Source organism: Bacillus sp. RC242, from assembly GCF_044908245.1.
Lineage (GTDB): Bacteria > Bacillota > Bacilli > Bacillales > Bacillaceae_G > Bacillus_A > Bacillus_A mycoides.
The window spans coordinates 57,672-115,342 of sequence record NZ_JBIYCZ010000009.1; the positions used below are offsets into that span (position 1 = coordinate 57,672).

The 57,671-nt window shown below is 32.6% G+C and carries 55 protein-coding genes and 6 pseudogenes (2 of these 61 cut by a window edge); 11 read left to right on the forward strand and 50 right to left on the reverse strand.

Annotated elements, in window-relative coordinates; genetic code table 11:
* The 10 genes and pseudogenes from ABH957_RS17635 to ABH957_RS17680 all read right to left on the reverse strand — a co-directional run.
* Positions 1–420: the 5' portion of a transglycosylase SLT domain-containing protein gene (locus ABH957_RS17635; protein WP_016126958.1), read on the reverse strand. The gene continues 96 nt to the left of window position 1, outside the view; the window shows 420 of its 516 coding nt (coding positions 1–420); it begins with the start codon at positions 418–420; its stop codon lies off the left edge, out of view.
* A gap of 754 nt (positions 421–1,174) precedes the next feature.
* Positions 1,175–2,488, reverse strand: a complete 1,314-nt coding sequence (locus ABH957_RS17640; RefSeq protein WP_404455290.1) for a D-alanyl-D-alanine carboxypeptidase family protein — start codon at positions 2,486–2,488, stop codon at positions 1,175–1,177.
* Positions 2,489–3,011: 523 nt separating this feature from the next.
* Positions 3,012–4,096 (reverse strand): annotated as a pseudogene (locus tag ABH957_RS17645) (sensor histidine kinase).
* Positions 4,093–4,779, reverse strand: a pseudogene (locus ABH957_RS17650) (response regulator transcription factor). Before ABH957_RS17650 ends, ABH957_RS17645 begins: the two co-directional pseudogenes overlap by 4 nt.
* 344 nt (positions 4,780–5,123) lie before the next feature.
* Entirely contained in the window at positions 5,124–6,290 is a 1,167-nt protein-coding gene (locus tag ABH957_RS17655; RefSeq protein ID WP_404511874.1) for a hypothetical protein, read from the reverse strand.
* A gap of 538 nt (positions 6,291–6,828) precedes the next feature.
* Complete coding sequence (locus ABH957_RS17660) at positions 6,829–8,676, reverse strand: FtsX-like permease family protein (RefSeq protein WP_404511875.1); 1,848 nt, start codon at positions 8,674–8,676, stop codon at positions 6,829–6,831.
* Positions 8,677–8,692: 16 nt separating this feature from the next.
* Positions 8,693–9,454, reverse strand: coding sequence for an ABC transporter ATP-binding protein (locus tag ABH957_RS17665; protein WP_404511876.1), 762 nt, complete (start codon positions 9,452–9,454; stop codon positions 8,693–8,695).
* Positions 9,455–10,176: 722 nt separating this feature from the next.
* Entirely contained in the window at positions 10,177–10,836 is a 660-nt protein-coding gene (locus ABH957_RS17670) for a CatB-related O-acetyltransferase (protein WP_404448860.1), read from the reverse strand.
* Positions 10,837–11,600: 764 nt separating this feature from the next.
* Complete coding sequence (locus ABH957_RS17675; protein WP_002069316.1) at positions 11,601–11,750, reverse strand: hypothetical protein; 150 nt, start codon at positions 11,748–11,750, stop codon at positions 11,601–11,603.
* Between the two features lie 359 nt (positions 11,751–12,109).
* Entirely contained in the window at positions 12,110–13,579 is a 1,470-nt protein-coding gene (locus tag ABH957_RS17680) for an aminoacyl-histidine dipeptidase (RefSeq protein WP_016102002.1), read from the reverse strand.
* A gap of 251 nt (positions 13,580–13,830) precedes the next feature.
* On the opposite strand from ABH957_RS17680, the gene ABH957_RS17685 reads away from it, so the two are divergent.
* Positions 13,831–14,220 carry a YxeA family protein gene (locus ABH957_RS17685; protein WP_404511877.1) on the forward strand — a complete coding sequence of 130 codons (390 nt, stop codon included), beginning with the start codon at positions 13,831–13,833 and terminating at the stop codon, positions 14,218–14,220.
* Between the two features lie 19 nt (positions 14,221–14,239).
* Here the strand turns inward: ABH957_RS17685 and spoIISB are convergent, their stop codons facing one another.
* The 14 genes from spoIISB to ABH957_RS17755 form a co-directional block, all read right to left on the reverse strand.
* Complete coding sequence (spoIISB, locus tag ABH957_RS17690; RefSeq protein WP_172798766.1) at positions 14,240–14,416, reverse strand: stage II sporulation protein SB; 177 nt, start codon at positions 14,414–14,416, stop codon at positions 14,240–14,242.
* A gap of 75 nt (positions 14,417–14,491) precedes the next feature.
* The gene (locus ABH957_RS17695; RefSeq protein ID WP_000588711.1) at positions 14,492–14,617 is read right to left on the reverse strand and encodes a hypothetical protein; all 126 of its coding nucleotides are present in this window, start codon (positions 14,615–14,617) and stop codon (positions 14,492–14,494) included.
* 112 nt (positions 14,618–14,729) lie between these two features.
* Positions 14,730–15,470 carry a type II toxin-antitoxin system SpoIISA family toxin gene (locus tag ABH957_RS17700; RefSeq protein ID WP_113936499.1) on the reverse strand — a complete coding sequence of 247 codons (741 nt, stop codon included), beginning with the start codon at positions 15,468–15,470 and terminating at the stop codon, positions 14,730–14,732.
* Between the two features lie 337 nt (positions 15,471–15,807).
* Positions 15,808–16,545, reverse strand: a complete 738-nt coding sequence (gene gpmA / locus ABH957_RS17705; protein WP_404511878.1) for a 2,3-diphosphoglycerate-dependent phosphoglycerate mutase — start codon at positions 16,543–16,545, stop codon at positions 15,808–15,810.
* Positions 16,546–16,698: 153 nt separating this feature from the next.
* Positions 16,699–17,175, reverse strand: a complete 477-nt coding sequence (locus tag ABH957_RS17710; protein WP_404511879.1) for a MarR family winged helix-turn-helix transcriptional regulator — start codon at positions 17,173–17,175, stop codon at positions 16,699–16,701.
* 450 nt (positions 17,176–17,625) lie between these two features.
* Complete coding sequence (locus tag ABH957_RS17715; RefSeq protein WP_002012925.1) at positions 17,626–18,039, reverse strand: VOC family protein; 414 nt, start codon at positions 18,037–18,039, stop codon at positions 17,626–17,628.
* Between the two features lie 118 nt (positions 18,040–18,157).
* Positions 18,158–18,868 carry a class I SAM-dependent methyltransferase gene (locus tag ABH957_RS17720; protein WP_404490980.1) on the reverse strand — a complete coding sequence of 237 codons (711 nt, stop codon included), beginning with the start codon at positions 18,866–18,868 and terminating at the stop codon, positions 18,158–18,160.
* 105 nt (positions 18,869–18,973) lie between these two features.
* Positions 18,974–19,735 carry an ABC transporter ATP-binding protein gene (locus tag ABH957_RS17725; RefSeq protein WP_404511880.1) on the reverse strand — a complete coding sequence of 254 codons (762 nt, stop codon included), beginning with the start codon at positions 19,733–19,735 and terminating at the stop codon, positions 18,974–18,976.
* 12 nt (positions 19,736–19,747) lie between these two features.
* Positions 19,748–22,087 (reverse strand): ABC transporter permease, encoded by a 2,340-nt coding sequence (locus ABH957_RS17730; protein WP_404511881.1) that lies wholly within the window; start codon positions 22,085–22,087, stop codon positions 19,748–19,750.
* Between the two features lie 6 nt (positions 22,088–22,093).
* The gene (locus tag ABH957_RS17735; RefSeq protein WP_269729734.1) at positions 22,094–23,356 is read right to left on the reverse strand and encodes an MFS transporter; all 1,263 of its coding nucleotides are present in this window, start codon (positions 23,354–23,356) and stop codon (positions 22,094–22,096) included.
* A 46-nt stretch (positions 23,357–23,402) separates the two neighbouring features.
* Positions 23,403–24,038 carry a TetR/AcrR family transcriptional regulator gene (locus ABH957_RS17740; RefSeq protein ID WP_404511883.1) on the reverse strand — a complete coding sequence of 212 codons (636 nt, stop codon included), beginning with the start codon at positions 24,036–24,038 and terminating at the stop codon, positions 23,403–23,405.
* A gap of 395 nt (positions 24,039–24,433) precedes the next feature.
* On the reverse strand, positions 24,434–24,913 hold the full coding sequence (locus ABH957_RS17745) for a DUF1648 domain-containing protein (RefSeq protein WP_404511885.1): 480 nt from the start codon (positions 24,911–24,913) through the stop codon (positions 24,434–24,436).
* Between the two features lie 276 nt (positions 24,914–25,189).
* Positions 25,190–26,542, reverse strand: coding sequence for a DEAD/DEAH box helicase (locus ABH957_RS17750; RefSeq protein WP_113709454.1), 1,353 nt, complete (start codon positions 26,540–26,542; stop codon positions 25,190–25,192).
* Between the two features lie 73 nt (positions 26,543–26,615).
* Complete coding sequence (locus ABH957_RS17755) at positions 26,616–26,885, reverse strand: hypothetical protein (RefSeq protein WP_404448849.1); 270 nt, start codon at positions 26,883–26,885, stop codon at positions 26,616–26,618.
* A 90-nt stretch (positions 26,886–26,975) separates the two neighbouring features.
* Here ABH957_RS17755 and ABH957_RS17760 point away from each other — a divergent pair.
* Positions 26,976–27,727: pseudogene (locus tag ABH957_RS17760) on the forward strand (hypothetical protein).
* Positions 27,728–27,771: 44 nt separating this feature from the next.
* On the opposite strand, the pseudogene ABH957_RS17765 reads toward ABH957_RS17760, so the two are convergent.
* Positions 27,772–28,203, reverse strand: a pseudogene (locus ABH957_RS17765) (MBL fold metallo-hydrolase); the annotation flags it as partial.
* Between the two features lie 203 nt (positions 28,204–28,406).
* On the opposite strand from ABH957_RS17765, the gene ABH957_RS17770 reads away from it, so the two are divergent.
* The gene (locus tag ABH957_RS17770) at positions 28,407–28,736 is read left to right on the forward strand and encodes a YkvA family protein (RefSeq protein WP_078174372.1); all 330 of its coding nucleotides are present in this window, start codon (positions 28,407–28,409) and stop codon (positions 28,734–28,736) included.
* Positions 28,737–29,009: 273 nt separating this feature from the next.
* Here ABH957_RS17770 and ABH957_RS17775 read toward each other — a convergent pair whose 3' ends face one another.
* The 10 genes and pseudogenes from ABH957_RS17775 to ABH957_RS17820 all read right to left on the reverse strand — a co-directional run bounded on the left by ABH957_RS17775 (position 29,010) and on the right by ABH957_RS17820 (position 37,769).
* Complete coding sequence (locus tag ABH957_RS17775) at positions 29,010–30,245, reverse strand: MFS transporter (RefSeq protein ID WP_404455257.1); 1,236 nt, start codon at positions 30,243–30,245, stop codon at positions 29,010–29,012.
* A 208-nt stretch (positions 30,246–30,453) separates the two neighbouring features.
* Entirely contained in the window at positions 30,454–30,924 is a 471-nt protein-coding gene (locus tag ABH957_RS17780; RefSeq protein ID WP_113936509.1) for a MarR family transcriptional regulator, read from the reverse strand.
* A 204-nt stretch (positions 30,925–31,128) separates the two neighbouring features.
* Positions 31,129–32,130: a bifunctional threonine ammonia-lyase/L-serine ammonia-lyase TdcB gene (gene tdcB, locus ABH957_RS17785; protein WP_404511887.1), complete on the reverse strand. Its 1,002-nt coding sequence runs from the start codon at positions 32,128–32,130 to the stop codon at positions 31,129–31,131.
* Between the two features lie 106 nt (positions 32,131–32,236).
* A pseudogene (locus ABH957_RS17790) lies at positions 32,237–32,932 on the reverse strand (GNAT family N-acyltransferase).
* 117 nt (positions 32,933–33,049) lie between these two features.
* Positions 33,050–33,598 (reverse strand): glycerol-3-phosphate 1-O-acyltransferase PlsY, encoded by a 549-nt coding sequence (gene plsY, locus ABH957_RS17795; RefSeq protein WP_404511889.1) that lies wholly within the window; start codon positions 33,596–33,598, stop codon positions 33,050–33,052.
* Positions 33,599–33,733: 135 nt separating this feature from the next.
* Positions 33,734–34,633 carry a BadF/BadG/BcrA/BcrD ATPase family protein gene (locus ABH957_RS17800; RefSeq protein WP_404511891.1) on the reverse strand — a complete coding sequence of 300 codons (900 nt, stop codon included), beginning with the start codon at positions 34,631–34,633 and terminating at the stop codon, positions 33,734–33,736.
* An 18-nt stretch (positions 34,634–34,651) separates the two neighbouring features.
* Positions 34,652–35,803: an anhydro-N-acetylmuramic acid kinase AnmK gene (anmK, locus tag ABH957_RS17805; RefSeq protein ID WP_404511893.1), complete on the reverse strand. Its 1,152-nt coding sequence runs from the start codon at positions 35,801–35,803 to the stop codon at positions 34,652–34,654.
* A gap of 21 nt (positions 35,804–35,824) precedes the next feature.
* Positions 35,825–36,091 carry a hypothetical protein gene (locus ABH957_RS17810; RefSeq protein WP_085311091.1) on the reverse strand — a complete coding sequence of 89 codons (267 nt, stop codon included), beginning with the start codon at positions 36,089–36,091 and terminating at the stop codon, positions 35,825–35,827.
* A 77-nt stretch (positions 36,092–36,168) separates the two neighbouring features.
* Positions 36,169–37,452, reverse strand: coding sequence for a PTS sugar transporter subunit IIC (locus ABH957_RS17815; RefSeq protein ID WP_085311089.1), 1,284 nt, complete (start codon positions 37,450–37,452; stop codon positions 36,169–36,171).
* Positions 37,453–37,463: 11 nt separating this feature from the next.
* Positions 37,464–37,769: a PTS sugar transporter subunit IIB gene (locus ABH957_RS17820; protein ID WP_000865888.1), complete on the reverse strand. Its 306-nt coding sequence runs from the start codon at positions 37,767–37,769 to the stop codon at positions 37,464–37,466.
* Positions 37,770–37,995: 226 nt separating this feature from the next.
* On the opposite strand from ABH957_RS17820, the gene ABH957_RS17825 reads away from it, so the two are divergent.
* Positions 37,996–39,555, forward strand: a complete 1,560-nt coding sequence (locus ABH957_RS17825) for a glycoside hydrolase family 10-like protein (protein WP_404511896.1) — start codon at positions 37,996–37,998, stop codon at positions 39,553–39,555.
* Between the two features lie 57 nt (positions 39,556–39,612).
* Here the strand turns inward: ABH957_RS17825 and ABH957_RS17830 are convergent, their stop codons facing one another.
* The 3 genes from ABH957_RS17830 to ABH957_RS17840 form a co-directional block, all read right to left on the reverse strand.
* Positions 39,613–40,446, reverse strand: a complete 834-nt coding sequence (locus tag ABH957_RS17830) for a DUF3974 domain-containing protein (protein ID WP_002085563.1) — start codon at positions 40,444–40,446, stop codon at positions 39,613–39,615.
* 24 nt (positions 40,447–40,470) lie between these two features.
* Positions 40,471–41,583, reverse strand: coding sequence for a toxic anion resistance protein (locus ABH957_RS17835; RefSeq protein WP_404511960.1), 1,113 nt, complete (start codon positions 41,581–41,583; stop codon positions 40,471–40,473).
* Between the two features lie 348 nt (positions 41,584–41,931).
* On the reverse strand, positions 41,932–42,525 hold the full coding sequence (locus ABH957_RS17840; RefSeq protein WP_113936557.1) for an O-methyltransferase: 594 nt from the start codon (positions 42,523–42,525) through the stop codon (positions 41,932–41,934).
* Positions 42,526–42,830: 305 nt separating this feature from the next.
* Between ABH957_RS17840 and ABH957_RS17845 the strand changes: the two genes are divergently transcribed.
* On the forward strand, positions 42,831–42,989 hold the full coding sequence (locus tag ABH957_RS17845; protein ID WP_002085567.1) for a hypothetical protein: 159 nt from the start codon (positions 42,831–42,833) through the stop codon (positions 42,987–42,989).
* Between the two features lie 34 nt (positions 42,990–43,023).
* Here the strand turns inward: ABH957_RS17845 and ABH957_RS17850 are convergent, their stop codons facing one another.
* From ABH957_RS17850 to ABH957_RS17860, 3 genes and pseudogenes are all read right to left on the reverse strand, one after another.
* The gene (locus tag ABH957_RS17850; protein ID WP_404511898.1) at positions 43,024–43,893 is read right to left on the reverse strand and encodes a sigma-70 family RNA polymerase sigma factor; all 870 of its coding nucleotides are present in this window, start codon (positions 43,891–43,893) and stop codon (positions 43,024–43,026) included.
* Positions 43,871–45,181: pseudogene (locus tag ABH957_RS17855) on the reverse strand (phytoene desaturase family protein). The gene ABH957_RS17850 and the pseudogene ABH957_RS17855 overlap by 23 nt, the downstream one beginning before the upstream one ends.
* 72 nt (positions 45,182–45,253) lie before the next feature.
* Positions 45,254–45,577: a luciferase domain-containing protein gene (locus ABH957_RS17860; RefSeq protein ID WP_113936517.1), complete on the reverse strand. Its 324-nt coding sequence runs from the start codon at positions 45,575–45,577 to the stop codon at positions 45,254–45,256.
* A 217-nt stretch (positions 45,578–45,794) separates the two neighbouring features.
* Here ABH957_RS17860 and ABH957_RS17865 point away from each other — a divergent pair, with 217 nt between their 5' ends.
* From ABH957_RS17865 to ABH957_RS17880, 4 genes are all read left to right on the forward strand, one after another.
* Positions 45,795–47,183: an HD domain-containing protein gene (locus tag ABH957_RS17865; RefSeq protein WP_404511900.1), complete on the forward strand. Its 1,389-nt coding sequence runs from the start codon at positions 45,795–45,797 to the stop codon at positions 47,181–47,183.
* A gap of 293 nt (positions 47,184–47,476) precedes the next feature.
* On the forward strand, positions 47,477–48,109 hold the full coding sequence (locus tag ABH957_RS17870) for a cupin domain-containing protein (RefSeq protein WP_002136296.1): 633 nt from the start codon (positions 47,477–47,479) through the stop codon (positions 48,107–48,109).
* Positions 48,110–48,909: 800 nt separating this feature from the next.
* Positions 48,910–49,338 (forward strand): GNAT family N-acetyltransferase, encoded by a 429-nt coding sequence (locus ABH957_RS17875; protein ID WP_404483736.1) that lies wholly within the window; start codon positions 48,910–48,912, stop codon positions 49,336–49,338.
* A 264-nt stretch (positions 49,339–49,602) separates the two neighbouring features.
* Positions 49,603–50,412, forward strand: coding sequence for a hypothetical protein (locus ABH957_RS17880; RefSeq protein WP_404467356.1), 810 nt, complete (start codon positions 49,603–49,605; stop codon positions 50,410–50,412).
* Between the two features lie 299 nt (positions 50,413–50,711).
* Here ABH957_RS17880 and ABH957_RS17885 read toward each other — a convergent pair whose 3' ends face one another.
* Positions 50,712–50,891: a hypothetical protein gene (locus ABH957_RS17885; RefSeq protein WP_404483733.1), complete on the reverse strand. Its 180-nt coding sequence runs from the start codon at positions 50,889–50,891 to the stop codon at positions 50,712–50,714.
* 144 nt (positions 50,892–51,035) lie between these two features.
* Between ABH957_RS17885 and ABH957_RS17890 the strand changes: the two genes are divergently transcribed.
* Positions 51,036–52,088 (forward strand): HIRAN domain-containing protein, encoded by a 1,053-nt coding sequence (locus ABH957_RS17890; RefSeq protein ID WP_404511902.1) that lies wholly within the window; start codon positions 51,036–51,038, stop codon positions 52,086–52,088.
* 317 nt (positions 52,089–52,405) lie between these two features.
* On the opposite strand, the gene ABH957_RS17895 is transcribed toward ABH957_RS17890, so the two are convergent.
* From ABH957_RS17895 to ABH957_RS17905, 3 genes are all read right to left on the reverse strand, one after another.
* A complete protein-coding gene (locus tag ABH957_RS17895; RefSeq protein WP_404483729.1) occupies positions 52,406–52,615 on the reverse strand; it encodes a cold-shock protein in 210 nt (69 codons plus the stop codon).
* Positions 52,616–52,741: 126 nt separating this feature from the next.
* Positions 52,742–53,116 (reverse strand): HNH endonuclease, encoded by a 375-nt coding sequence (locus tag ABH957_RS17900; RefSeq protein WP_404483726.1) that lies wholly within the window; start codon positions 53,114–53,116, stop codon positions 52,742–52,744.
* Positions 53,113–53,406 (reverse strand): hypothetical protein, encoded by a 294-nt coding sequence (locus ABH957_RS17905; protein WP_404483723.1) that lies wholly within the window; start codon positions 53,404–53,406, stop codon positions 53,113–53,115. Before ABH957_RS17905 ends, ABH957_RS17900 begins: the two co-directional genes overlap by 4 nt.
* A 138-nt stretch (positions 53,407–53,544) precedes the next feature.
* Between ABH957_RS17905 and ABH957_RS17910 the strand changes: the two genes are divergently transcribed.
* Positions 53,545–53,973: a hypothetical protein gene (locus ABH957_RS17910; RefSeq protein WP_002192673.1), complete on the forward strand. Its 429-nt coding sequence runs from the start codon at positions 53,545–53,547 to the stop codon at positions 53,971–53,973.
* Between the two features lie 144 nt (positions 53,974–54,117).
* On the opposite strand, the gene ABH957_RS17915 is transcribed toward ABH957_RS17910, so the two are convergent.
* The 5 genes from ABH957_RS17915 to ABH957_RS17935 all read right to left on the reverse strand — a co-directional run.
* Complete coding sequence (locus ABH957_RS17915) at positions 54,118–55,011, reverse strand: hypothetical protein (RefSeq protein ID WP_404483720.1); 894 nt, start codon at positions 55,009–55,011, stop codon at positions 54,118–54,120.
* A 191-nt stretch (positions 55,012–55,202) separates the two neighbouring features.
* Complete coding sequence (locus tag ABH957_RS17920) at positions 55,203–56,261, reverse strand: hypothetical protein (protein WP_404511904.1); 1,059 nt, start codon at positions 56,259–56,261, stop codon at positions 55,203–55,205.
* Between the two features lie 155 nt (positions 56,262–56,416).
* The gene (locus ABH957_RS17925) at positions 56,417–56,695 is read right to left on the reverse strand and encodes a phage major capsid protein (RefSeq protein ID WP_404484060.1); all 279 of its coding nucleotides are present in this window, start codon (positions 56,693–56,695) and stop codon (positions 56,417–56,419) included.
* Between the two features lie 141 nt (positions 56,696–56,836).
* Positions 56,837–57,085: a hypothetical protein gene (locus ABH957_RS17930; RefSeq protein ID WP_404483714.1), complete on the reverse strand. Its 249-nt coding sequence runs from the start codon at positions 57,083–57,085 to the stop codon at positions 56,837–56,839.
* Positions 57,086–57,332: 247 nt separating this feature from the next.
* Positions 57,333–57,671 carry the 3' portion of a hypothetical protein gene (locus tag ABH957_RS17935; RefSeq protein ID WP_404511906.1) on the reverse strand. Its footprint extends 150 nt past the window's final position, so the window shows 339 of its 489 coding nt (coding positions 151–489); its start codon lies beyond the right edge, outside the window; the stop codon is at positions 57,333–57,335.

Consider the following 57,671-nt stretch of genomic DNA (forward strand, 5'->3'; position numbering starts at 1 on the left):
CTTATTCCCAGGCCACCCTGAGGTATTAGCAACATGTTTTAATAGCTCTGGTCCTTTTAAATTTTGCTGTAAACCACGGTTATATGCATTTTTCATATTAGATATTGCAATTCGAGTATTAGTTTCTATATTTTTCAAATCTTCGTTCGTTAAATCTTTAGGTGCTAGTCCACCTCGATGGAGCTGAAACAGTCCAAATGATGTGCCCTGATCTCCGACTGCATTTTGATCAAACTTACTTTCATGGAATGCAATAGATAAAGGAATCCATGGTGGTATACCATGCTCTATTGATATTTGTTGAATCGTGTCTCTTACTTTAACTCGGTTAGTATGATGGTCATATGCGTATTTTGTAAGATATAGCCCTCCTGTTAAAACTAAAATAAATACTCCACTTTTTATTAATGGCCCTCTCATCGACGTCACCTCACTTGTCAGTATCAAAGATTGTCACTAGTAATCCTATCTTTTTGGGATATTAACTCGTAATCATGTATCATTTTGTTATTCTTTGTTTCATTAATTACCGATTTTCAGGTGAAATTATTAGTGGGTTCCCTCCATATAACATTCGCTTTTATCACTTTCGGTACAATTTACTTTTGTATGGGAGAGCGTTTTCTCTGTATGGTACCATACTTTTTTCTCGAATACCTTGCTTTTTTATTCGATTGAAATTAAAGAATAACTATATACATAGGGATACACGCTATAAAGAGATACTTAAATTTCTTTAAAAAATTCATTTTCTGGCCTCCATTTCTTTATATAAATAATTTAAAACAAAATATTTAATAGAAAGAAAAGATTTTATTAAATTTTTATAAAATTTAATAACAGGAATAAGTACCAGGTATTTATTTTTATTGTCACTTGATGGAATAATGAATGTGTTTTCATCATGTAACTTTATTAAACTAGCCTTGCACCAGAACCCTTTGAATCGAACAATTCATAATAAACGCCATCCTTTCTGTATATTTCTACAAAAAGAATAGCGTTTTTTGATTATATGGATACAAATTTATCTTAGCTTGATTGCAATACCGAAAGTTCCGAAGAACCAGATTTGAGAATTAATGCAATCTTCCATTCCAAGCCATCCACATAAGAATCTATAATACTTTGAAACCTTTTATTTCAGGCTAATATTTAGTTTTATCCTACAAAGTTAGCCTTTTACTATATCAACCGCACTATTCCACATACCGCTAAAGAAAGATCCTATTTCGCGCATAAAACGTGTAAACCAATTTGCTTGTTCTACTTCAGATTTTGTTACAAGATCTACTTGTAATGATTTACCTGATAAGAACCCAGGATCTGTAATATCTTTAGGCGATATAATCATTTGACTAATTGTTACACCTTTTTTAATAGGCGCTTCTTGTTCTTTATTCGATACTTTAAATTCTTTTTTATAAACGTCTTTGTTGCCCTTTGGCATTGGAAGTAAAATAGCTTGCTTCGTTTGAACAACTATATCTTTGTCCTTTGCATTTGCTACTCGCACTGTTTCATGACCTTTTACTACTGAATCTTTTCCATAGACCTTCTTCACTTCAAAATTCGCAAATCCATAATCATATAATTTCTTTGTTTCATCAAAACGTGCTGTATGAGAGTTTGCTTTTATAACTACAGAGATTAGACGCATACCGTTTTTTTCTACTGTACCAGTAAAACAATCTCCGGCTTCTGGAGTAGTTCCTGTTTTTAACCCATCTACACCTTCGTATTGCTTAATTAAGCCTTTTAACATCCAGTTAAAGTTCGTCATATCAATCGGATACTTGCCACCCTTTTGGAATGTTTTTTTAGGGATTTTTGCTGTATCTAATATTTTCGGGAAATCTTGAATAAGACGTTGTGCTAAAATCGCACAATCTCTTGCGGACATTTTATTTTTCTCGTCTGGAGTTGTCCCTTCTGGGTGATGTCCTTTTAAATCATGGTTTGTTAAACCTGTAGAGTTTACAAATTTATAATTTTTCATTCCAAACTCTTTTGATTTATCGTTCATCATTTTCACGAAATTGACTTCTTTTCCAGCAATCTCTTCAGCTAAAGCAATTGTTGCACCGTTTGCAGAGTAAATTACCATTGCCTCATATAACTCTTTGACCGTATAAGAGCCACCATTTTCTAATGGAACGTTTGATAATGAGCGATCTTGCGAAATCTTATATGCATATTCAGAAATTTTAACTTTTTGATCCCATTTAAGTTTTCCTTTATCCACCGCTTCATGAACTAAGTATTCACTCATCATTTTTGTCATACTAGCAATTGCTAATGATTCATCTGCATTTTTTTGATATAAAATTTTCCCGGAATTTGCTTCTACTAAAATTGCTGATCCTGCTTCTACGTCTATAGCAGGAACTGTTTCCGCTGATGCTCTTCCAAATGTAACGGCCATGCTACAAAATAGTGTAAGCACTGTTACTATTGTAATAAATCTCTTGCAAAACATACTTTTCACTTCTGTTACCTCCAATATCTTTGTACTCAAAAAAACGTTATTTTAACATAATCCTCCAAAAAATAGACAGCGTTATCAAATTCTATATACATATAAGACATTAGAACCACTTTCATATAGACCATCTCATCCCACCCTTTTAGGCACACTGACACTTAGTGTTCCCACACATATCCCTCTTTTTAATACCTTTGTATTTTTCGAAATGATCTGTACTTTCATATCTTTTAGGATTACACTTAATAGACAATCTAAGTAATACATTTGTTCCACATTTATAAAAAAATAAAACCAGTGTGCCCCGGTTGAATACCAAAACACACTGGTTGCTAAATTTACTATCGTCTCTTACATTATTCATATCAATGAACTTCCCCTTTATTCGATTAATTACTTTATAATAATAAATCAAATTAACTTATCAGTATCATGTCTACTATGAATGGCCTACTTAAATTATTAACTTAAGAAGTTTCTTAAGTTTAAAAAAAAGCTTATGGAACCTTTCATTCCATAAGCCATTCTATTTAATTGGATGTTCAACAATAAAGGACATCCAGCCTACTTTATATTCTGCATGTATATTACCATTATGAAGTTCAACAATTTTTTTTGAGATAGCGAGTCCCAGCCCATTTCCTTGATCATCTTTTCTTGCCTTATCACCCCTGAAAAACCTTTCAAATAATTTATTAGGATCGCTAACAGGCGGCTTCTCGACTTTATTTGATACTTTCAAAATTGCTTTGTTACCTATTAGTTCAAGACATATTGATAATTCGGATGGTTTCATGCTGTACTTTATCGCATTCATAAACAGATTTTCATAAACACGTACCATTTTTTCTACATCCATGAAAATAGGTATTGTTTCTTCCGTTATTGATTTTTGAACACTTAAACCTGCCTTTTCAAATATAGGAATATACTCTCCAACTATTTGCTCCAACAAGCCTGATAAATCAACTTCGTTAATGTTTAACTTAGCATCGATGTCTGATAAACGGGTGTACTCAAATAGTTCATCAATTAGATATTTCAATCTCTGTGATTTTAAATAAGTGGTTTCGAGATACTCCTGTAATTGTGCTTTACTGTCGTATTGCCCTCTTTTTAATAAATCTACATAACCGATAATAGATGTCAACGGTGTGCGTAAGTCATGAGATACGTTGGTTATGAGTTCATTTTTTGTACGTTCCAATTGTCTTTCCTGTTCAAATGTATTCTCCAATTCCTTGGACATATAATTAATATTTTGAGCAAGATGAGTCAATTCATCCTTTCCCTCAATCCCAATTGTCAAACCCAGTTTTCCATTGGCAATATCATTCACATTATCAGAAATGAGCTTCAAATATACTATTTTCTTTCGAACCAATATTAAAAAAATGATTATAAAAGTAAAGATCGCTAACGCAAATATAAGAAATGTAAGTATATTATTTTCAAATGTACTAAGATCATCAAGATAGTGATTTAGATTTAATGGTATTATAATATATATATAAAAGTGAGGATTGTTAAACCAAACGAAACAAAAAAACTAACTGCAACAGCACCAAGAAGTTTTATTATTACCTTATTTCTAAAACTAACCTTCTTCATATTTTGTACCCAATTCCCCAAACAGTTTTAATATAAATTGGATGTTTAGAATCCTCTTCAATTTTGTCTCTTATTTTTGTAATATGCACCATGACGGTATTATCCGATTTATAAAAAGCATCTTTCCAAACTGCTTCATATATTTTTGCAACACTCAGAACAATCCCTTTGTTACGAGCAAGTAGTTCGAGTATATCAAACTCTTTTGGAGTTAGCCTTACTTCCGTGCCTCTTATCCATACTTGACGTGTATCTGTATTTACGGTCAAATCACCAATTTCTAGGACACTTTTATCATTATCTGTATTTGTATTATATTTTTTAAACCTTCTTAATTGGGATTTTACTCTAGCGATTAACTCCAACGGATTAAACGGTTTTGATAAATAATCATCGGCACCAGAGGCTAAACCCTGAATTTTGTCTATATCCTCTGATTTTGCAGAAAGCATAATGATAGGCATATTTCGTTCTTCCCTAATCTTCATACACGCTTCAATGCCATCCATATTAGGCATCATAACATCCAAAATAATAAGATCGAATCGCTTTTCTTCTAACAGTTCTAACGCTTCAATAGCATCTTCTGCCTTTTAAGTTTTCAGACCTTCATTTTCCAAATATACAGAGATAAGATTTCTAATCTCTTTATCATCATCAACAATAAGAATTTTTGACTCCATATGATTCCTCCACATTTTTCTCATATTGAACAACTAAAAGCATAAGCAGACGGTACATTTCTATCCTCTTTTTTGTAAACCTGCAATTGAATGACCAAAAGTAACATAATCGATATAAAAGATAACGTCTTAAATATTGTTCAAAATTTTCTTTAGATCCATTTACAATTAATAATTTTTCTTCTTCATTAAATTTAGCTTTTAATAAAAAAAATTATTTTGAGATTCCTTCTTTTAATTAATTTTTTTTGATTACACCGGTAGTGTATATAACTTATAAAATGAAAAAAGAATCCTCTTCAATACGCTCTTTAAAGAAAATTCTTTTTCAAATCGTATTTTCTTTACTCGTTACCTATTTTCACCAGTTTTTCTCCTTGTTCTAAAAGTGTTTCATAGTCATTGTTCTCTTTAATTTCTTTGATTTTATTTTCAATTGTGGGCGTATTATTTATATTAAAGTACGTATTTAATACTTCATATGGTGTCTTTCCTTGTTTGATTGCACTATCTTCAATAGCTTCTTTCCATGGAATATTTACTTTGTCCATGCTTAATTCAAGGGCTGAACCAGTCTCATATCTCATATTCCGCTCTAAAAACCTTGGAGATTCTGCCTGTCCATTAGCAATGAAGTTGAACGCCTCCATAAAAGTAACATGATATGGCTTCTGTTTCTTTGCAAGTACCATAAGATTTCCACCAGTTAATTTACTATAACGATACTCTAAGTATCGTGCTGAACCTTCTATTGCTTCAGTTTTTGTTTCTCCAATTAATTGAGGCCATTTTTTATAGCGATAGTTACGTACAATTGTCCAATCATATAATGCCTGATTAATACTTTCTGGGTTCGTATCAATCATTGCTTTATCTAATAGCTTAAATTCTAATCCCATTAGCGCGTAATTTTCTTTATTAATCGGATATTCGTGAATAGACTCTCCACCATTTGCATCATATGTCCAATCTTTTTGTTTATAAGCATGAAAACCTTCATGTAATAAGAAAGATGAAAAATCAAAATATAAATCTGGATTACTAAACATTTTAGGATGATATTTTAAATAAAATACATCCATATCGTTAATATTTATTGTCCCAAAGTTCCAAGGAATCCAGGTAGAAATAGTTCTAAAATCAAAACGAGTTAAGCGATAGACTTTAGATAGATGCAGAGAATTTGAGACTTTTATTTCCTTTGCAAAAATACTATTTTCTAATCCCGTTACATTAACTGCATAAGCTTCTTGTCTAAAGAATCCCCCGTCTTTATTACTACGTATCAGAACCAATGGCATTTTTTCGAAGCGATAATCTTCATTCCAAAGTTTATCACTCGATTCTTCGAAGCTCTTATAAATAGTAGATAATTCTTTTAACATGTTTTGATCCGTGTTATCTAAAGACTTAAACTCTGTATGATATGTTTTATTTAAAATTATGCTTCCCAACATAATTCCTATAAATATTACTAATAAGATTAAAATTACCTTTAAAAATTTTTTCAACACACACTCCTTTTCTAAAACGATAATCCTTATGATGAATAAAGTTTACAAGTTTTATGTTTATTTACACTCTTTTGGTGCAAACCCAATTTTAAATAATAGCTATAATAGACACAATGAATACAAGATATTTTTTTGAAAATTGTTCTATCCTGTCAAAATTCCGATAATAGTTAACAATTAATATTGGATGATTATTCAATTTTATTGTAAGGGGATAGTGCAAGAGTTCCTACAAATAAGGTTAAAGTAGTACTCAATGTAGGAACGATGCTATTTTCCCTCTTCTTTTCCCTTCATTATTAAGATATAGAAAGAATAGTATTTTTCTCTTTTAATTGCTCATACATATCTTCTTGTAAGTTATACATGAAATGCGCCCCCTACTTGTATTTACTTTTTTTCTAACACTTTCTGCCGCTCATTGCTGCATATTTGTATCTCAAATCCACTTTCTATTTTGCTTACATGATATTTTTTCACTTCATCATAACGGGGGCCAATTATGATGATACTTAGTATACATAACATTATTACATTAACCTTCTTTCGGAAGTACAATTCTTTTATACAATTGAACTGTAATCCAGTAGTAAATCGAGTAAATCACTATGAAAATAACAATTGGTAACCAAATACGAAAATACGGATCGATTAAAAGAGGGCCAAACATATTCATACCAACTAATATGTGAACAATCCCGATAATTGCTGGGACTAAGAATACGAAGGATAACTCCTTATAAATCGATTGTGTTAATAATTCCTGGCGAACACCAATTTTATGAAGCATTTGGTAACGTATACTATCTTTAGATGCACCAGATAGAATTTTAAACATTAAGCAACTTGCCATCATTGCTAAAAACGCAATTCCAACGAAGAACCCCATAAACATTAGTCCGCTGGAAAAACCTTGATTTGCAATATATTGTTGATACTTACTATACAGCTCTTCAGATTTCACATTTTTATACTTAACTACCTGTAATTCATCAAGTTTTTTCCATTCTTTTAAATATGCTTCAAAATCATCTGTTTTCCCAATAAACACAGTACTTTCTTTACCTTTCATACTATCGTATATGTTTTGATCTACAATTTTTATTTTATGATCAGGATATATATAATTTGGCTGAATTGTTTCGAAAGCGTCGCTCCATTGTTTTGATTTTGCATCCTCTTTACCCCATTGTCTTGACAATGCAAATGCATCCATGGGAATCTCTTCTGAAACTTTCATTATCTTCTCATTTTTTCTATCTTTTACTAAAGGATGATTGTTCTCTAGCTCTTCTTTTATATAATAAACATACTTATCATCTACTTTGTAACGATATTCAAGTTTCTCTTGAAATAAAATACTACTCAAAATGTTCTTTTCTTCTGCTGTTGGATTATGAACTACCGAATCGTAAATTGTTCCTTTATCAGTCTGCTTTAAAACGTCGTTTTTAAATGCCATACCACACGCAATTCCACCTGCTCCAAGGGCTACTAAGATTGCTACCGTCGCAAGCACATTTGTTAAGCCATTAATGCGGAAGTTTAATTGAGCAAAGGTAAAAGCATTAAGCCCTTTTTCACTACGCTTTTTATTACTTTTTATTTTTTTTATCATAACTGGGAGAAGTGATCCAAACAACATGTAAGTACTAACAGTTGCTGCGATTAATCCAAGAGCCATTAATGTAGGAACGGTTCCTAGATTTTTTGCCTGTGGTATATAGAGCAATGATGCATAACCAATACCTAACAAAATCAGACCAAGTAATGCAACTACAACTGTCATTTTTCCTTTTACCGCGCCACGCTCTGTTTGTGCACCTGCATGTACAAGTTGTAATATAGAAATACGTGACAATTTAATACTATTCATACTTGCTGATAGTACAAATAATGCAAAGAAGAAGATGCAAGTAACGACCATTGATGGAATGTACAAAGCTTGGTAACCTTCTCCAGTCAACTCCAATTGTTTCATTAATAACTGTCCGATACCTTCTGCAAGTCCTACACCACTTGTAATCCCAATCACAAGTGACGCCGCACCTAATATAATTGTTTCAAGGAACATCAGTAATGTAACTTTATACTTTTTTGCTCCTAACATCATATACATACCAAACTCTTTTTGGCGAAGAGATAATAAGAAAGAGTTTGCATACATAATGTAAAAAAATGTTACAATCGCTAATAAAGAGGAACCTATTTGGAATATTAATACTATAGGACCAATGTTTGCATTAGATTCAAGGAACACTTTATTTAGTGATAGCGTTTGAAACATATAGAAAGTAGAAATAGATACAATAAGACCAATAAGTAATACAATATAATCTTGCAATTTACTTTTCAACCCTGACATGGAAAGTTTAAATAACATGCCCAAACCTCCTTTCTTACGCTTTTTGTGTGCCTAAATCTGCAAGCACGTCTAAAATTTCTTTATAAAACTCTTCACGTTTACCACCACGGTAAATTTCTTTATATAACTCACCATCTTGAATGAATAAAATACGCTGACAGTAACTTGCACTGTATGGATCATGCGTAACCATCATAATCGATACGCCTTGTTCTTTATTTAAATTTGTCATCGCATTAAGTAAACTAGTTGCATTTTTAGAATCAAGAGCTCCTGTTGGCTCGTCCCCTAAAATAATTGCAGGCTCATGCACTAACGCACGTGCTGCTGCTGAACGCTGTTTCTGTCCACCAGATACTTCAGATGGGTACTTTTGAAGTATTGTTACAATCCCTAACATATCAGCTACCTTTTCTACTTTCGGCCCAATTTTTCGTGATGGGACACCTTGAAGGGATAATGGAAGTGCAATGTTTTCGTAAATAGATAAATTCTCTAATAAATTAAAGTCTTGGAAAATGAATCCTAACTTTTGCGAACGGAAATCAGAAAGCTCACCTTGCTTCATTTTCGTAATATCCGTTCCTGCAATTTCAATAACGCCACCTGTTGCTTTATCAAGAGTTGAAATTACATTTAATAATGTCGTTTTGCCAGAACCAGATGGCCCCATAATCCCAACAAACTCCCCCTCTTGAATCGAGAATGAAACACCTTTTAATGCGCGTGATTGATTCTCACCTTTTTTACCGTACACTTTTTGAATGTTTTTTACGTCTACGACTTGTTTTATCATATATATCCTCCTACGTCTCTATGATTGATAAGCTACCGTTTGGGTTGTTTCTTTTTCTTTTTCGTTTCCACTTGCAATGCCTCATCTGTAAAAGTATTAAACTTGTACCCCACCAATATATATCCTTTTATTTTTCAAAATAATAAGTCCTTTCATATTTTGGCAATACATAAAAATAGATATCAAACGGGATATATTGTATTCAATTTGGACATCCATTTTTAGGAATACACGTAATAGACCATCTAAGTAATAAATTTGTTCCCCGTTAAGATAAGAAAGCACTAGGTATTTTGTTAAGAAAACAAAATGAATTGCATAAAAAAATCCATTTTCGCTATCTCAAAAAAAGAATCATTGCTGCAGATTTTATAAACTGTATAATGGCTGGCTCATGCACAAGTACACATGTTGCTGCCCACTAGATACTTCAGGTGGATGCTTTTAGAGTATCGCTGAAACTTCTAACATATAAACTACCTTTTCTACCTCCGGGCGAGTAATTCGCGATGGAACACCTTGAAGGGAAAATGAAGAAACAATTTTGTTCAATCATTTGAATTATAAATAAAACATATTAAGAACTACTGGTTATATTTCTTAATTTTTCTTAAGATAATTTATAAAAACTAAACCATAATGAGGAGATTATTTCATAATTGTTTCTAGTACAAATAATAAAAAAACTACATCCTATATTGAATGTAGTTTTTCTAGCTGATTTATTTATTTTTCACTTCATTTTTATAAAAAGTAAATAATGGTTCAATGGCTGGACTAGATAAAAGAGGAATTACCTTCTCAATCAATTCTCTATCCCAATCAAACCAACGCATTTCCATTAGCATATTAATTTCTGTATCAGTGAACCGTTTTTTTATTTCCTTAGCAGGATTACCGCCCACTATTGTATATGGCGGAACATCTTTACATACGACAGATCCTGCCGCAACGATTGCACCTTCACCGATTGTAACGCCAGGCATTATTGTAGCATTCATACCAATCCAGGCATCACTTTTAATGACTGTATCACCCTTCGGTTCATAAGATTGTCCGATTTGCTCAGCGAATGGATACACTGTAATCCATTCAGCGTGATGATTATGATTCCCACCCATTAGAATGACAACTCCACTTGCAATACAAACATAATTTCCAATAATGAGCTTATCAAGATGCCAACCCATCTGTTCAATTGGATTGAAAAGTGTTTGGGACTTAGCATCGCCCCATAAATACCTTACACAACCATCTTCAAAATTTTGATTTCCATAATACCCTGAATAATAGGAGTACTCTCCTACTTCAATGAGTGGATTTGTTACTATATCTTTTAAATACTTTGTTTCAGACCAATGATTAAATAATGGATGCTTCATAACTATATTCCTCGCTTCTAAGTATTGTAGATTTTTGCAATTTCCTTAGAAGCTTAATACGACAGCGACATTTTTAAACTTTTTCAAACGACGAATCATTATCTTCAAGCCTTTCAGTTATAATGAAAAATCATAACGTAATAAATTACACAAGTCAAATTAACCAAGTTATAATAAATCCGAGAATGCGGACAAGAAAACCATTTTATATTTTTTTGAAACTCTTTATTTTTTTATTTAAATTACGGTACATGAAATTCACATGACACTTGTGTAGTAATACTTTCTCCTTATCAAGAGGATATAATATTACAGCAGCACTTTTACATAGGTGTAGCTTTTGAATAAAGTTTGATTAAATTAAATTAACTTAACTTAATAAACCTTGATAAAAGAGCGAATAGAAAAAGCGTGTTTTGAAAAAAAGATTGATCAAAACACGCTTTTTCTATATTCAATTGAATCATCCTTTTATAAAAAATTTTGATGATTTTTGTGAACATCACTCAATTAAAGCGCCCGACTGTGGTAGATACATTATCCTCAATTACTTCTTGGGATAGCGTCAGGAAAATGCGGATTTACAACGCTAAGAAAATGTCACTTATTAAAAAAGCCGATTTCCATCTCAAGGAATCGACTTTTTAGTTCATTAAGTAAGAGGTTTGAAAAAATAGCCTGTATATATTTGAACGATGAATAACTTACCTATTTTCTTGTGTTTGTTTGCATTACATAAAGAAAATTCAGAAAAACATAACGTATTATTTATCTGTTTGTTTTTGCTTCTTTTTCAAATACTCCGCACGCAATTTTTCAAGTTGCTGCTTTTTATCAAATTTGGCAGGCGTCTGTTTTTCATGAAACTTTGCCACAGCTGCCTGACCTTTGTAATCCAATTGATATTTCCCCACTTTGTTCACCTACTTTTCTTGTCTTTAAAGAGAATCTATTCAACAAATATAATATACCTTATTTTACTGAAGTAAACCTTATTAGTCAAAGGAACTTAAAGTAAAAAGCTTGATAATAAGGGGAAAACCAATCTAAAAAGTCGCTTTTCTTAGGTAAGGGAAAGCGACTTTTTGTGTAGTCTTATTCAATTAAATGGCCCGATTGTTGAAGAAAGAGATACTCTGCAAAATAGATCTTTTTATCAAACTTTATTTTAAATCAACAATAGGTAAATTTCTTGGCCATTATTTTGCTTCACATAAAATTCTATACAAAAAAGCAACCTATAAATTTAGGCTGCTTTTTATTCCGTCTTTTATTACTTAGCTAATTCTTTCGTTCCCTGCATTACATCAACGAAAAATCCCCAGTTATTCACAACAGAAGAAATACTAATATGTTCATCTGGAGTGTGAACATTAAAGATATCTGGACCGAATGAAATAGCATCTAACTCAGGCATTTTTTGAACAAATACACTGCACTCAATTCCTGCATGTACTGCGAAGATTTCAGCATCTTTGCTGTATTTTTCTTGGTGCACTTTTTCGAATAAATTACGGATAGGCGAATTAGGATTATATGGCCACTCTGGATATTCAGACTCTTTTTCAAATGTTGCCCCTACTAATTCCGCAATATACTTAATTTCATCTACAATATGTTGTTTTAAGCTACTTACAGAACTTCTCACTTCGCTTCGTAATTTAATCTCATCTTGCAGTGTTTGAATAACTCCTAAATTAGTTGAGCTTTCTACAAGACCTTTAATATCCATGCTCATACTTTGTATACCATTTGGAATTAAGAATAATGAAGAAATAAGCTGTTTTTGTGTTTCTTTAGAAAAGACTTTTTCCGCCTTTTCTTCTACTTTTGTAAGTGAAACATGAACATCCGGATCAACAGCACGTAGCTCTTCTTGTAACATACGTGTCCATGATTTTAGTTTTTCTTCTACTTGCTGTACATCTTCTGCACGTAATAAAATTGTAGCTACACTTTCACGCGGAATTGCATTTGTTTTTAAGCCGCCATGAACTTCACTCATATTAAACTGAATGTGAAGTGATAAATCACGTAAAACTCGTCCTAATACTTTATTCGCATTACCGCGTTGTTTATCAATTTCCAAACCAGAATGTCCACCTTTAAGTCCCCCAACATATAGTCGGTATGTGTCCATATCTACTGACGCTTCATCCCAAATCACTGAAATCGTTTCAACTGCTTTCGCACCACCTGCGCTACTCACTAGTAATTTATGATCTTCTTCAGAATCAATATTAATAAATATTTTTCCGTCAAAATGATTTGAATCAACAGCGAATGCACCGCCCATTGTCGTTTCTTCTTCAGTTGTAATAACAACTTCTAAAGCTGGATGCGGGATGTCTGTTGAATCCAATAATGCTAATGCATATGCAACGGCAATACCATTATCAGCACCTAAAGTAGTTTCGTTTGCATATAACATATCTCCAATAATCCTTAATTCAATTGGATCTTTCTCAAAATCATGAACTGTCGCTTGGTTTTTTTCACACACCATATCAGAGTGCCCCTGAATGATAATAGCTGGAACATTCTCATAACCAGAAGTAGCTTCTTTTTTTATAATGACATTTAACGCTTCGTCTTGAATAACTTCTAAATTACGTTCCTTTGCGAAACTCACTAAGTAATCACTAATTTCTTTTTCATTACCTGATCCTCTAGGAATCTTTGAAATTTCTGCAAAATGATAAAATACAGGGTGCTTTGTTAATTGTTCTAAAGTAGAATACATTTTTAAGCTCCTCTCCAATTGACAAAATAATATGTACGTCCTTTATTATTATACCATGATTCATTATTTTACTTTTATTTTAAGATTTCAAAAATTCATTATAACCTATTCATTCCATCCTCATATTTTTTAATTTATTGTAAATAAGCTATACTCTTACAAGATTGTAAGAGTGCTGTAATCAAAATCGATTTTTCTATTTAAAAAATAACCGCATACTTTAAATACATAATTTAAAGGAGATAATGAAAATGAAAAAATTTTTATCTGTTATTACACTAAGTTTATTATTTTGCAACTTAACTATCGGGTGCGAAAGAGCTTCTCTAAATAGAATCGGTAAGGATGTATATTACGTACAGATAAAAGGTGAAGGGTTTATTGAAAAGATAGAAGGTAGAAACTTACGGAACTACACATTGCCGGCATATGATGAAGATGGAGTAAGAAAACAAATTACATTTAGAAGTAAAAGACAATCAAACGATCAAAAATTAAATGAAAAGGCATTTTTGTGCATTTATGTAGACCAAGAAAATAAAGATAAAAATGAAATATCATCGATTGAAGTAAAATCCTATGAAGAAATTCAAAAAGCGGATTTACCTTTAAAAGTAAAAGAAAAGTTTAATGCAAAATAAAAAATACAGGAAAATGCTCTTATGCATTTTCCTGTATTTTTTTCACTCGAGTATATTTCGAACTATTACTATCCATAAGTTTTTCTAAACGATTTATATTTTCTGTTAATGCACCTTTCACAAGAGAGAAATCTGTATTTGATTCTTCTTTTTTAGTTTTAAAAAACGAAGATTTTTGAGCATTTACTTCTGCCATCTCTTCTCCCCCTTTTCAAAAAGATACAACCTTTTATTTATATTATATAGCAAATGCAGACAGAGTGTACACGTATCATTTTCTTTTTAATTCTTCTTCTAACTCTTCTATTTGCTGCAAAGTATCTCCTTTTATTAAAGAGAAATCTGTTGTATCTTCATTATCTTCTTTAAAAAAATCATTGTCATAATCTTTTATCACTACAATCACCTCTACGTGCTAGTGTAGGAATGATTGTCCAATTTTATACAAGCTTGTCTGAATTTGTTCTCCCTTTATGTATAGGTGAAAAGGACAGAAAAAGATTCTGTCCTCATTTACTAAAATAACTATGATGAATTGTTAAATTATATACATTTTCAAAATCTCGATCTTGAAGGTTATTTTTCTTCCCATCAATAACAATGAAAACATCACTAACTATTTTTGCTGGTATAATTCCGACATTTTCTACTTGCACCGCTTTCTGCTCATTCAATTGCTCGATGTGTTCTAATGGAACCATAATACTAAATTGAGAGCGGATACCACGAAAGTTTGTATTTAATTCCTTCACCGCTTCAAATACAACAATTTTCGCACCAATCTTTTCCCCATATGAATCTAAAAATGTGTTTAAGCTTTTTGTATATTCCTCTTCCGTATGCCATTCCATTGTCCCAAAGGCTGTTGGATTCACATTTTGAATAATTGTCGTATATATTTCTCCCCTTGCTTTTGAAGCAATTAATGACCTTTTAATTGATTGGACCGTCTTTCCAATATCGCTGAATTTTGCGCCCCATATTTCTGAAATATTTGGTGTCAAAATGAATGCAATATCAACGAAAATTACCATCGCAGTAAACATTAAAAGATTTTTCCAGAGGGTTAAATCTATTCCTTTTATCGTGAAATAAACTGTGACTGATGTTATGAACAAACCGTACCACGTTTTTCGAATTCGTTGTTTCTTCTCCTCGTACAACTCTTCATTTCTCCAATAAAAGAAAACAAGAACAATAAAGACGATTGCTAAAATAAATAAGCCAATTCGAATGTTAGAGATCGTCAATCACATCACCCTCCATTCCAAAACTACTCACGATACCATTACATGCACAAACAGCTCTCTTTATGACAAAAGACGTGGACAACCTTCTAAAGTTAGCAACATCGCATATACATTAGAAGCAGGCCACGTCTTTTATCCCGCATTAACGGGCAGTAAGCCCCCCACCTCAAAATTCAGCGAAAGCAAAGACGTTAGGTGCGGGATCAACTGCCCATAAAAGCCCGATTGGTGAAGGCTAATAATCAGTGCGGGATGAACACCCTCCACTGATTAAAGTTTCACTTTATCATGAATCTACATTGTATATGTAGACAAGCATGCGTTTCAAATTTTCATGTTAAAAAGAAATATGTTTCGGAATTTCCCCTTCAGGTACTTCTCCATCCATACTTAAGTAATAATGACGAATCGGACGTAATTTTTCATCTAACTCATAAACAAGCGGAATGCTAGTTGGAATATTTAATGAAACCACACCATCACTTGAAAGGTTGTCTAAGTATTTCACTAGCGAACGAATTGTATTACCGTGCGATGAAATAATTACTTTCTCACCACTTTTTAATGACGGTGCAATTTCTGAATGCCAATAATCAACTACTCTTTTCTCCGTATCCTCTAAACATTCAGTCAATGGGAATTCATCTTTTTTTAACGTTTTATATCTTGGATTGTTCGCCTCATATCGAGGATCATCTTCAGTAAGTGCAGGCGGTCTCACATCTATACTTCTTCTCCAAATATGAACTTGTTCATCTCCATATTTTTTTGCAGTTTCGACTTTATTCAATCCTTGTAGTGCACCATAATGGCGTTCATTCAACTTCCATGAGTTATGTATAGGGACCCAAGTGAGATCCATTTCATGCAGTACAATCCATAATGTACGAATTGCTCGTTTTAGTACCGAGGTATACGCAACATCAAATGTATATCCATTCTTTTTTAATATTGTTCCTGCTTCTCTCGCTTCACTTAATCCATTCTTTGATAAATCCACATCTGTCCATCCTGTAAATCGATTTTCAAGATTCCACAAACTTTGTCCGTGACGAATGAGCACAAGTTTTATCATTATAATTCCCCTCTCGGAAATATGAATTTTAAAATTTCAATACGTACACATATAAAGTTTTTGGCAATGTGAATTTTTTATCCATAGTTGCCAAATATACAGATAAAAATTTATGATTTTTCAAACTACAAAACAAGATACTGTTTCTATCTTTTATTCTACTGGTATTTCACGCTTAGACGTCCATGCATCAAGTCCTGAACGGCTATTTGCCATTTCATTCATAACTTGATGCCAATTTTCTTCACACGATTCGCCAAACTGTGAGAAAATAGCTCCCATTTGTTCTCTTTGAACATCGCTCAGTTTTTTCTCTAAGTCTGTTCCTTCTTCTGTTAAAGACAGCTGTTTCACACGACGATCATGTGCAGCTTCATTACTCTCAATAAGTCCTTTATCTAACAGTTGGCGCAACGGTCCGTGAAGAGCTTGTTTACTTATTTCTAAAAGTGATAACAGCTCATTTACACTAAGCCCTGGAAAACGAGCGATAAAAAACAGAATTCTATGATGTACACGCTGTATACTATACTCTTTTATTATTTCATCTGGTTTTTCTGTAAAAGTTTTATATGCAAAGTAAAATAATGCTAATGCCTCATTCATTTGCTCTTCTTTATGTTGTGTCATCTACTTTCCCCCTGTATGTAAATTATACCACAACTCAATTATGAATAATTTAGTTGGTATATTGAGCCTAATTTCTTCATTCTAAAACCAACAGATTTCAACTATTATATTTTTTGAAGGTTGTTTAATTCGTAAACCATACCTTCAAATAAAGTATCCAAATTACTTTTTAAAGACTTCTTCCAGTTAATGAATTCCATTACTAGATAAGCTAAAAAATTAAATTAGCAGTTTTATATTATATACAAACCTAAAGTTGTTATAAATACAACGGGTAGCTAAATCTATTTTAATCTTATTGAATAACGATGGTCTTTCTTCTTTAGTTATAACAATGAAACGTTCTTTAAAAACCAGTGACGTTTGTAAAACAAAAAATAAAAGGGATGATACATATTAATCTTGAATCATCCCTTTTGTTATGACGTTAATGTCACCATATTATTTTAATTATTCATCTCCAGCAAGAGTTAACTGCCAAGACACACCATACTTATCATTTAACCAGCCAAACTTTTTACTAAACGGATATGAACCTAAAGGCATAAGAACTTTTCCATCTTGTGCTAGTTTATTAAAAACGGTTTCGATTTCCTCTTCCGTATCACAAGTTACATAAAGAGACATAGCTGGAGTGAATGTAAAATCATGCTTTACATAACTATCAATACACATGAACTCTTGTCCATTTAGCGTAAAAGTTGCATGAATTACAGTTCCCTCTTTACCTGGTCCATTCTCATCATAACGAGAGATACTTACAATTTCTGATTGATTAAATAGCGATGTGTAAAAATTCATCGCTTCCTCAGCTTTGCCCTCAAACATTAAAAATGTAGTGATTTTTTGATTTGTGTTACCCATTTAGAGACATCCCCTTGTTATGTATTTATGCAAAACATACATCGGACAATAAAACCGAACGTATATTCTTATAAGTGTATTGTCTATAAAAACCATGAGTTTGTCAATTATCTATGTTTTATTTCTTCTTAAATAATGCTGTCCAAAGAAATGATTCTCCAAACATATTATTTGGTTGTTCAATTTGCTTCATTTTTCTAATTTCAATTACTTCAAATTCTTTAAATATCTCTCTTAACTTTTCTTCTGAATATGCAAGACCACCTTGCAAACTCCATCCTCTATACACATCCCAGTCCGTTATTTCCGATCCATTTCGCTCATTCAAATCACCTGCTGCAAAACATGTTAATCCGAAATAACCACCCGATTTTAATGAGTTTTTAACTAGATCAACATAATTCATTCTTCTATGTGGTGGAACGTGATGCAAGCAACCGGAATCATATACAAAATCATATTCATCTTGAAAATCCAAATTAAAAATCGATTCACAAACAAATTGTATTTCTATTCCGTTTTCTAATGCTCTCTCTTTCGCCCAATTAATACCTTCTATAGATAAATCTACTGCTGTTACATCAAATCCCTCACTCGCTAAATAAATTGCGTTTCTTCCTGGACCACATCCAAGTTCTAATACTTTCCCTTTTGAAACACTCTCTTTTTGTATATACGAAACTAGGTTCTCATCTGGAACATTTTCAAAAAACGGAACATCTTTTTCTCTATCCGCATAAAATTCATTCCAAAACGGTTCTGCAGGTCTTAATAATGAATCAAGCATTTTTAATATATCTTCTTGAGTGTGTAACGTTTCACTTTTCATTTATACCCCTCCATAATCAATAGTCAGAAAATTATTATATCTCTTTTTAAACTTTCAAACAAAGAAAAACTCCTATATTCAATAGGAGTCAAAAATATTATCTCTTTAAAATCCAAGTACAGTTAACCATTTTAACAACTGCTCTTCTCGCACCTTCAAATCATCGTTTCTATACTTACCCATCTGTATTTCGCTAACAATTTCTCCGTCCACCATAAAAAGAACTCTTTCTGTTTTAGCTGCTACCTTTACGTCATGAGTAACTAGCACAATTGTAGTTCCCATACGGTTTATATTTGCTAAAATATCCATTACTTCTTCTGTCGCTTTTAAATTCAAAGCACCCGTTGGTTCGTCAGCAAAAATAATATTAGGTTTATTTATGAGTGCTCTACAAATAGATACCCTTTGTAATTCTCCTCCTGATGCTTCAGTTATATTATTAGTTGCAATTTGACTAATTCCCGTTTTCTTCATCAATTCAAGTGCACGTTTATTTATTATTTTCCTGCTCTCAACTTTTGCTAAATACGCAGGCAAAACTATATTATCAAAAAGATTCAAATTTCTAAGAAGATTGCTCTGTTGAAAAATAAATCCCATTTCGCTGAGTCGTAAATTTGCTAACACCTCTTCTTTCATACATGTTATTTCTTTACTATCAACTTTCACACTTCCTGATGACATTTGATCCATTCCGCTAATATTATATAGTAACGTCGATTTCCCTGAACCAGAAGGTCCCATGACCGATATAAACTCTCCCTCATAAATCTCTAAATTTATATTTTTTAACATATGGTAAGTTTTATTTCCATCCATTGCGTATTTTTTATTTAATTGTTTTACTTCTAAAATTTTTTTCAAATTACACACCTCCTACTCCCCATTTAGCTTTAAATCATTTGTTTGTTTCACTGTAAAACTACTGAAAAGTGTTGCTACGGTCACAGATATAAATAAAATAGCTGGACATATTACATAAGAAATGATCGGATTAACAACAAACTTTATGTGAGCTGCTCCCATAAATGAACCTAACCAGCTTATTAGTGTTTCTCCAAGCGTAGCAGCTATAAATGTCCCTGTTAAAACACCTACTAATACTATAGAAATAGAACGAGTAACATATTGTATACGAATATCTTTGTAGGAAAAGCCGATACTTTTCATAATTAATATTTGCGAAGAATCTTTTACCAATAACATTTTAAAAAACATCGCAGTTATTAAAACCGATATCAATATAGCAATCAAAATTGCCACTTGTGTCACGAGTCTTAATTGTTTAATTGTCTCTCCTAAAGTTTGAGATAAATAATTATCCGTATCTGTTATTTTTGCAGAATTAAAATTTTGTTTATACTCCTTCACTTTTTCTTGTAGATTCACTTTGGGTTTCATATCTACATTTACTACGTACCATAATATATTTTCTTTATTATAAGAAAAACTCGCTTTAGCTGTTTTTCCTCCATTCGTTACATCTTGATATATACCACTAATAGTTAGCATTTTCTCTTTTCCTTCTACAAATAAAACGATTTCATCCCCTATATTCTTTTTTAATTCATTTGCGTTCATATAAGAGAGAGCGATCTCATTTTCATTTTTTGGTGCCATACCTTTAACATATTCTATTGGAAATTGAGCGAAATCTCCCACTTCTACATTTAAGTTTTCATGTGTACCATCAGCTTTCACCATTTTAAATGTACTCGTTACAAATGCTGCATATTTTTCTACCTCTTCATCGTTTCCGACATACGATATAACATCATTAAACCGTTTTTCTATATTTTCAGATTGCTGTAAATCTATTCGTATATCACTCTTTCCTGTTCCCATATAATTAACAAATTGCGGTGCCTGAATCGTGTACAAAAAGTTAACCGGTACAACAATCATGAACACTGCAATAATTAAAACGATACTTAATACTCGATATAACTTAAATCTTTTCACTACATCTTGTATACCAATAAATATATTTACATTTGTAATTTTAGTTTGATAGAGAGAACAAAATCTTCTAATCTTTCTTTTTCCTAGTTTATCTCTTGATCGTAAAGCATCTATTGCTGTAATTCTCCTGAAATCCCGCAAAATGATGCGGCAAAAAAGGATAACGGCTAGAAATAACAATGTTGTGACTATCAATGGCACAACATAGTATAAAATACTTTTATTAGCTGTCCCCATATAAAGTGCGATGTTAGAGGTAAATATTTTTGTAACAAATAACGAAAGGATATATCCACATATACATCCGATAGCTGAAATAACAACATATTTTGTTACATATAGTTTTTGAATATCTTTACTTTGAATGCCTATAGCTTTCATAACACCAATTTCCCGATAATCTTCTTCCATTGAAGTCATAATCGTAAATCTAATACATAAAATCGCGATTAGCATTAATAATGCACTTATTATGATAAGCACTGCAGCTATTATTCCATCTGTTAATGAATTGAGTGTTTTAAAGAGTGAATACGTAATAGAGGGACCTTTTTGAGGTAAGTTTGATGACTGGTATAAAGTTTCAAATTCATTTATTTTATTTAAATCTGTTAGCTGGAATTCAATAAGATATTCACTTTCTCCAAAATTCCCCTTTATTCTTTCGAAGTCATCATCGCTTATTACAAATCGTTTTGAACTAACAAGTGATGGGTTCATTTGAACATCACGAACAAATGCCGAAATAGTAAATTCTAGCTCATTATTATTTTTAACAACCCAAATTTTATCTCCAATACGCAAATTATATTTTTGCATATAATAAATTGGTACACCTATTTCCCCTTTCCTAACATCGATCAATTCATTATTTAAATCTAATAAAAAGTCAAAAATAGTATTTTGCTTAACGAAGCTAATGTCCATTACACTATTATGTTCCGCTTGATTTTTCTTCTTTATAAAAATGTTAGATCCGCCTATTTGAACCATCTCTGCTGTTTGTTGTTTTTTTACAAAAGGAGTTTGCGCTACAAATGAATCAATTGACTTTTGGTTTATTTCTCCGGCATGCATTTGTACGAAGTGCGGTGCGTTTGATACTTTAAACAATTGATCCGTTGAGTTCAATAGATTTATAACGTTACTTGAGGCACTTGCGATTAAAAGACTTGATAAAATGATAAACATAAATAGAATGGTAATTATCATTTTATTTTGAGAGAAATCTCTTTTTAACATTCTCCTAATCATATGGAGCTAGTTCCCTTCATTCCATAATATTTTCTTCGTCACTATCGCTATTATTATCATTATGAAACTAATAACTAATATAGGTAAATAAATTTTCATACTGAATCCTTCAAACATAAAACCATAAATGACTTGCCCAATTGGTGCCATACATTGAGATACCGCAGTTATAATTGCCATTACTTTTCCTAGGTTTTCATTTGGTGTTTTCTTTTGGACTACAGTAATCACATAGATGGATACAATTGTCACGATCATTGCAATTAGAATAGAAGAAAGTATAAAGAGGATAAATGGTGGATAGTATCCTAAATTAAGAATAACTGGCGTAACTGATAGTGCCATTGGTAGTACTAATAAAGCTATTAAAAGCATCCAGTAATACAATGTTTTCATCTGTAGCTTTTTCGCAAAAAAACCTATTGATAATGCACCCAAAATAGTAGCAAAATCGATCAATCCCATTCCAATTCCGTATAACGTGTCGCTACTTTCCATTGTTACTCGTATAATAATTGGAGCACCAACAACAAATAGCGGTGTAAGTATTAAATTTAGTAATGCAGCTAAAAGCATAGATTTCAAAATAAATGGTTGTTTTAAAACATATATAAATCCTTCTTTCATATCCTTTACAATTGTCGGTATTATATGGCTTTCTCGTGCTCTTTTTATAAAAGGTATTTTAATAAACATTTCTAAAATCGCAGATAAAAAGAAAGCAAGACAACTTATTATTACGAGCATTTTCAAACCAATTATGCCGTACAGTATTCCTCCTAATACAGGAGCAACTATATTCGATAATGCTTGCACACCATTTACGATACCGTTCGCTTGCTCTAACTTATTCTCTGGAACTAATTGCGGAATACTCGCCATTACAACAGGTGAATACATTGCACTAACGACTGCTAGTAAAAACATAATTGTTCCAATCAATATAATAGATACAGGTCCAGTAAATAACAAAACTATAAAGCTTAATACAATCGCAGCGTTGATAAAGTCAAAAATAACCATTAAATTACGGCGATTGAAACGATCTGCTATCGCTCCGCCGAGAGGAGCTAGTAAAAACGGAATACTCGTTACCGCATATAATCCTGCGAATATATCAGCACGCCCTGTTATATCTAGCACATATAATGACAGGGCAAAACGTAAAAGTGTTGAACCTAAAATAGTAATGATTTGTCCACTCACCATTAAGTGAAAATCTTTCATCGAAGACCTTATACTAGCTGACATACTTATCACACCTTTCATTCGATTCAGACCGACTGTCGGTCAATAATATCCAAACAGAAAATTACTATTTCTGTTTGATTAAAACCTCCACCATGTAATCAAAGGCTCCCTCTTTCGCTCCAACAGATGCTTCCATCATTTTGATATAAGCTTTAGCCTTCCTCATCATTTCTTCCGGCTTCCACTGGAATAAACCCTCATCAAATATGACTTGTGCTGAAGAGAGTAATAATTCAATCGTTTCTTGTGGGTATGGAGTAGAAAATATGCCTTCAGCGATTCCTTGTTCTAAAATCTCTGCTAAAACAGGAGATAAATGAATAATTGATTGTACTATACTTTTTTGATGCATTTCCGCATTATTTGGCTGATGAAATTGTTCAATCATTTTATCTTTTACATCTCCTGATTTTGGTGATTGTTCCATTAAAACTCGAAATAACTTATCCAAAACTGGGATATTAGGGTTAGAGACAATTGCTTTCGCTTTAGCAACATCAGCTTTAATAATCCTCATAATAATTTCATCCATTACTTCTTCTTTCGACTTAAAATAATGATAAAACGTCCCCTTTGCTATACCAATCTCTTTTAAAATGTCATTTACTGTAGTTTTCGTATACCCTTTTGTAACAAACAAACGTTCAGCAGTTTCTAAAATTTCATTTCTACGCTCCCCATATTCTTTTACGATCCTCATTCATGTACTCCTTCCTACGGACCGACTGTCGGTTTATTTAAAGTATATGTTTAGTATGTGAAAAGTTTCCTGTTATCGTACATATACAACAACCTACTTTATATTTCCTTTATGAATTTTAAAATTTATTTTTAATACGGTGAATGAAATTTTAAAATTTCATTTTTGGTATCCCCTGTAGAAAGACATTAAAGTTATTAAATTTTAAAACCGCAAACACGCATACCCCCGTCCTAAAATTAAGATGGAGGTAAAATAAAGTTGTTTAATTTTGGATTTAAAAAACTTCCCTATACGAAATTTATAATAAATTCATTTAAAATTCTAAATTACATCCCATAATAGCGCCCGATAACGAAATAATGTCATAAATTAGAATATTTATTCACTCCGTATTATTTAATTTTCCGTTGCCTTATTATTCCTATAACAATTGGAATAACTGTTCCGATAATTATTATTGGTAAAAATAATTTACCTAAACCCCCGCTCCAACCTAAAACTATTGAAATTGTCTCAAATTGGATTAAAGCAAAAATAACTAAACAAACATTTTTTAATTGATTAATCATTTTTCGGCTATTTAAATAAAACTGCTTAGCATTCGATTCATTAAATCTTTGTGGATAGTTATTAACTTCTGGAAACTTCTCTAAAGTCTGCATTAAAAGTAGTATAAATGTCCCGATTCCTGGTAGAGTAAAAAGTTCCCATTTTGACCCCCAGCGATCTACAGCCCCATTTGCGTTATAATGTCCCGGTACTTCCTCAGGTAATCCTCCCCAAATGGTGATCAAAAAAATTATTGATCCTAAGAAAAATGAATATCCAATGATATCCCAAATCCATTCACTTTTTGTTTTTTGGATTTTCATTCTAGGTCTTCCCCATGAATTCACTATATTTCTCCTCCCCCTTCTACGATATCTATAGTAATACATATCCTGTATTACATTTTAAATTCCGATTCATATAACCAAATTATCTCAAATTTACGATATTTTCTCAATTGATTATTATAGAATATGTCCCAATTATTAAATAACAGGACTCGTATTTTTTAGAAAATCTCATTATCTTTCAAACGACTTCATTGTATAAAAATAAAAAAGAGCCGCAATTATTTGCGCCTCTTTTAAAATTATAACTATTTAACGGCCACGTCTTTGCTGACCTTGTTTTGCACTACTTTTCTTATTACTTGGCTTATTAAATGATCGATTGTTATCATTTCTAGAACTATTTCTTGAATCGTTTCTTGGTCCACCTTTTGAACCACTTCTTGAACCTTCACGGCTATCTCTTTGACGATATTGACCTGATTTCTTTGGAGCCGGCTTTTGTACCGGTTTTCCATTTTCATCTACATTTTTTATCATCGGTTGTTCGATTATTTCTCTTTGTATTGGTGCACCAAGCGTTTTTTCAATTTCTTCTAAATGTTTTTCATCTTTCGCTGCAACGAACGTAATTGCAAGACCTGATCCACCTGCACGTCCTGTTCGGCCAATGCGGTGAATATAACTTTCTACATCTTCAGGGATATCAAAGTTAAATACGTGCGTTACACCATCTACATCAAGTCCACGAGCTGCTACATCAGTCGCAATTAAGTACTGAATTTTAGCTTCGCGGAAACTCTTCATAACTCTTTCACGTTTCGCTTGAGGTATATCACCATGAAGTTCAGCACAATTATAACCTAGTCCTTTTAAATTATCATAAAGCTTACTTGCTCTAACCTTTGTACGACAGAAAATAACTGCTAAAAATGGCTGATCACGATCCATAACAAAACGAAGTGCATCTGGCTTTGCACGATCTGTCGTCTCAATGACACGCTGCTCAATTGTATCTACCGTTACTTCTTCACTTTGTACTTGAATCATTTGCGGCTCTTCCATATAACGTTTCGCCAATTTTTTAATATCTTTTGGCATCGTTGCTGAGAATAACATCGTTTGTTTACTATCAGGTGTCTCATCTAAAATATCTTCAATATCATATAAGAATCCGAAATAAAGCATTTGATCTGCTTCATCTAGTACAATCGTTGAAAGATTACTTAAATCAATTGTTTCACGTCGTATATGATCTAATAATCGTCCTGGTGTCGCTACAACAATATGTGTATTACCTTTTAATTTTCTCAATTGTTGTGCTACATCTTGTCCACCATATATCGCTAGTACATTAATATCTTCTCTTTGAACAAGCATTTTTTTAATTTCAGTTGTAATTTGCAGTGCTAGTTCCCTTGTTGGTGCAACAATTAAAGCCTGAACATCACTAGACTCTGGATCGATTTTTTCTAAAATCGGTAACACGAATGCTAACGTTTTACCCGTTCCTGTTTTCGCCTGCCCAATAATATCTTTACCTGACATAATAACAGGAATTGCCTTCTCCTGAATCGGTGTTGCTTCTGTAATTCCATTTTCACGTAATGTATGATTAAAAGTTTCACTAATTCCTAATTCTAAAAAGTTTTTCAAATAGACCACTTCTTTTCCTTATTTTTCACATTAGCTTTCATTGTACCATTTGTTTCGCCAAATATGAAAAATAAAAAAATTCTTATCTTCTTTTTTTATATTCATCCTGTACTAGATGAACAAATTCTTTTTGTTTTTTCTCGGATTTTATTAATGCTTCCATATTTGCAGAAGTCAAAATATACTTTTTAATTTTTCTATTACTCCAAATTAAACTTGTATATTTCTGATCTTCGTGTAACCTTCGAAACCACTCAAATTCGCTTAATTTTGCAATATGATGTTTTAATTTCATGTCATTTCGAGGATAAAACAAAATAATATCTGAAATCACATCAAATAAAGAGCTCATAGCCTTCCCTCCTATGACTTCTATTACATATATACGTTCCTTTACATATATATTTAAAATTTACGGAAATATAGTTAGAGGGTGATAAAAGTGAACACTAAATTAATAAAGATTTTTTGCATATTTTTCTTACTATTTTTTCAATCCATCTCAATTATTATGGCCAAATCTCAAACCGATATAATAATTAAGTTTAAACACGCTTTACTTAATAATGATAAAAAATTAATGCAGTCATATGTAACAGAAGGGATTGAACTACCTACTTTCCCAAAAGATAAACCTATTCATGAAATTAAAGTAGTACCATCTCCAAAAGAGGACACTACAATTCTTATTTCAAAGACACTGATGATGTAAGTACTATCGGTTTCATTTTAGAAATAGTAACAAAAAATAAGAAAATATCTCAAATTAATCAAATTTATGATGGAACTAATCCGTTTATGAAAGAAGCTACTATTGTAAAAGAATATGAATTGAAGGTTAAACGGCATATACTAACACCTACAAAATTCCCATTCGAAATTCAGGGATTTCACGGTTACATCTATAACGATTACTTGGAACTACGTTACTATAATGATGATATTAGTGGAATTTTAAAAATCACTGTTTCACCAGTCCATAATAAATTAGACCAATATGTACATAGAGGAACCAAATTCTATCATTTAAACAATAATATAAAAGCATTATATAATCCTCATTTTGATTTCGCATATGAGCTTCTATTTCAAAAAGTTGGTTTTCAATATAAAATTGCAATTGGTAACAAACTGCATATAAAAAGAGAATTCAATGTTAATGATTTGATTCAAATTGCAGAATCTATGAATTAAAAAAACGATCTTTTTATTTTAAAATAGATCGTTTTTTTATTATTTTATACAGTGAGTTTCCCTCCATGATAGCAATAATACCTTGTTGCTTTAAGATTTTTAATCTTCTTTAAAGACTCCTCCGTTTTTTCTATATCTAAACAAAAGTTCGGATTCGCAATTACTAATTTTCGATTATCTTGAACAGCTGCATCTCCCGTAATTACACAATCCAAATTTGGAAAATATAATGAAATATGCCCCGAAGTATGCCCTGGCGTCGCCAGTATTTTACATTCATTATTCAAAATCATTTGACCATCATGTACTTTTTCATCAACAGGAATATGACTTACATTTTTTAACTGCTGTATAAACCATTCACCAAATTCCTTTTCTTCATTTTGCATATGTTCTAGCATTTCTTCAGCTTGAACCAACCTCTCTGATTTTATATCACCACTAATATAGATAGATTCAATTTCACTAGCAATAATATAAAATCATCCACATACATTTTACAATACAGACTATGTAACGGGACACTGTGCGTCGTTGCAAAACAAACATTATATTATTTTGAACAGGTAATTTCCTAGTTTTATGGAATATACATAAGAAAAACAATAAAATTGATTATTTCCCTACTTCTTTGTCTATCCTTTTAAAAAATCTATGTTTTTGTAATAGGAGTGTTTATATGGAGAAACAGACCCTTTGGAAAAAATTCAAAAAAAGCTCAGCAAACCTCGGGAAATCAAGCGTATATGAAAGTATTATTTTATACTACACAATGAGAAAAAAAGGGTTACCTACTAAAGCGAAATTCATAATATTAGCTGCTTTATCTTATTACGTATTAGCAATCGACTTCATTCCAGATATAGCTGCTATTATTGGGATCGGCTTATTAGATGATGTTTTAGCAATCGCTATAGCGCATAAATTTGTAATGCGCCATGCGGACAGTGAAATTCGAGAAAAGAGCAAAGTAAAAATGGAGTCATTATTTACTTCAGCACAAGCATAATTAAACTATCTAGTCATTTACATAGCTTTTTACTTTCAAAAAAGCTAACTTTAATTATTGATAGTTCTATTTAACCTTCACCATGAGAGCATTACAGAATAAATTCTTAATTTTTCTTAGCTCTCAAACTGTAAACAAATAGGGGCCAGTACTTGTTCCTAAGTTCTGACACCCTATTATTTGTTCTTATATTTATCTGTTATACAATTCATTCAGGAAAGATTCCCGTAGAGACATCCTTATATAAAGAAAGACCATAATAGTGCAGATAGTTTATACAGTTACATGCGTCCCTTTATACAAAACTCCTATTGCCACTACTATAAGAATCATCCCCATAAAAGCAGGAGCTGCATGACCAAGTGATACATAAATTTGCCCTCCAATAATTGGACCAATCATTCTTGCCAAAGCTTGAATAGATTGGCTACCACCTTGAATCCTCCCTTGTTCACTAGAATCGACAGACTTTGAAAGCATCCCATTGAATGAAGGTCCGAAAATCGAGTCACCAAAACCAAACAGTAACATCCCAACGATTAGAAGAGGATATAGGGAAAACAAAGCTGATGCTGCAATAAAACTGTAGCCAATAATCTCCGAAACCATTCCAAGTATAGCTATTTGTTTATCACTAAGCTTGATTAAAAGCTTTGGCATTATAAAAGCTTGTGAAATGATGTCTTGAAAGCCCATAATTGAAAACATAAGTCCGATTAGTGCAGGCTTCCAGCTAAAAGTATCCATCGTAAATTGTGTGAAAATTGCTTGTAAAGATCCGTTAGGTATCCAAAGTAAAAACGCTGAGACAAGTAACCATTTTAAGTTTTTCATGGAAAGTATGTTTGCAAGTTGTACAAAAGGATTTAACCTTACAAAAGTAATCTCTTTTAACCTATTATTTTTGTCAAGACTCTCAGGCATATATTTCATCCCATATAAGACATTTAATAAAGTTATGAACGCTCCAAAATATAAAGGTACAGAATGACCAAACTTGGCAAGTAATCCCCCAAGTGTTGGTCCAATAATGGTTCCTGCACCTACCACTGCACTCACCCATCCAAAGTACTTCGTTCTCTGTTCTGGAGGAATGATATCTGCAAAATATGCAAAAATTGTACTTATACTCCCGCCTGTTATTCCTTCTATTATGCGTCCAGCAAATAGTACCCATAAAGCCCCTCCTATACCAAAAACTAAGTACCCGATTGCGGAACCGAAAAGGCATATTAAAAGTAATGGACGACGGCCATATTTATCGCTCAAAGCCCCGATTGCAGGAGCAGCGAAAAACACGCAGACAGCATAAACAGAGGTCAGTAGCGTAACAACTAGAGCCTGTTCTTCTGGACTACTTATATAAGGCTGCACTAAGAATGGCACTACAGGCATAATGATACTGAAACCTATACCACAAAGAAATACAGAAATAAGGCCGAATATTAAAGCATGTTTATCTATGTTTTTTTCAGTTTCGCTTTCATTTTGTGATCTAAAAATAGACATTTAACTTCTCTCCTTAAAACATTTTGTTGCTTCGTCAACAAAATAATAACTCTGTTTTGTTGATTAGTCAACAAAAATACAATAATAAAAAGGTAGCCTTACTATGAACAGGCTACCTTTTTATTATTTAAATGTATCCCGCATGAACGGGAAAATAAGTTAGTTTTCGGGATTAACTACCCGTAAAAGCCCGAATGCTTCAACTTTATTATGACTTAATATGTATACCTTGTTTCTTTATTTCTGCATCCAAATGCCTACTATACTTTTCCACGAAGTTAATTATACTGTCGAATTCTTCCTCGGTTACTTGCTCAAATACAGCTTTATCCCGCTCTTGAAACTCTTTGTGCAGTTCTTCATGAATTTTATAAACTTCTTTCCCTTGTTCGGTAAGCCTAAAATAAATTTCTTTCTTATTTTTCGACTTTTGATAGCTTTCAATAAGGCCTTTTTTTATGAGCTTCTTAGTCATTCTACTTATTGCACCGCGAGTCACATAAAAAGCCTCTGCAAGTTGTGTCACGTTAGAATCTGTATTGTTTTCAATATATTCAATACAATGTACTTCAGAAGACTTAAAACCCTTCAGACCTGCTTCCATCTTATCCTTATTTAGCCAAACCATCTTATTATATAATTCCCTGAAACCGTTCATGACCTGTTCTTCCTTATTCATGGCCTATCCTCCTAACAGCTCATTCATACATTAAAACCATTATATTAAATTTCTGTTTCTGTTTCGACAATATTGATATAATTATTTGAGTTATCTTTGAATATAGACGATTACATATAATAATTTACTATACAGTAGACAAAAAGTAAGAGCTAAGATTAGTTTTCTTAGCTCTGCTTTCATAAAATTTATGTTATTTAAATACTATTTCACTTCATTAGCTACAAAAAATTGCTCACAAACACTTGATATACGTTGCAAGTCTACGTTCCCACCAGATATAACCGCTACTACTTTTTTCCCTTTTATATATGTATCCACTTTCCCTGCAAGTAGAGCAGCAGTAGCTAATGCACCTGCACCTTCTACAACGGCTTTACCACGCTGTAATAAGTCTTTCATCGCTACTTCTAATTCACCTTCTGACACTGTTACAATATCATCTACTAATTCTTTTACAACTTCAAAAGTTAAATCACCTGGTATTTTAACTGCGCAACCATCTGCTATAGTAGGTGCCTCATAATGTTCTACGATTGTCCCTTTATCATAAGATGCCTTCATCCCATGAACATTTTCAGCTTGTACACCAATTATATTGATTGATGGATTAAAAGACTTTAATGCAACAGCAATACCAGAAATAATGCCACCTCCGCCAATTGGTACAATGACCGTATCTACATCCCACATATCATCAAGAATGTCCAAACCAATTGTACCTTGACCAGCCATTACCTCCACATCATCATATGGATGTAAGTATGTTTCACCTGTTTTCCTAATAATCTCCTCACATTTTGCCTTCGCATCATCAAAAGTTTCACCATATAAAATCACTTCTGATCCGTATCCTCTAGTTGCTTCAACTTTCGCCTTCGGTGCAGAAATCGGCATCACAATTTTACTCTTAATACCAAGTAAATGAGCAGATAAAGCAACTCCTTGCGCATGATTACCAGCGGAACAAGCAATTACGCCTCGCTCTTTTTCTTGATCTGTCAACTGTGACATTTTATTAAACGCACCACGAAATTTAAAAGAACCCGTTAATTGCCTATTTTCTAATTTCAAGTGAATTTCTCCGCCTGTTTTACTAGTCAAATAAAATGATTTTACTAAAGGAGTTTTACGAGCATTTCTGTCTAAAATGTTTTGAGCTTTTTTAATGTCTGTTATATGTAATGGTAGTTTTTTAGTTATCATGCTAACACCTCTTCTAATAATTTATAATCTACTGTTTGTCTCATTTTTAAGTTTTCGTAAGTAATAATCCCTTTATACGCAACCAACTATGTTCAAAAATCATTGCTCATATATGTACGCCATTCTTTAATGTACATCTGTGTAAACAATTCAACATCCTTTTCATATCACGTTCTTTGTAATGATTCAGACATGCAATTTGGATCCAGTTATTCTTTTGTAAATACGCTGATTCATAATGAACAATATATCCTTGTAACGCTAACGCATCACCTAGCGCCTTAGAAGACTGATCTTCATTTAATTGAATGGTAACTATAATTGGCACGGCATGTTCTTTAGGTGAAACAAGATTTAAACCCATATTAGTAATAGCTTGTTCAATATATGTATACGTCTCTTTTATTTTTTCAAATACCATTTCATCTTCAAATATTTTTAATGCTTCTTGCAATGCATAAATTAAATTCCATGAATGGGAGTATAGGATACTTTCATTTTCTTCGTACATACCAATGTCCATATAAGCAGGTACTGCCTCGTTTACTTTTACAATTGAAAGTAAACGAATTTCATATACGTTTTCTCCATGTTCTTGCAAGTAAAAATCTAAATTTGAAATTTTATGATCTAATGAGAATGGTCGTTTTCCTCGCAACGCAACCATACCTACTAACTTATCACCATCTAAACAAATTAAATAAGTATTTTCTTCATGAAAACGATCTATACGAACATGCTCTTTCGTTTCTTCATGTTACGGAATTTCTTCTACAAATGTTTTATAATTCAATTTATGTATACTTTCAAATTCCCAAGCTTAATCAGCAACTTTATAAATTAACCCCATGTTGTATCTCCTTTATGTATTTAATAAAAATTATAAGTGGAGATTAACTCCACTTATTAAAAGTTCATTTCATTCTCGATTTACATATAAAATAAGTACAATGATAAGTGCACTTAAAATAGTCGTAACAATAGAGTAAGAATACAAAATCATGCAAACTGGTAAACAAGCGATTGTAATTAGTCCGGGCTTAGTAAATCCTTTAAAGATTAAATAAAATATAATGAAAACAGCAATAAGAGTAAGCGCTATCAAATGATCAAATGCAATTAACCCTCCAATAAATGTTGAAATGCCTTTTCCGCCCTTGCCTTTAAATAAAATTGGGTAAATATGTCCAAGTATAACAGCCAATAATGCCAGCATTACGAATGTAGCATCTTCAAAAAGGTATTTTGCTATATAAACTACAATTGCACCTTTAATCGCATCACTTATAAATGTAGCGACAAAATACCCTTTTCCATATACTCTCCCCATATTTCTTGCACCGGGATTTCCGCTTCCTTCATCACGAATATCAACGTTATGTCTCCATTTTGTTACTATATAAGCGGTCAATATGTTTCCAAACAAATAAGAAGCCACTACATAAAACAATTGCATACTATTAATCATGTAATCATTCACTTTCTACATGGGAGTACTTATACAATATTCAATAACTATGTATATTGTACTTTTTCTTGCTTTACATCCCTTTGTATATTTTAACATCATATTTTTACAAATCATACAAAAATTCTCATACTTCTATTTTATAAAATATACACCCTTCATTAAATGATATGTTCCTTTCACTGCCATTTCTGATGGTGATACGAATGTAACTTCTCCCATACTTTTCTCACAGCATTTCTTAAATTCAGCATATATTTCAGGTACTGAACACAATATACTACCACTAACTGCAATTAAAGGTGATAAATCAAACTGCATCTTGTTGTAAATATTCACCGTAATTATCGTTAATTCCTTAGCCGCTTGCAGAATAATTTTATGTGCATCATCATTCCCATTCCTCGCTTCCTCTATAATTAATGGTGCAATTGCTGCAACTTTATCTTTTGAAGAACTATATACTAGTCTTTTTATATGAGATGATGTTAAAAGTCGAAACTCGTCTTGAATCCTTAAGCTTAATGGACAAAGTCTAACTCCTTGATCAAATTGCAATGCCATTTTCTTCAAGGCTTGCAAGGCAATCCAATAACCGCTTCCCTCATCCCCTAAAATATGTCCCCATCCACCGCTATACTCGTACACTTCGTCTTTCTTTCCTATACAAATTGCACCTGTACCACCTATAGTTAATATTCCATTCTTACCTTTTAAAGCAGCTGCATGTGCAATCATTGCGTCATTAAAAACTTCAATTTTCGTTTCATATTTCTTTATTAATCGTAATGTTAATTCATTTGTATTCGCTCCACTTATACCCGCTAACCCTAAACAAATACAAACGCAGTGCCCATCTATTAAAGCTTTCTTGCATTGATCGATCGCCTCCATAATATGCGAAACTGCTTTTTCATAATCTATTAATATATTTCCAAACCCACTCGTACCTCTTACAACTTCGTTTCCGTCTTGATCAAATGCAATTGCTTCTGTCTTCGTGCCCCCACCATCTACTCCAATCATATACTTCATATGTTCGCCTCATTTTCATCATCTTATTGGAGGGAATGTTATATTCCCTAAAACTACAGATTGCTTTGCACCTGTTGCGCTTGGCACATTACTCGGATTACGATGATGCGTTTCGTTTGCTAAAATCGCAAAGGCGATTGCTTCTTTCGCCTCTGAAGAATAGCCTATATCTTCTTGAATGAATATCGCGCACTTTTCTTCCTTCAATCCATTTCGTATCATTTCAACAAGTGTACGATTATAACTGCCCCCACCACCTAAAATTACTTCATCGATTTCATAATACGGCAGAATAAACTCCTTATAATGATGAACAATTGAACTTGCTGTAAACATCGTGACAGTCGTCAATATATTTTCGTTACTATGTTTTTCAAACTGCTTCAATAATTCGTTCACAAATTCTATTCCAAACTGTTCTCTACCTGTTGATTTTGGTGGATTCATTTTCAAAAATGGATGGTTCATGCAGTATGTCAACATTTCATCTACAACTACTCCTTGTTTTGCAATCCTACCATTTTGATCATATGGCAACTGAAATAATCTTTGACATACATCATCGATTACCATATTTCCTGGGCCAGTATCAAAAGCAATTACACTCTTATTACTTCGTTTACTTGGAATCACTGTAACATTACCAATCCCGCCAATATTTTGTAGTAATCTATTTTTAGTTTGATGACGATACAAAATGACCTCTGAATATGGCACAAGTGGTGCACCTTGTCCCCCTGCTGCCATATCCATCGTTCGAAAATTAGAGATAACCGTAGTGTTCGTTTCATACGCTATAACTGCTGGTTCCCCAATTTGAAATGTTGAAGAAATAATATTACCTTCTGGTACTGGTTGATGATAAATCGTTTGGCCGTGAGAACCTATTAAATCTAATTGTTTTAGCGACAAATCAGCCTGTTTACAAACTTCCTTTACAGCATTGGCGAAACATAAACCAAGTTTGAAATTTAAACTACATATTAGTTGCACATTTGAATTCTCTATTGATAATGCATGTTGTATCTCATTTTTTATATCATTGCAAAATGGAACAGTAGTAAAATGGATGAGTTCGACCTTAGAATCTACACCGTTCCCTTCTATATGAACGAGCGCTACATCTATTCCATCTAACGATGTACCGGACATTATTCCTGCAATATACATAAAATGCATGCCCCCTATTCACTAAAAAACAATTATGTAAGTAAACAACGTACAACCTACAGAAAACAATATAAATCTAATAAACAACTGGACTTTCGATACAAATGTGCCATCAATGAAAGAAACAACGATCGTAAGCAAAACACTTGCCGCAATGCTTGTAACGATCCATATACTATGCATTTGTGGTAGATTTAGCATTCTTAATAAAGGTACTAAGAGTAAATTTGCACATATTACTCCAAACAATAATATAAATACACCTTTATAACTAAATTTTATATTCATTCCATTTCACCTCTCTCGATTTAATATGAAAGAAGTGATAGACAAAAAGTCTATCACTCAAAATAACAGTATAAAACTTAAGGGCTAACAGATTCCCCGTCACCATTCTTTTCAATTTCAAGCATATTTTTGTCATACATTTTAAAGAATGGTAGGTAAATAAGAAATGATATTGCTATATTTATAAAAACTAATACTACTGCACGCCAATCTCCACCTGTGGCTAAATACGCGCCAATTGGAGCTGGTAATGTCCACGGCGGCATAATATGTGTTGGCGTTACAAATCCCATCGCAGTTGCTGAATATGCAACAGTTGCTGTTACGAGTGGTGTAATGATAAACGGGATAATTAAAATTGGATTTAGTACAATCGGCAATCCAAAAATAACAGGTTCATTAATATTAAAGATACCAGGCACAATACAAGTTCTTGATAATGCTTTCGAATATTTTGATCGACCAAATACAATCATAGCTAATACAAGTCCTAACGTCGCACCAGAACCACCAATCCATATAAACCATTGGTATAATGGTTCTGGTGAAATGAATGGCAACTGGTTTGCTCCACTAGCAACTGCTTCACCATTTTTCCCTAAATATACTTCCCATAATGGCCGGGCAACAGTTCCAACAACCGACACACCATGGATTCCGAATGACCAAAAAAATGTAATTAAAAATACTGGAATGATTACACCGAAGTAACTATCACCAGCTTTTACTAACGGTGCCGCTAATTTATCAACTACATGATGTAAATCAATACTAAAAACGACAGTTACTAAACTCATTAAAATAATTACGAATGCAGCAGGTATAAGTGCTTCAAACGAACGTGAAACAGACGGCGGTACTTGTTCTGGCATTTTAATCATTACATTTTTCGTCTTACAAAATCTTAAAATCTCTACTGATAAAATAGATACGATCATCGTTACGAATAATCCATGCCCCCCGAGATTTGTCATCGGAAGCATAAATCCTTTTTTATCGATTAATTCGGGCGTCAATGTTAAAAGTAGTGAGCATACTGCTAACTGTGCCCCTGATAAAGCATCTAACTTATAACTTTTCGCTAAATTGTATCCTATACCAAATGCTATATATAAAGACATAATAAACATCGTTAAACGATATGGTATTAATATACTTGTTTGATTTTTCAATGCCCAAACTGATATGAAACTATCTTTCGGTAATGGTGGAAATGCTACTATTAAAAAGAAACTCCCTACGATAATAAATGGTAACGCCGAAATAACTCCATCACGGATTGCTTGTAAATGCCTCTGTTCAGAAAGCCTTGCCATCGGTCCAGATAAGTTTTTATCAAGAAACGTGACAAACTTATTCATAACGCTTCCCCCTAACTAATTAATTCATTTACAGTTTTTAATAAAGTCGGTCCACCAAGCGGCGTGTATGCTTGCGGCGGAATAATACCGCACGGAATAGATTCTTGTTCTGTAAGTTTTTTTACAGCGTCAAATCGATGTCTAACTTGAGGTGCAACCATTACAACATCCCAACCATTCTTTACTTCTTCCTCCACCTCACTTGTTCCAATAGCATGCACTTCCATGTTCATACCTTTTTTCTCTGCTTCTTTTTTTAAAGCGTTTACAACAATTGCACTGGACATTCCTCCAGAACAAACGAATAAAACTTTCATTATTGAATCCTCCTATACTTATAAATTGTTTCTTTCAAATGAAAGAAAGTTTCACTTTACTAACAAGCATATGAAGAAATGAAACGATTTAGTTATACTGAAAGTAAATTTCACTAAAAATATTTTTCCTATTAAATTAATGTTTCAATATTTATTTTTCTCAATTGCAGGGCCAACCTAACATCATATATTATTTTAAATAATCGTATAATAGGGAGGCGTATAAATGATTATGAAACGTTTAGTAATGATGTGCTGTATCGTCATATTGTTTACTCCTTTCTCTTTCATTTCCCCTCACTCTACTTATGCTGAAGTAAATACTACTTACAAAAAACATGAATTACGCGCTGTATGGATAGCATCTGTTCTCAACATTGATTGGCCTTCAAAAACTGGCTTACCTATTGAAAAGCAGAAACAAGAATTTATAAGACTATTAGACGATGTAAAAAACACTGGTATGAATGCAGTCGTTGTACAAATTAAACCGACTGCTGATGCTTTCTATCCTTCAAATTACGGTCCTTGGTCTGAATACATTACGGGTACACAAGGAAAAGACCCTGGATACGACCCGCTCGCATTTATGATTGAAGAAGCACATAAAAGAAATATAGAATTCCACGCATGGATTAATCCATACCGAATAACGATGAATCACACTGATATAAATCGATTATCAAATAATCACCCTGCAAGACAACATCCCGATTGGGTTGTGCCTTACGGCGGGAAGCTATATTACAACCCTGGTATTCCAGATGTGAAAAACTTTATAACGGAAGGCGCTTTAGAAATCGTAAAAAATTATGATGTTGATGCAATTCATATGGACGATTATTTTTATCCTTATAAAGTAGTTGCCGAAGAATTTCCTGATCAAAAAACATTTGAATCATATAATAATGGGGATTTTTCAACTATCGAAGATTGGCGTCGCAATAATGTAAATGAACTCGTAAAAGGTTTAAATACTGCTATAAAACAAGAAAAATCATACGTAAAATTTGGCATTAGTCCATTTGGCGTATGGCGAAATATAGCTGATGATCCAACTGGCTCTAACACAACTGCAGGTCAAAGAAACTTTGATGACCTTTACGCTGACACACGTGAGTGGATACAAAAAGGATATATTGACTACATTACACCGCAAATATATTGGAATATAGGTTTTACACCTGCTGCATATGATATATTAGTAGATTGGTGGGTAAAAGAAACCAATAATAAACCCATTCACCTATACATCGGTCAGGCGGCCTATAAAATTAATAACAGCTCTGTCCCTGCTTGGTCTGATCCTGAAGAATATCCAAAGCAAATCGCTTTAAACCATCAATATCCACAAATAAAAGGTAGTATGCATTTCAGTTTAAAAGATATAAATAACAATCCACTTGGAATTAAAGATAGACTCTCAAAAGACATATATAAACACCCTGCATTAATTCCACCTATGCCTTGGCTTAATCATGATCCACCAAAACAACCTACTTTAAAAGGTGCCATTCCAAGAGATGAAGGTATTGCTATAGGTATCATTGATGATAGAGAGAATGACTCTGCTTATTACGCAATTTACCGTGTGAATGGAAAAAATGAAGTGGATATACAAAACCCAAAACATTTACTTACTACTGTAAGAAAAACAAAACTTGGAGAAATTTACGTAGATAAAACGGCTATTTCTGGAGAAACGTATACGTATGTGGTAACTGCAGTTGATCGATTGCATAATGAAAGTATTCCTTCTAGTTTTACTACCGTTAAGGCAAAATGAAATCTCAAAAAAAAACGCCTTAAAGCTGAGAAATACTTAGCTTTTAAGGCGCCTTTTTTATTTATTCTTAAACTTCTCAGTCGCTGCTCTCATCTTCACATTCAAATCATGATCAATGGAGTCACGAATATCACGCTCTACTACTTCCATTTCTTTTTGGAAATTTTGCAAGTAGATTTTTAATTCTTCTTCTTTTTCAGGACGTTGTGATGGTGGTAATTGTACCACTAATGATAACATCGCTGTTAAATCTTTCATTAAGAACGTTTCAAGTTTATGTTGTTGTTCAAACATACGTTGTTCTTGATAGTACGGAAGTGCATTTAATACTGAAATTGTAATGTCATCAACCGTTCTTTGTAGTGAAGGATTAATCGAGCGTTTATATGCTTGAATTGTATTTAATGCATCTGGATATCGATCATAGAAATACAATTTATAAAACGATAAGTCTGTCGGTTTAACAGTTTGCTGTGATTCTTGTCTCAAGAAATCTTTCACTTTCATTGTTGCAATATCAATATCTTCATTCGTAAGCTTTTTCGTTGTTTTTGCCATCACATGCACTTTTTTCTGCTTTTCTTTCGGTAACATTGAGAAAACTTGCTCTCTCGTACGTTGGCCCGATGAACAGAAAAGTGTATTTAATGTATTTTGTTCTTTTTTCCCTTCTGTACGAATCCAGCGATAAAAGAGTGGGTGCTGCGTAAATTCTTGTAAAAACGGTGTTGATTTGTTCGATAATTTTTCAATAGAATCTTGCGCTCTCTTATATGGTTTCGTCCATGAAAAATAAAGTTTACGTCCGAAGTATACAACTAAAACAACGACAGTAAATGCGATTAAAAGTAATGATCCTAATAGTAATAATACTCCTTGAATGAAACTCATTTTTTCACCTCCTCTAAAAGTCTGTTATTTCCTTGGACGCTGAATGAGTTTCTGCTTCATCTCATCATTAAATGTATCTAGTTCAATTACAAATTTCTTACTAGACTCAATAATACGTTCTGACGATTTCTCAGATGCTTCAATAGCGGCAAATACATTTTGGAATGATTCACGTAATTTATCCATGCTAATTGCAGGATTTTCAAGGAGTTTTGTTGTTTCTTCTGTATTTTGTTTTAATACTTGTGAATTGCTTAATACCATTGATTCAATCGCTTCATTTGTTGCATTAACAGCATCAATTGTTTTACGTTGATTTGTTAATGCAAGCTGTATTGCAGCGGAAACCGTTACAACGTTTTGCGTCATCGTAATTGCATTACGAATTGCCTCTGATAGCTTTTCATTATTTTTCTTAATGATGTCTACAGATGCGATAGATTGTAATAATACACTTTTTGCTTGTTGCATATTACGAGTACGCACAAGTATCTTTTCTAATGCATCATTTATTAACGGAATATCCCTTTGACGTTCTGGATTTTGTTTCTCAGCTTCAAGCATACCAGCAAGTTTTCTTCCTAAGTATACTTGTTTATCAAGAGCGTGAATTTTATCGTGTGATTGCTCTTTTAACATTTCAAGACCAACCGTATCCTCTTGCAAGTTATCACGGCCAATGAGAAGTGATCTTATAATCTCCTCGATTTGCTTATCTATAGATTGATATTTATGCACGTAATTTTCAAGCGGATTTTTCTTAAACACTTTAAACATAAGTTTCTTCATACCAGTTGCTTTTAATGAGTTTGGATCAAGTTCTGATACCACTTTTCGTAATTCTAACAATGTATTTGGAATTTCTTCATTCTTTCCATTCATCATCGCTGTCACAGGACGTTTTAAAGCTGATAGCGTTTGTCCTGCCGCTTGCTGCTCTTTATCCCCTAAGTCTCCAAGCTGCGACAATACTTTTGATAAATCTGTATTTTGCTCGCTATTCAACTTTTGTACATAAAGATCTGCTTCTTTATTCAGTTCTTCAAGTTCTGCTTCTTTTATTACTGTATCCACTACTACTTCTACATTATTATCTTTCACAATCGATACAGGTTCTTTTTTCTCGAGTTCAGTCAACAAAATCGCTCCTTTATTTATATGTGCGAATTTATGTGCACTATATTTCATCTAATATATCGTATTTCATATACATTTTTGCTTGCTTGAAATCGATTTTTCAAGAAATACCTGCTTATGCAGTCATTCCCTGTTTCATAGTATAAGTATACCTGTTCTCGTCATTATTTTCCTCAGACTTAAGACCTAGAGAACAACATGCTGAAGACGGATTCTTCACAGCTTACCTTACTTATCACCACTGACTATTAATTTGAAATTCCATTTAGTTACCTTCTTAAATTCATACAATGCTCTATCTTTTGACATATACTATCTTTCAATGTGATAATTATATTAGGTCCACTTCTAATTATTCTTCCGCGCAACAAATGCTCCCTTTTGAAAAGCTAATAACACGGTTTCAAACGTAACGTCTTCTTCAATCATCTTTATAAATCCAGCTAATTCCCCCGCATGAGAAGTTGCATTATCAATTACAAGAAAACCTTTTGGCTCTAAAATACGTTTTATATGTTCCCACCACCACATGTATTGCGTGCGCTCTGAATCTAGGAAAATAAAATCAAATGAACGATCTACTTGCGAATCTAAAAATGCCCCAGCCTCTTGATTATGAATATCGATTCTCTGTGTAAGATTTGCCCTTTCAAAATTTCCAAGTGCCTCTCCAACCCGTTCTGAAGAAAGTTCTACAGTTATAACATTTCCATTTGTTTCTTCTACCGCATTTGCTAGCCACAATGTAGAATAGCCATTTGAAGTTCCAATTTCTAAAATTTTTTTTGCATTGCACCCCTTTACTAATACTGATAAAAACTGCCCCATTTCACGAGAAATATTTCTTAATTTTTCTTCTCTTTTTTCTTTATTTCGATCATGCTCTTCTCCATATTGTTCAAGTTGCAATAATAATGAATCTAGAGTATTCATTTTCTCCATCGCCTTTCCAAGCAATATGATGAAAAAGTACATGATGCCCGTCTACTTTTCATTATATGCGAAATGCACCCCTTTTTCCTGTTATACGACAAAGAATTAAAATTTTTTATAGCATATTGTTTCGTTTTTTGGTAAAGTTAATTTCTACGTGCAATTATTTAATTCACATTATTTTACAATCAGTTTTCAATTATAAGATAATCTAAACCCCATTTAAATGAATCGGTATTTCTAATTCAACTAAGCGCCCTTTTCGGACGCATTTTCTTTTGTTTATATATTTCTGTAAGAAAGGATGCTTACACATGAACGTGATTAACTTAGATGCTGCTAGAAGACGTAAACAGCATAAAAAACTAATGATAACTATACCGATTATTAAACGCATTTATGAAGAAGACGGGGAAATTAAATTCGAGGTAGCCGGCGAAAAAGATGTACCTCTTGAAATGTTAGAAAAATAAAAAAAAGACGCACTTCTAAAGAAATGCGTCTTTTTTATACTATTACATTTAAGTGCATAAGTTTTTCAGGATTAACCATCATATAAATGTTTGAAATTTTCTCATCCTCAAATATGAATGAAAGTACATACGTCACTTTATTATTTATTGTAACTATAACGCCTGGTGCACCATTTACTATTTTGAAATCAACACTATACTTTTCTGGCAATCGTTTTGCAATTCCAAAGAACAAACGTATAATTTTATCTGCAGAATAAATCGGATTAATTGCAGTTGTAACTTTACCACCACCATCTGCTTTAAATATCGCATCTGTTTTTAAAACTTCTAACATGCCTTGCGTATCCCCACACTGTAATGATGATACAAACTTTTCCACATAGGCAGCCATTTTCTTCGTACTTAATGTTGATTGCTTCGGCTTATCTAAAATACTTTTTCGTGCGCGTTGAAAGATCTTCCGGTAATTCACACTACTCTTATCAACAATTGAAGCTATTTCCTCGTAGTCATAACTGAAAACCTCTCTTAATATGAAAACAACCCTTTCTACCTCAGACAATTGTTGTAAAAGTAATAAATATGCCGTAGAAATTGATTCTTTCATTACAAATGACTCTACTGGCTCATCAGACTCTTCCACAAATGGCTCTGGTAACCACATCCCTACATATACATTACGTTTATGCGCTGCCGAACGTAATGTATCAATTGAACGATTTGTCGCCATTTTACACAAATATGCTTTCATATTTTCTATAGATTGAACATCCTCTATATTATTTACCGCGATAAATACGTCATGAACGATATCTTCAGCGTCCATAACACTCCCAAGGATTCTATATGCTAATGAAAATAATAATGGTTGATACGCTTCATATAATTGCTCCGTTTCCATGATGAACTGCCTCACTTTCTAATTGCTTTAAAATGTGTAACGCTGCACGATTCCCGCTTGCTACCGCAGCATCAGCTAATATTTCATCATGCCCAGCCCAATCTCCTGCAACGTAAACACCTGGCATTTCAGGTATATTAGGGCCCGGTTTTTCAACACGGTCAATATGAGGAAAATCATGTACTACCGTTATTTTCGGTAAATATTACTTTTCAACAACTTCTCTTTTCCAATTAGGATGTAGCAACTCCATCGTATTTTCTAACTGTTCTTGATCATCATGAAAATGATTTATCTCTAGCATAGGATTATGGTACTTAATTAAACTCACTACAATTGCTCCATCTTCACTTAATTTGGCTGCTCTTGATTGATTCGTGAAAAATATAGGTTGATCTAACCCTAATGCAAATTGATGTGTAGGATTGGTTAAGCGTCTTAAACCAATATCTAATGCAGCTACGGTAACCCGTACCGATTGTTCACTCCATCTATACAAACTTGTTCCTTCTGCACCTTTTATTATTTTACAAGCTTCTTTCGGTGGAATCGTCACGACAACTGCGTTAACTTTAAATACTTCATCATCCGAACAACGAATTTTTTGTATACCTTCACAATTTTCTACTTCCAATACATGCTTACTAGCCTGAAATTGCACCCCAACATTATCCGCTATATCTCTTAATTTTGTTATTATCATCTCCCAACCACCATCTACATAAAATACTCCTTCTTTTATTGAAAGCTGTATTTGCGTTAGTACAGATGATGCTAATTGTATTGTAGGAACAAACGTATATGTTGTTGTTCGGCATAGCGCATAAAATATATTTCGAACTATCGGATCTTTTATTTCATTTTCTGCCCATGTAGATAAACTCATTTTTTGAACTTCTCCTACATCTAATTTCCCTAAATGAATCATAAGACGAGAGAATTGTACTTTTGCAGACCATGAAAGTAACGGTGTTGATAAAATGGAGCGAAAATCTGTTGGAATGGTAAATACATCCCCTTTCCATATTCCATGTGCTTTTGTAGATGGCATTCCACCTGGAAGATTCAAACCTAACTCATTAAAAGTTAAAAATGCTGCTCCTCCTCTGTATAAAGCATGTGCACCAAGATTCATGCAAATGCCATTTTTATTTATAGTCATCCCCCGACCACCAAAGCGACTGGATTTTTCCAATACAATAACTTTCCTTCCAGATTTCGCTAAATATATAGATGCTGTTAACCCAGCAAGCCCACCACCAACAATTGCTACATCAAATGTATTCATAATAAAATCCCTCCTTATCGTTCTACATACAAGACGAACGATTTAGAAGGGATGTGACATAAAAATAAATTTTTATTTATCTACTTTATTTCTTTTTTGTATCCGGTCATATTGCATACGAAATAACTCAATTGCGAATGGAATATCCTCTTCACTCTTTATATAATAACTTATCCATCCTGATTCAGGTAATACGTGATGTGGTTTCACTAACCCTTCATTCACTAATTCATCTCGCTTTACCTTCGGAAATGGTAAATCAACTAACTTTTCACCATGAAGATGACCAAGTTCTTTCTTACCATAATTTATTTCAATACCACCAAATCGATGAGGTTTTTCAGAAACACCCGCCCAGCTGAGCACTTCATTTCTAATCATTTCACTAAATGACATGAACATTCACTCCTTATTATTGATTGATATAATTTTAAATTAACACGTTCATTACTTTTTCCATCAATCCAAAATATGAATGCGAATGCGAATGCGAATACGAATATAGTTTAATCTCAATATACTTTATTTTTTTAAACAATAATTACAATTTCAAAAGGTCTTTATCATATTATATAGAATTATTATTAAAAATAATTTTAAAGGATGGATATATATGTGCAAGGTATTATTACGAAAGGCGAATTATCTTCAATCTGAGGAATTAACACTATTTAAAAAAGCTATAAAGTTTGCAGAGCAAGCACACGATGGACAATACCGTCAAACTGGAGAACCATACATCATTCATCCTTTCGCGGTTACAGAAATATTACTAAATTATAAAGCTGACGTCACAACATTAGTTGCTGCGTTATTACACGATGTTGTAGAAGATACAGAGCATTCTCTAGAAGAAGTTAAGTTATATTTTGGTGCGAACGTTCAATATATTGTAGATGGATTAACAAAAGTTAAAAAACAATGTGGTCAAAAGAAAGCATTATACGAAGCAATTAATTTTAAAAAGTTATTACTGGCCTCTCAAACAGATATACGTGTTGGCATTATAAAAGTTATAGACCGCCTTCATAACATAAAAACATTGAGTGTTAAAAAGCCTGCAAAACAAGTAGCTTATGCAAATGAAACACTAACACTCTTTGCACCACTTGCAGAGAGATTCGGTTTATATTCAATCCAGAATGAATTAGAAAACCTTTCTTTTCAATATCTACATAAGGAAAGATATAAAAAAATACATAATCTTCTAACGGAATATGCGCCACGCATTCAAAACAATATAACGAATTTAAGAAAAGGCATACTTTCTTTTTATGATACTACCCTGTCATTTGAAATAAGTTATGAACTCAGCCCTATTTACTCTGCTTACTCACAACTACAAGAATCTCAAAACGTATCAAGTGTTTCACGAATATGTATCACCACTGCAAGTGTGCTAGATTGCTATAAAATTCTTGGAATGATTCATCAATTATACAAACCAACTATAAACTATTTCGAAGATAATATCGCTCTTGAAAATAGCCATTTTAATAACAATTTAAAAACTAAAATAAATATGAATGATACTGAACAAACAATTATCATTCAAACGCAATCAGCAAAAACATTAAAAGATAATGGTATTTTTTATTTATTGAATAGTAGAACTGTAGATGTTCAAGCAATATCTTATAAAATAATGAATGATATAATTGTGAATAACAATTTATTAACTACAGATCCAATCGCCTTCCACAATTTAGTATCGTATGAACTATTCGAAAATACTATTACGGCTTATACTACAGATTTACAACCTATTTATTTACCAGATGGTGCTACAATTATTGATTTTTCTTTCTCTGCATTTCCAAAAATTGCACATAGCATGAAAAAAGTAAAAGTAAATGGGATGCCTGTTCCACTTAAAACAAAGGTATCTCATTTTGACGTCATCGAAATCCATTTCGATTTAAAACAAAACTTGGAATTAGAGTGGCTAAATTACGCCAATACTGCTAAAGCACAATTAATGATTCATCAAAAACTATCTTAAATAAAAGGCCAATTCCTTTCTATAAGGCATTGGTCTTTTCATATAACGTAACCATTAAAATATACGAAATAAATTTTAATATTTTTACTCCTAACCTAACATCAATAATTCCGCCTTTCATTAGTTCGCTCTAATTTTTATCCGTATTTACATTATGAGAAATAAGAAGCACAACCTATATTATTTATAAAACAGGTGAATTTATTATGATACAGACAAATGCACATAACTAACACTAGGCACATATCCTAAAGTTGTATCCATACTTACCTATAGAAAGGCGGGTAATACAATTGACTTCTAATATCGACTACACTTCCCCCTCAACTAATTTCACTCATGATTTAAGTAAAAGTAATTTTTTTAAGAAAGATGCCCAAAATTATATAAACGTACTTGGCATTAAACAATTAAATACTTTAGAAAATACTTCTTTATTAGATATTTATTTAAGTACAGGGAATGTTGTAGAACCACATATTCATCAAAATGCAGCTGAACTTGTTTACTGTATTTCAGGATCTGCTGTTGTTTCTTTACTTAATCCATTTACGAATCAGATATTAAACTTACCGATAAAACCAGGGCAAGTTGCCAACATTCCACAAGCGTGGTGGCATTATGAAATTGCTTCAGCAGATAATACTCATTTATTAGCTATATTCAATGCCCCAACCCCAGAAGTTATTTTTGGTTCTGATATTTTAAGATTAACTCCTGCTAATATGATGGCTCATACTTATTGCCTCAATGAACAACAATGGAAACAAGCAGTATCCCCAATTCAATCCACTACGGTAATTGGTCCTCCCGCAAACTGTAATCAAAACCGCGACATGATAAATCAGTCAACTCAGCCCCCTACTCAGCAACAAAATCTATATTACCAAGATTCTTATTACTTCCCTCTATACTGGGGGTATTAATTAGTATCATTTTAATAGAACCACCATTTATCTCCTCGGAAAATACCAAGGAGATTTTTTATCGTAACAATTAATAGAGTACATACATATAATATTTATATATTTAATTGGAGGTGATAGTACTATGAGTAATTATAACTATCGAAAAAACTACTCTAATAATAAAAATAGTAGCTCTTCAGCATCCTCTCAATCTTCGAACTCTCAATCTTCCGATTCCCAGTCACAAAGAGATTTAGCCGATCAAGGCTATGTAAAGAAAAAGGGATGTAACTGTAATAAAAATAAATAGTTTATTACTAATTTGAGCAATGACATTTCACCGCTCATGATTAACAATTTAACCCACTAGTATATAGTTTATTTAATGGATGAATTCTGTTTTTAATAGAATCGGAACTCTGCAAAGAGTAGTATTAAATGCCTTAGAACCCTTGTTAATTCAGGGTTTTGGGCTTTTTTTATTTATCATTTATATTGCAAGATAGAGCATAAACAAGAATACTACTGGGGCTAAGTGGGGCTAGTTTGGGACCCAAAATATAAAAGGCTGGCGTGTGTATAGAAATGGATAAGTGTAAAAAAACAATAAAAAACTCTGTAGATCTATAGTACATTTATCTTGTTTATAGTTAATAATTATTAGCCCTTCTTTTCTTCAAAATTTTTCATTGTCCCTTTATCCATCTAAAGGGAAACTTTTTAAATGACCTTGAGCAAATACTAATTTCTCCACGCAATCCTTGGATTTTCAGATATAATGATATTTATTCTGATAAAAATAAAAGGAGTTACTTGTTTTGGTAGAAAAATTCAATAAAATCCCTCTTCATGTACAAGACTTTCAAAAATTAAAAATGTTATTAGACGAATTAGTACAAGATGAAATAATGTTCATAGAAGGTCTTTCTAAGTATTCTTTAGATATTTCTTCTAAAAAATCTAAAGTCACCATTAACCTTAGAAGCGAATTTTCCCCCGATCCATACTTGGCAATTACTGCTATAAACATTACCCCAAGTAATCAAGGTAAGGGCAGTATTGTTCTTGAATGGTTTAAAACATTCGCTAAAGAAAAAGGCTTTGAACGATTAATATTACAAGAAGTTATAACTGAAGAAGGTTACCACTTTGCATTAAAAAATGGCTTTTCAAAAAAACATAGTCCATACGAGGAACTATTTGGAAGACTAAACAGTTTTGACGGGGATTATGAACTACATTTATAAAAGGTAAAATAAAAGTGAACGAATATTTTCCTTATGCGTTCACCTTTTTACTTGATGAATTATCCACCACAGCTTATTCTTTTCTTTCCATAAGAGCAATTTCCTCTATACTTTTAAATATTTAAATCGCTGTCAAACACATACCCGCATCCATTTGATGTTAACACAACAATTGTTGTATTTTAAAAAAAGGGGGACTTCTCACAAGAGAGATCCCCTTTTTATTCTTAAAAATGGTAAAATATAGTTCAAGGAGGGGGAAGAATGAGGAAACTAAAAGTAACTGTTTTTATCTTATTACTGGGCATACCACTATCCCTATTAAATGGTTGCTCTACAGACACAAAACTATTAGAAAAACCAATAGGAGATTATTTGTCCGAAAACTACGGGATAAAGAATGGGGATTTTAAAATTCTTTCTGCTGATAGTGGGTTTGGAGCTCCTGATCAACAGACTTACGTGGAAATAAAAAAACCATACCGCACTCTTGCTTATTTAATTGTAGACAAAGACTCACATGAAATAGTTAAAAATGGAAGCGATGATGTTTTTCTAGAAATATTCAAAGGAGCTTATGTTGAACAACATCGTGATGTTTTGAAACAATCCGATAAGATGATAAAAAAGTATAACTTATTAAGTGAATTCTCCTATCATAAAAAGAATCCAAATTTCTATTACTATTTAGATATACATATAGATAAACAACAAGAAAAGGAATTAATTAAAAATTTCAAACGCGATCAAAAAATAAACACTGACAACATAATGAAAATGTTAAAAGATAGTAAACCTAGAGATCATGCTAATTATATAGGAGTTATCAATTTTAATTACTATTACAATACCTACAAAAATAGTGAAACTGTTCCCAATGCTCAAAGTATTATGGATGATTTCGAAAAGAGCCACGTGCTAACAGAGGGCATTTATGAGATAGCTGTTCTGACCATGTATTCCAGCCCTAATGAAACAAGCATAGGAGGAACGGATAGTCGTAATAATAATGTCATGTTTACCGTGGATGAACAAGGGAAATTCGAAATATTAAAAACAACTGTAGATTCTTGATAAAATAGGCCAATTGTTGTGTTTTAAATAAAGGGCGACTTCCCACAAGGGATAGAGAGCCCCTTTTGTTTTTATTGCTGTTCTTGTTCTATTATTAATAACCCAGTGGTTCAAACCCACTTAGCCAAAAACGGGGACAGCTCAACTTTGAGCATCCCCCCACTGAAAAAGGTACGTCCAACTTTGGACAGTCCTCCCTGCTTAATTAATTGCATAAGCATATATAACTAAGTCTTCTTTATTACCTTCAAAGTCATCAATTCGAGTTATGCCATACTCTTTACCTCTAAACATAATGCTCATACTTGGATGTAAATCATTTCTCCATCCAATTCACCTATTTTCTTTTTAACTTCCTCTTCAGCTTTACGAGCAGCCAATATACGAGGTACTGATATTTTCATACAAAACTCTGCCATTTTCAATGCAGTTTCCTCACTTGGTGGATTATCCAATATTGTAGGTTTCTTACGTTTCATAAAAGAAACTCAACTTTTCATTTGGAATATGGATAAGTTCGCTTTGATTTGTATTAACACCTTTAATCAATTTACAAAACGTAATATTTACAGCCCTTGCAAATAATTGGTACAATTTAGGTATCACTTCAAGGAGGTCATTTCATGAGTTATGATACAGTCGCATCATTGCAACATATGCAACAATTAGAACAAGCTCAAGCTGCAACTGGGAAACGTTTAATATTAAAACGAGTTAATTCCACCTTAGATATATGGATATTCATTCTTGCTTTTCTTTTATTCATTCCAACCCTCGGGTTTTCTTTGATGCTAGCTCCATTTGTTTACTTCGGAAAAGAACTTTTCATAAAAACATGCATGGTTAAAAATGTAGTAACAGGTGAGAAATTCAAAGTTGAGAAACAAGATTTTAAGCAATATAAAAAAGCTTTTAAAGCAAAAGAAAAACAAGTTAGAAAAATAGCTGATTTAGAAACTAATACAGTCGAAATAGACCATGCTGACACGATCATCCACACTAAGCATGAACCTAAAGTAGAAAATATCAAAGAAAAAGAAAAAGAAGAAGAAGAAGAAAAAGTAATAAATACATATGTGGAAGAGCCTAGAACAGAAATTGAAGAAGTCATACCCGAACAACAGACTTTAGAACAAGAGCCAGAATCAGAACCAATTCCAGTACCTTCCCCTTTACCAATTGAATTAGATACTAGTAACACCCTTACTTTTAATGTTGCAGGCGTTACGTTTGAGAACGATAAAGGAAAAGACATTCAGGCACTTCTTAGACGAATCGCTCGTGCAATTGCCAAAGAGAATTATATTGACTCATACGGTGGATATACTAATAAAGAATTACTGGAATTTTCGGGAGAAGCATCTGAATTTGAAGATGTTGAATTTGGGGATTATATCTCATTTGTAAAAGATCCTGATAACGAATTTGATAAAAATGCAATTAAGGTAATTGTTAATTTAGACGCTAAAGAATTTCACATAGGATATGTGCCAAAGGAACAAAATATTGAGGTTGGCAAATTACTAGATTCAGATTCAATAATAAATATTTTAGCTGACTTTGTAGGCGGAAAAACAAAATCAGTTGATTATGATTATGAAAAAGACAAAGATGTAATCGTAATTACTGAACTTACACTAGGAGTTTCAATCACTTTACGTTTCAACGTTGAATAAAAATATTTAAAGTCACACTTTCACGAGCTGTGGCTTTTATTTTGTCGAATTTACAGATTTTCATAGACATTTCACACCCCCCTTTATTTTTTAAAAATGCTGTCTAACGATAGAAATGCCCCCTACGCTACCTATCCTCCCCAAAGAGGAAATTTTTTTTTTTGATAGGGGGGCCTTTACAGCTTTGAAATACAATTTATTAAAAGTGCCGTGCACACCTATATTTAATGAAAAACAAAAAGAATCCATTTTGAAAAAATTAATCAAATTGAATTCTTCTCTATCAAATCTGTATTCAATTTTATAAAAAAGATTAATTACGCAAGTTGTACCTCTTCCGCTTGCATACCTTTTTGACCTCGTTTTGCTACAAAAGTGACTGCCTGTCCCTCTTTTAAGATTTTGAAGCCATCTGCTTGAATAGCTTTAAAGTGAACAAAAAGATCATCTCCACTCTGCGGTGTAATAAATCCATACCCCTTCTCTTCATTGAACCACTTAACTACTCCACTTTGTCTATTCGACATTTACCCTTCCTCCTCTTTCTTAATAGACATACTCTTTATATCCACTTATATTTTCCTGAACTAATAGATTCTAGTTTTTATTACTAATTCCTTTATAGAGTTATATATATTATTTCAAATTTAGATCTATCCAAAATAACTTGGAAAAACCTTTTTCGGTTTATCTTCATTTTCTTCTTTGATATGACATTTGGGACAAAGTAGCATTAAGTTGTTTATTTCTAATTTAAGTGTTTCATCTTCTTTAATTGGTATTACATGATGAACATGAGCACGCCTACCAAACACGAACTGTCCACATCGTTGACAACATCCCTTCTCTCTTTCATATACCTTTGACCTGACATACTTCCATGCATCAGTACGATAGAATGGTTTGTTCTCATGATGATAGATGTTCTTCTTATCTTTCTTCTTCCTTGGTTTGTTACGCTTATGCTCTTCACAGTAACGTCCTTTACTTATCTTGTTACGGCAGCCGTTAAAGTCACAGTACTTCATGATAGTAATTCAATGATGTCTTCTTTCTTTTTAACATCAGTTGGAATCTCAATACCTAACTCATCAACATACTCACGTAACTCTTTCACTGTCATGCTACTTAGTACTGGCACTTCACTAACCACCGTCACATCTTTACCGTTTGCTAAGTCCACACCAATGAGCATACTCTCAGGATTAACAGTTACTTCGAATCCTGGTTCTTCACCTGTAGGAACAAATAGACTCTTCTTCTTTTCGTTATCCCAATACTCTTTACCTGATATTGTTTTTCTAATTTCAGTAATCATTTACATTCACTCTCCTTGTTTATTTTAAATAGTCTTTTCATATCTTACAAAATAACCCTATTTTTGAAAATTAATTAAATTCATAAAGATTTTATATACTCATAGTGCAATAATAAAAGATAGAAAGGAGGTGACATCGTGCATGCTATTAACAATTTATTCATGCGTTCAGTTCACTTCTTTTATGAACATTTTATCTTATACTTAATCGCCCTAGCTCTTAATGCAACATTCAGTGTTATGCTCATGGATTTTACGCATGATATCCCTACTAGTAAAGGAGCAATTGGCTACCTATTTACTAATCCTGAATATATTATCACCTCAATCCTACTTTCATCTAGTATTGGATTGGTATGGATAATACTTTCATTTTTACCACTTGCGATTGCTTATGATAGTACAGATAAACTTGCTAAATTGGTTAGAATTTTTCTGGTGGCTATTGGAGTTGCTTTAACAATTACAGGATTCATGTTTATTTGCCGAGCAATCAGCTTTTTCGGTCTCTTAATTATTGGTGGTCTTATGGTATTCTTTGCCCTAAAAGCGATATCAGAAGATTAATAATCATCTTATTCAAAGATACTCAAAAATAATTTATTCCTTATAATACCTTTTGGGTATTTCTTTTTATCTACCGCCTATGTGATTTTCACATAATAAAAAGCACTCCCCAAGGAATGCTTTGCTTTTAAATTAATCATCCAATCAAACTGATGCACCAAATTGATATTTTGAATTACTCAATAGTTTTACTCCATCTATATTCTGTACATAATTTAGCAATGTATGGAACATTATTACACGAGGTGCAGAAACTACTACAGTTAACATATCGCTAGTAATACTGTAAGTTATCTCCATATCACCATTATCTTGTTTAAATTCCTTTAGTTTACCCATCACTTCAGTATGGCTTATTATAGCATCGTCAATTATAAATTTAAACATTTGTTGTCTTGTACCACTTTCCATTACAAAACCATGTCTAATATTAGACTTATTTTCATTATTATTTATTAACGGTGCTAACTTTGACACTTGACTCTGTATACTGTTCATTTGTTCAATTATGTATTGCATAGGTTCTTCATTTGTAGTGATTTTTTTCATAATTTCCTTTTGTTTTGCAACTCTATATATAGGATTATCAGGCTCTGTTTCATTAAGTGCTAAAGGTAACATCGCTCTTAATGCTTTAGATAACTCTATCACACCTGACATATCATTATTATAAAAAATTGTACGTTCTTCAATAACATCGAAAGGTAAATTCTTTGTTCCCTTTTGTAAAATTTGAATAACAGGTTTTCTAACTGCGTGTCTAATCGCAAGTTCATACATTACATTTGGATTTAAAGTAGTAAGATTAGCTATGGCTAAATCTGATTCTAGAATACTTTCAATAACTTGCTGATTTATAGAACCTGAATTAAACATTCTATGTGCAACCTTAATATTATCCTTAGAGAATCCAATTTCTATTAACTCAGGTATAATTACTGCATCTATTACTCCTTCAGCAGCCCTTCTTATATCAGAGTGGTCATCACCAATTGGTGTGATAATGAAACAAGTTTTATTTTTATTTGGGTTATCCATCACTTATCCTCCATATTGTTTTAACACAATTTTATCATTCATTTCCAAATTAAAACAATAAGATTATTAAATAATCACCCAAAAGAGCAACCATGCACCAGTTGCTCTTTTTCCAGCTTGTTGAACTGCTAGCATGACAATTTTTTTAAATAACCTAACATATGTTTATTATCTTTTTTTACATATTACCTTTATCTAATTCGCAACCAATCTGTAAGCAACTTTTGTATCCTTACTAGGATATCCCCTTGATTTTGTATAAACTTAGAAACAGATATACCAATGTTTTCTTCCACTAATCCATACAGAAAAGGTATTTCCTCACGGATTATCTTTAAATCACTTTCCCTAATTCCATAATGAAAAATATTATTACGCAAACTAGGTGCGTAGAGTTTATTTGTTGAATCAATTATAGTTGTTATTTCTTCTTTCCACTCAACTGCACCATAATATCTAGTACTTTGCTCATCTGTTCTTAGTAATTTCCCAAGTGCTTGTACACTTGAATAACAACAAATAGACACTATTCTTTTATAAAGGTTTGTCTCTTTTGACAATACCTGTGGCAAAATAACTAAAGCATAATTTATTCCACATAAAATATTGAACAAAATAATATTAATATCATCATCAATATCGTTCCCAAATAACGGCATCCTATTTTCTAAAGAGAATCTATAATCCTCATTTTTTACATTCAACTCTATTGCTGGAACATTTGTGGGAATTGATACATGGTTCTCTATCAAATATGTACAAATTATTTGACTCATCATTTCTCCGAAATTTTTAATTTCTTCCCCATTACCTAATTCTTGTGTTAATTTATTTACTAGTGTATTTGCCCGAAAAGTATTACTTACATATACATTTTCAAACTTATAACATCCAAAATTATCTTGGCCAAATATACTGATAAACATATTTTGAAGGCTATTATAGTCCTTAGTTAAATAATCATCAAATAATGAAATTGATTCAGATACAGACCCAACAGTTTTACTAACCGAATTTTTATTTATAATTTTTGTTTCGGCCCTGACCTTCTCTATTTTCCGGATTCCTTCTGACTGCCATCTTACCTTTTGACTCTCATCTAAAAAATCCAATACTCCAGAAACAATAATACTTATATAAGGGCTAAATTCCAGTATTAATGCACCATCACTCATTAACCTTTGAACCGTTTTTATAGATTCGAGACAATCTAAAAGTAATAATCTTTTGGATGCTTCACTATAATCCATACTAACCTCCTGTTTTGTAACGTATTATTTAAATTAATTTCATTATACGTTGTTCGGCTACAAGCTCTCCATCAAATATCTCACTTATCCCCTTCAAATACAAAAAAGCAACGTGCCATTTTATACGACAAGTTGCTTTTTATAATTAATACTTTTTATTTAATCTCCAAACTATACACAGTTGGTTCTACCTCCGAATGGATTAACTTTCCAGCAAGAAGGTTGTATAATTTCAATCCTACTTCATTAACATTCGTATACATTTCCTTCATAATTTCAATTTCCAATCCCTCTGAATTTTCTTGAATAACGAAGAATGAAAAGTCACCAAAGTAAAATACTGCTACTAAATCTGCCGAACCTTTTACTGCATCTGTGCAATCAAGTGGGAATCCTAGCAACATGTAACTTACTCCACCGTCCTTTTGAAGGATAGTGGCTTTTTACGTTATTGAAAAGGATTTGATAAGTTTATATTAGAGTTTAACCGTTTAGTGATCTGCATACATTCCTCTAATTCCGTTTGTGCTTCATCGGCTTTCTGATAATCGCTCGTACAGGCTCTAGGATATCCATTAAAAGTTTCCCCTGAACATATGAGGACTATTAACGAACTCCTTGTACATTTCCGCTGCTTTTTCCGGACCATGTAGGTTAACAAGTGAACTAAGGACCTTCATAATAGGTGATTGTCCTGCCATGTGTGTAACGATATTCTTTGCATTCGTTTTGCTGCCACTTTTAGCAATGAACACTTTATCCCTTTCTTTAGCTAGTGCATTCACTTTCCTAATTAATTGATTGCTATAAAACTGTTTTTTCATTTTGTCAAACGCCTTTCATAAGTTTACTTCCGGACATTCCGAATTATATTGATTGTATATAGTTAATACATCAGTAACTTTCTAACACGCTTAACTCACTTCATTTCGTGTTATTCATCATTTAGGCATAATCACATTAGACATTTGTGCAAAATAGCATATAAAACAAACTGAAAAGCATTTTTTTCATATTTTCGTTATTTTCGGCTTCAAACGGAAAAGAACCCCTAATAACAGGGTTCTTATGTTAGGCTTCAATAACTAACGTTTCGTTTACTTCTTTTCCCTCAACTTCAATCGCTGGATTTTTAAGCACCTTTTGTTTGCCACTCTTTTTCGGCGCGGCCAGAACATCAACTCTCTTTTCAATCTTCACTGAATAGTCGACCCCAAGTATAGGAGATTTTAAATCACCCCATTTTGTACTTGTTTCCCATTTGTTATAAATCCTTCTTTGTACATACTGTAATACTTCATTTACTCGCTGATCTTCTGATTCGTTCAGATCATCATAGTAAAAAGTATAATTGTCATTTGGGTTAAAGTTGCTTTTGTTACGTGATAAATCATTCTTTAACCAATTTTT

Excerpts from the sequence above, each read along its gene's own strand:
- ABH957_RS17735 (WP_269729734.1), bottom strand. The coding sequence starts at position 23,356 with ATGAAAGGTGTGATAAGTATGTCAGCTAGTATAAGGTCTTCGATGAAA.
- ABH957_RS17730 (WP_404511881.1), bottom strand. The coding sequence starts at position 22,087 with ATGATTAGGAGAATGTTAAAAAGAGATTTCTCTCAAAATAAAATGATA.
- ABH957_RS17680 (WP_016102002.1), bottom strand. The coding sequence starts at position 13,579 with ATGTATTCTACTTTAGAACAATTAACAAAGCACCCTGTATTTTATCAT.
- ABH957_RS17660 (WP_404511875.1), bottom strand. The coding sequence starts at position 8,676 with ATGTTATTTAAACTTTCCATGTCAGGGTTGAAAAGTAAATTGCAAGAT.
- tdcB (WP_404511887.1), bottom strand. The coding sequence starts at position 32,130 with ATGATAACTAAAAAACTACCATTACATATAACAGACATTAAAAAAGCT.
- ABH957_RS17915 (WP_404483720.1), bottom strand. The coding sequence starts at position 55,011 with ATGGATAACCCAAATAAAAATAAAACTTGTTTCATTATCACACCAATT.
- ABH957_RS17830 (WP_002085563.1), bottom strand. The coding sequence starts at position 40,446 with ATGAGTTTCATTCAAGGAGTATTATTACTATTAGGATCATTACTTTTA.
- gpmA (WP_404511878.1), bottom strand. The coding sequence starts at position 16,545 with ATGATAAAACTTGTGCTCATTCGTCACGGACAAAGTTTGTGGAATCTT.
- ABH957_RS17900 (WP_404483726.1), bottom strand. The coding sequence starts at position 53,116 with ATGAAGTACTGTGACTTTAACGGCTGCCGTAACAAGATAAGTAAAGGA.
- ABH957_RS17815 (WP_085311089.1), bottom strand. The coding sequence starts at position 37,452 with ATGAATAAGTTTGTCACGTTTCTTGATAAAAACTTATCTGGACCGATG.
- ABH957_RS17905 (WP_404483723.1), bottom strand. The coding sequence starts at position 53,406 with ATGATTACTGAAATTAGAAAAACAATATCAGGTAAAGAGTATTGGGAT.
- ABH957_RS17845 (WP_002085567.1), top strand. The coding sequence starts at position 42,831 with ATGAACGTGATTAACTTAGATGCTGCTAGAAGACGTAAACAGCATAAA.
- ABH957_RS17885 (WP_404483733.1), bottom strand. The coding sequence starts at position 50,891 with ATGAAACGTAAGAAACCTACAATATTGGATAATCCACCAAGTGAGGAA.
- ABH957_RS17920 (WP_404511904.1), bottom strand. The coding sequence starts at position 56,261 with ATGGATTATAGTGAAGCATCCAAAAGATTATTACTTTTAGATTGTCTC.
- ABH957_RS17880 (WP_404467356.1), top strand. The coding sequence starts at position 49,603 with ATGAGGAAACTAAAAGTAACTGTTTTTATCTTATTACTGGGCATACCA.
- ABH957_RS17665 (WP_404511876.1), bottom strand. The coding sequence starts at position 9,454 with ATGATAAAACAAGTCGTAGACGTAAAAAACATTCAAAAAGTGTACGGT.
- anmK (WP_404511893.1), bottom strand. The coding sequence starts at position 35,803 with ATGTATATTGCAGGAATAATGTCCGGTACATCGTTAGATGGAATAGAT.
- spoIISB (WP_172798766.1), bottom strand. The coding sequence starts at position 14,416 with ATGGCAGAAGTAAATGCTCAAAAATCTTCGTTTTTTAAAACTAAAAAA.
- ABH957_RS17850 (WP_404511898.1), bottom strand. The coding sequence starts at position 43,893 with ATGGAAACGGAGCAATTATATGAAGCGTATCAACCATTATTATTTTCA.
- ABH957_RS17810 (WP_085311091.1), bottom strand. The coding sequence starts at position 36,091 with ATGAATATAAAATTTAGTTATAAAGGTGTATTTATATTATTGTTTGGA.
- ABH957_RS17840 (WP_113936557.1), bottom strand. The coding sequence starts at position 42,525 with ATGGAGAAAATGAATACTCTAGATTCATTATTATTGCAACTTGAACAA.
- ABH957_RS17685 (WP_404511877.1), top strand. The coding sequence starts at position 13,831 with ATGAAAAAATTTTTATCTGTTATTACACTAAGTTTATTATTTTGCAAC.
- plsY (WP_404511889.1), bottom strand. The coding sequence starts at position 33,598 with ATGATTAATAGTATGCAATTGTTTTATGTAGTGGCTTCTTATTTGTTT.
- ABH957_RS17775 (WP_404455257.1), bottom strand. The coding sequence starts at position 30,245 with ATGTCTATTTTTAGATCACAAAATGAAAGCGAAACTGAAAAAAACATA.
- ABH957_RS17895 (WP_404483729.1), bottom strand. The coding sequence starts at position 52,615 with ATGTCGAATAGACAAAGTGGAGTAGTTAAGTGGTTCAATGAAGAGAAG.
- ABH957_RS17890 (WP_404511902.1), top strand. The coding sequence starts at position 51,036 with ATGAGTTATGATACAGTCGCATCATTGCAACATATGCAACAATTAGAA.
- ABH957_RS17800 (WP_404511891.1), bottom strand. The coding sequence starts at position 34,633 with ATGAAGTATATGATTGGAGTAGATGGTGGGGGCACGAAGACAGAAGCA.
- ABH957_RS17780 (WP_113936509.1), bottom strand. The coding sequence starts at position 30,924 with ATGAATAAGGAAGAACAGGTCATGAACGGTTTCAGGGAATTATATAAT.
- ABH957_RS17755 (WP_404448849.1), bottom strand. The coding sequence starts at position 26,885 with ATGAGCTCTTTATTTGATGTGATTTCAGATATTATTTTGTTTTATCCT.
- ABH957_RS17865 (WP_404511900.1), top strand. The coding sequence starts at position 45,795 with ATGTGCAAGGTATTATTACGAAAGGCGAATTATCTTCAATCTGAGGAA.
- ABH957_RS17670 (WP_404448860.1), bottom strand. The coding sequence starts at position 10,836 with ATGAAGCATCCATTATTTAATCATTGGTCTGAAACAAAGTATTTAAAA.
- ABH957_RS17820 (WP_000865888.1), bottom strand. The coding sequence starts at position 37,769 with ATGAAAGTTTTATTCGTTTGTTCTGGAGGAATGTCCAGTGCAATTGTT.
- ABH957_RS17930 (WP_404483714.1), bottom strand. The coding sequence starts at position 57,085 with ATGAAAAAACAGTTTTATAGCAATCAATTAATTAGGAAAGTGAATGCA.
- ABH957_RS17860 (WP_113936517.1), bottom strand. The coding sequence starts at position 45,577 with ATGTCATTTAGTGAAATGATTAGAAATGAAGTGCTCAGCTGGGCGGGT.
- ABH957_RS17710 (WP_404511879.1), bottom strand. The coding sequence starts at position 17,175 with ATGACACAACATAAAGAAGAGCAAATGAATGAGGCATTAGCATTATTT.
- ABH957_RS17740 (WP_404511883.1), bottom strand. The coding sequence starts at position 24,038 with ATGAGGATCGTAAAAGAATATGGGGAGCGTAGAAATGAAATTTTAGAA.
- ABH957_RS17720 (WP_404490980.1), bottom strand. The coding sequence starts at position 18,868 with ATGAAAAGTGAAACGTTACACACTCAAGAAGATATATTAAAAATGCTT.
- ABH957_RS17745 (WP_404511885.1), bottom strand. The coding sequence starts at position 24,913 with ATGAAAATCCAAAAAACAAAAAGTGAATGGATTTGGGATATCATTGGA.
- ABH957_RS17825 (WP_404511896.1), top strand. The coding sequence starts at position 37,996 with ATGATTATGAAACGTTTAGTAATGATGTGCTGTATCGTCATATTGTTT.
- ABH957_RS17770 (WP_078174372.1), top strand. The coding sequence starts at position 28,407 with ATGGAGAAACAGACCCTTTGGAAAAAATTCAAAAAAAGCTCAGCAAAC.
- ABH957_RS17715 (WP_002012925.1), bottom strand. The coding sequence starts at position 18,039 with ATGGGTAACACAAATCAAAAAATCACTACATTTTTAATGTTTGAGGGC.